Source organism: Pseudalkalibacillus hwajinpoensis, from assembly GCF_015234585.1.
GTDB classification, from domain to species: Bacteria; Bacillota; Bacilli; order Bacillales; family Guptibacillaceae; genus Guptibacillus; species Guptibacillus hwajinpoensis_B.
On the sequence record NZ_JADFCM010000001.1, the window covers coordinates 1 to 57,671 of the forward strand.

Here is a 57,671-nt window from a genome sequence, read left to right on the forward strand (position 1 = left end):
TCTTTCAAAACTAAACGAAACGCTCATGTAAGGTTGGTAACGTAAGTTACCTTCGTAATTCTCCATAGAAAGGAGGTGATCCAGCCGCACCTTCCGATACGGCTACCTTGTTACGACTTCACCCCAATCATTTGTCCCACCTTCGGCGGCTGGCTCCATAAAGGTTACCCCACCGACTTCGGGTGTTACAAACTCTCGTGGTGTGACGGGCGGTGTGTACAAGGCCGGGAACGTATTCACCGCGGCATGCTGATCCGCGATTACTAGCAATTCCGGCTTCATGCAGGCGAGTTGCAGCCTGCAATCCGAACTGAGAACGGCTTTATGGGATTCGCTTCACCTCGCGGTGTTGCTGCCCTTTGTACCGTCCATTGTAGCACGTGTGTAGCCCAGGTCATAAGGGGCATGATGATTTGACGTCATCCCCACCTTCCTCCGGTTTGTCACCGGCAGTCACCTTAGAGTGCCCAACTAAATGCTGGCAACTAAGATCAAGGGTTGCGCTCGTTGCGGGACTTAACCCAACATCTCACGACACGAGCTGACGACAACCATGCACCACCTGTCACTCTGTCCCCCGAAGGGGAACGTCCTGTCTCCAGGATTGTCAGAGGATGTCAAGACCTGGTAAGGTTCTTCGCGTTGCTTCGAATTAAACCACATGCTCCACTGCTTGTGCGGGCCCCCGTCAATTCCTTTGAGTTTCAACCTTGCGGTCGTACTCCCCAGGCGGAGTGCTTAATGTGTTAACTTCAGCACTGAGGGTGGAACCCCCCAACACCTAGCACTCATCGTTTACGGCGTGGACTACCAGGGTATCTAATCCTGTTTGCTCCCCACGCTTTCGCGCCTCAGCGTCAGTTACAGACCAGAGAGCCGCCTTCGCCACTGGTGTTCCTCCACATATCTACGCATTTCACCGCTACACGTGGAATTCCACTCTCCTCTTCTGCACTCAAGTCCTCCAGTTTCCAATGACCCTCCACGGTTGAGCCGTGGGCTTTCACATCAGACTTAAAAGACCGCCTGCGCGCGCTTTACGCCCAATAATTCCGGACAACGCTTGCCACCTACGTATTACCGCGGCTGCTGGCACGTAGTTAGCCGTGGCTTTCTGGTTAGGTACCGTCAAGGTACCGCCCTATTCGAACGGTACTTGTTCTTCCCTAACAACAGAGCTTTACGACCCGAAGGCCTTCGTCACTCACGCGGCGTTGCTCCGTCAGACTTTCGTCCATTGCGGAAGATTCCCTACTGCTGCCTCCCGTAGGAGTCTGGGCCGTGTCTCAGTCCCAGTGTGGCCGATCACCCTCTCAGGTCGGCTACGCATCGTCGCCTTGGTAAGCCATTACCTTACCAACTAGCTAATGCGCCGCGGGCCCATCCTGCAGTGTTAGCTCGAAAGCCAACTTTCAACATTGCACCATGCGGTGCGATGTATTACCCGGTATTAGCTCCGGTTTCCCGGAGTTATCCCAGTCTGCAGGGCAGGTTGCCCACGTGTTACTCACCCGTCCGCCGCTAAGATCAGGGAGCAAGCTCCCATCTCTTCGCTCGACTTGCATGTATTAGGCACGCCGCCAGCGTTCGTCCTGAGCCAGGATCAAACTCTCCGATAGAAAGCTTAATCTAGCTTTAAAACAATGTTTTGTTTCCGTAGAAACAACTACTTACATGGCGTTTCGTTCAGTTTTCAAAGATCGATTTGTTTCTTTCGTTTTCGCCGTTGTTTATCGGCGACTTAAATAATATATCATGTAATGCGTTATCTCGTCAACACTTTTTTATAAGTTTTTTATAACCAATATTAGAAGGTTTTGGAGACACCGTCAAAGCGACGGAATTACATCTTATCATCTGCTTATCAGTATTGCAATAGAAAAATTAAAAAAAGAAGAGGATTTCTCCTCTTCTTCTAACTTGTTACTCTTCTTCAGGCTTTGAATCGTCGTTATCATCATTCTCGACGATCTCTTCAGCTTCAACATCAATGATTTCTTCCGCACTTACTTCATTAGTAGGTTCTGTATCTTCGATGTCCTCACCTTCGATCCCCTCTTCATTAATCTCTACCTTCGCAACCGTTGCGACAGAGTCACCTTCAGAGATACGGATCAATCTCACACCTTGCGTGTTTCTTCCGGTTTGAGAAATATCCTGTACATCGATACGAATAATGACGCCACTCTCAGTAATAATCATACATTCTTCTTCAAGCGTGACAGTCTTGAGAGCTGTTAACACACCATTACGTTCAGTAAGGTTACACGTCTTGATACCTTTACCGCCTCTTGTTTGCACGCGATACTCTTCAACAGGTGTTCGTTTACCGAATCCTTTATCAGTCACAATAAGTACATCCTGGTTTTCATCTAGAATGCCTATACCGACAACTTGATCGTTCTCCTGAAGGGTGATCCCCTTAACACCAGTAGCTGTTCGCCCCATAGATCTAACGTCTTCTTCATGGAAGCGAATCGCCATTCCTTGTTTCGTTCCCATAATAAGCTCTTTCGATCCATTCGTTAGACGAACGCCCATTAGCTCATCGTCTTCTTTAAAGTTGATGGCAATGAGCCCACCCTTTCGAATATTCGCAAAGGCAGATAATGGAGAGCGTTTAACAACACCCTGCTTCGTCGCAAAGAAAACGAACCAATCATCAACAAACTCTTCTATAGGAATAATTGCAGTGATATATTCATCTTTTTCTATTTGAAGGAGATTAATAATTGGAATCCCTTTCGCCGTTCGACTAAGCTCAGGTACTTCATACCCTTTAAGTCTGTAGACCTTCCCTTTATTCGTAAAGAAAAGAATCGTATTATGCGTCAGAGTAGTGAATAGGTGTTCAACAAAGTCACCATCATTTGTACCCATCCCCTGAATTCCACGACCACCGCGCTTTTGACTACGATACGTATCGATTGGCAGACGCTTTATATACCCTTTATGTGTGAGGGTAATAACAATATTTTGTTTAGGAATTAAATCTTCATCCTCGATCATATCGAAGCCAACCGTTATTTCGGTACGACGTTTGTCTGCGAACCTTTCTTTTACTTCCGCTAGCTCTTCGCGAATGATTTCAAGAACTTTCTCTTCATCAGCAAGGATCGCTTTTAGTTCAGCGATACGCTTCATTAATTCTTGATATTCTGATTCAATTTTATCACGCTCTAGACCAGTTAAACGCTGAAGTCGCATATCAAGGATCGCCTGAGACTGATCATAGCTTAGCGAGAACTTTGTCATAAGGCCTTCTCTAGCAATATCTGTTGTTTCAGAAGCTCGAATTAATTTAATCACTTCATCTAAATGATCAAGTGCAATTCGCAAACCTTCTAATATATGTGCTCTTGCTTCCGCTTTGTTTAGCTCAAACTGCGTTCTTCTTCTAATAACAACCTTTTGATGCTCTAGATAATGCTCAAGACATTCTTTTAGCGTTAATACTTTTGGTTGTCCATCTACTAGAGCAAGGGTGTTAATCCCGAAGCTAGTTTGAAGTGCAGTTTGTTTATATAAGTTATTTAGGAGAACATTCGCATTTGCATCTTTACGCACTTCAATGACAACACGCATTCCTGTGCGGTCAGATTCGTCACGAAGATCTGTGATACCCTCTATCTTTTTATCGCGAACAAGCTCTGCGATTTTTTCGACAAGACGTGCTTTATTAACCTGATAAGGAAGTTCAGATACAATGATCGTCTTTTTACCATTGCTAAATTCTTCGATTTCAGCTTTTGCCCGCTGGATAATTGATCCTCTACCAGTCATATAAGCTTTGCGAATACCCTCACGTCCAAGAATCTCAGCTGCAGTCGGGAAATCTGGTCCTGGAATAAACTCCATTAATTCAGGTATCGAAATCTCTGGATTCTTACTAAGTTCCAAAATCCCTTCAATGACTTCCCCAAGGTTATGCGGTGGTATATTCGTAGCCATTCCTACAGCGATACCTGAAGCTCCGTTTACTAGTAAGTTAGGAAACCTTGCAGGGAGAACAATTGGTTCTTGTTCAGAGCCATCATAGTTGTCCTGGTAGTCTATTGTGTCTTTGTTAATGTCTCGCACCATTTCCATAGCGATTTTAGACATTCTCGCCTCAGTGTAACGCATTGCAGCTGCTGAATCTCCGTCAATAGAACCAAAGTTACCATGGCCATCTATTAACATATTACGATAGCTAAAGTCCTGAGCCATGCGCACCATTGTGTCATATACAGCTGAATCACCGTGTGGATGGTACTTACCAATTACTTCTCCAACAATACGCGCAGACTTCTTGTAAGCTTTATCAGAAGTCATACCCAGGTCATTCATGGCATACAAAATACGGCGATGCACTGGTTTTAAACCATCTCGTACATCAGGAAGAGCTCGACTTACAATAACGCTCATCGCATAATCCATGAAGGAGGTGCGCATTTCCTGACTAATATTTATTTCCTTAACTCTCGATCTTTCCATATCAGACATACGGAAAACCTCCAATTATACTCTTGTTCATCTCATAACATTTAGCTGTATTGCCTTATTAACCCTTGAACAGCAGAAAAGGGGGGATTCCCCCCTTCAGCTTATTTCTTAAACATCTAGATTCTTTACATAATGGGCGTTGTCTTGAATAAAGTTCCGTCTCGGTTCAACACGATCTCCCATTAACATATCAAAGACTTCATCCGCTTCGATCGCATCTTGTAGTTCAACTTGCAGTACTGTACGAGACTCAGGATCCATCGTTGTTTCCCAAAGCTGAGTTGGATTCATTTCACCTAGACCTTTGTATCGCTGAATACCGGGCTTAGGAGCTTTCGGAATCTCGTTCAAAATAATATCATGCTCGCGGTCATTATAAGCGTAAGTGACTTTTTTTCCTTGTGTAATCTTATAAAGTGGCGGCTGGGCAATGTAAACATAGCCATTTTCAATCAACGGACGCATATAGCGATAGAAAAATGTTAATAGAAGCGTTCGAATGTGGGCTCCATCAACATCCGCATCAGTCATGATAATTAATTTGTGGTAGCGAGCTTTTGATAAATCAAAATCTTCACCTATACCTGTTCCAAGTGCTGTGATAATCGCTCTAATTTCGTTATTTGATAGTATTTTATCTAAACGTGCTTTCTCGACGTTCAGAATTTTACCTTTTAGAGGCAATATTGCTTGGAAATGACGATCACGTCCCTGTTTAGCTGATCCACCCGCTGAGTCACCCTCAACAATATAGAGTTCAGAAATAGAAGCATCTTTAGATGAGCAATCAGCTAATTTACCTGGGAGAGCGCTCACTTCAAGAGCACCTTTCCTTCTTGTTAACTCTCGTGCTTTCTTTGCTGCAGCACGAGCGCGTGAGGCCATAAGACCTTTCTCAACTATTTGCTTAGCAACGAGGGGATTTTCAAAAAGGAATGTAGAGAACTTTTCTCCAAAAATAGACTCGGTAATTGTACGAGCTTCTGCATTTCCAAGCTTTGTTTTCGTCTGACCTTCGAATTGAGGATCAGGGTGCTTAATTGAAATGATTGCAGTTAATCCTTCTCGTACATCATCCCCTGTTAAGTTAGGGTCCGTTTCACGGAATAAACTATTTTTTCGTGCATAATCATTAATAACGCGAGTAAGGGCTGTTTTAAAACCGTATTCATGACTTCCACCCTCATGCGTATTGATGTTATTGGCAAATGAGTAGATATTACTCGCAAAACCATCATTGTATTGAACAGCGATCTCGACAGAAATCCCTTCACGTTCACCTTCTACAAAGATTGGTTCTTCGTGGAGCGCTTCACGTGAACGATTTAAATGTTCAACGTATGATTTAATACCGCCCTCGTAATGATATTCATTACGCTTTGTTTCTTCAGGACGCTTGTCTTGCGCAACAATTTTAATTCCGCGATTTAGAAAAGCAAGTTCTCTAAGACGGTGAGCAAGAATATCAAATTCATATTCTATTGTTTCCGTAAAAATTTCGGTATCAGGGATGAAGTGAATAGTTGTCCCAGTTACATCACTATCACCAATAACCTTAAGATCTTCATCAGGTACACCGCGTGTATAGCTTTGATAATAAACTTTGCCTTCACGTTCTACCGTAATTTCAAGTTTAGACGACAAAGCATTTACAACTGATGCCCCTACACCGTGCAGTCCACCGGACACTTTATATCCACCGCCGCCAAACTTACCACCGGCATGCAGCACAGTCATAATAACTTCGACTGCAGGGCGGCCCATTTTCTCTTGAATACCGACCGGAATGCCTCGTCCGTTATCCTCTACTTTAATGCTATTGTCTTTCTCAATACTAACTGTAATTTGCGAACAGTACCCTGCAAGAGCTTCATCGATACTGTTATCAACAATTTCCCAAACAAGATGGTGGAGTCCTCTGCTACTTGTGGAACCGATGTACATTCCTGGGCGTTTTCGAACAGCCTCAAGTCCCTCAAGGACCTGAATCTGACTTTCATCGTAACTTTCTTTATTAGACTGTTGCTCTAATGTCATATTGTTCACCTACATTTCTCTATCAAAGATAGACTCAATTAAGCTTGCTGATTGACAGCCAACCTGGTTTTAAGATGATTCTCCATTCGATGTTACTTCTACACTATCCGATACTGTATAAGCACGTCTTTTTAGTGTGAGTGAAGATAAAGGGGACAGATAGACCGTATCAGTTGTGATAACGATTGATTTCGTTAAATCACCACCAATATCTTCTACTAGCTTATCTTTTTGATGGCGGTGCAAGAATTCATTCGTAATCTCCGCTTCCTCCATAACTTGCCAATCAAAGATGCCAACAACATCTCTCGATTGAACAACTACGTCCTCTCCTAAGTGTATAAACACCACTTCACCTCATTTCACCTTTTCGATTAGTCCATCTTGGACTTGAAAAGTCGTCGCTTTCTCAAGCGTTTCATGATGGATGCCTTCGACGCTAGTCGTTGTGACAAACGTCTGGACCTTCCCCTGAATTGTATTTAAAAGATGAGACTGCCTGTAATCATCTAACTCCGACAGAACATCATCGAGCAGAAGTAAAGGATATTCGCCTACTTCACTATGAATCAATTCAATTTCAGCAAGTTTTAGTGATAAAGCCGTGGTACGCTGTTGCCCTTGAGATCCATAAGTTTGAACGTCTTTTCCATTTACAAAAAACGACAAATCATCTCTATGGGGGCCCGCTAGGGTAACACCACGCTCAACTTCTCTCTCTTTAATTTTATCAAACTTTTGCTTATATCCATCTACTATTTTCGACAAATCGGTTGGTTCTGATACCTCTACAGTTGGATTATAGTGAATTTCAAGTTTTTCTAGCCCTCTACTAATTCCATAATGAATTGGTTCAGCCCATTGTTGAAGGAGTTGAACAAATCGAACTCGACGTATATAAATATTCGCAGCAGCTTCAATTAATTGTTCGGTCAAGATATCCAACATTACATAATCGGGATTTTTTTGATATCGCAAGGTCTTTAACAAGCTGTTACGCTGCTGAAGAAGCTTCAGATATCGACCAAGATAATAGAGATAGACTGGTTGTACCTGGCCAATTTCAATATCGATGAATCTTCTGCGAACGCCAGGATTGCCTTTAACCAGATTGAGATCCTCTGGTGCAAACATGACAACATTCAGTGCACCAATGTAGTTGCTCAGTTTCTGCTGTTCCAATTGATTTAGTTTGGCTTTCTTACCTTTTTGGGAAATAACCAGTTGGAGGGAGAGGGGACCATTTCGTTTTTCTATTCTACCTTCTATTTTAGCATATTCCTCGTCCCAATTGATTAATTCTTTATCTCTTGGTGTACGATGGGATCTCGCCATAGCTAGTACATAGATAGCTTCCATGATGTTTGTTTTCCCCTGAGCATTTTCACCGAGAAAAACGTTCACGTTATTTTCAAACTGCAGTTCTTGCTTCGTGTAATTTCGATAATTCGTTACTTTCAATGTGTTTAGATGCAACGGGAAACCCCCATTCAGCTAGATACAACAAACTCCCCGACTCCAGGAATCATCACTTTATCCTGATTGTAGAGTTTTCTGCCACGTCGGTCATCTAATTCTCCGTTTACATAGACCTCGTACTCTGACAGAAACCACTTTGCCATTCCGCCTGTATTAATCACTCCAGCTTCTTGAAGAAGTTGGCCAAGAGTGATGTATTCTTTAATTAATTTGATTTCATTCATCTTCGTTCACCTCATTTTCCTTCTACTCCATTCAACGATGACGAGTTTGAAGGATGACAATAGTTTATTATAACTCTTTTTTAACTAAAACGCATGACTTATAGAGTGGAAATTTCACAATGGCAAGAAAAAAGAGAAAGCCGCTGGAAGAATTCTTCTCAGCAGCTCAATATTTTTGCATGAATTTTAACTAAAATTAATAAGTTCGTACCGGTAGAATTAACTGCATAATAGCAGCTCCTTCAATAGGCTTGATTAAGAATGGACGCATCGCACCAGTAAAGCTAATATTCACTTCATTGGAATCCATCGATCTCAACGCATCCATCATGTATTTAGCACTAAAAGAAATCTTAAGCTCTTCTCCATCAAAGAATTGAGATTGTACCTGTTCAATAACTTTACCGATTTCAGGAGAGTTTGAGGAAATTTCTAACGTTGATTCCTCTATGCTTGCAAGCTTGACTACGTTATTCCTTCCTTCTCGTGCAAGAACTGAAGCTCGATCAATTGCTTGTAATAGTTCTTTTGCTGATACCGTTACGTTTGTTTTACTTTCGTTAGGTATAAGTCGACTTGTATCAGGATAGTTTCCGTCAAGAAGTCTTGAGAAAAAGAGAATGTGATTTGATTTAAATAGAATTTGATTCTCTGTAACCGTAATATCTACAAGTTCTTCGTTATCATCAATAATTTTAGAAAGTTCACTTAAGCTCTTTCCTGGGATAACGACATTTGAGAACGAAAGGTCATTACCATTAGGTTCAACCTGCACTGTTCTGAGAGCAAGTCGGTGACTATCTGTCGCAGTACAGTTTAATTCGCTATTCTCAAGCTTCCAGTTTACACCTGTCAACACCGGTCTAGTTTCTGAAGTAGAAACAGCAAATACCGTTTGTCTAATAATGTTTTTTAGGAGATCTGCTTGAATTTGAAATCCTTCTTTGGATTCTACTTCTGGTAGACGTGGATATTCTTCAGGATCTAGACCGTTAAGGTTAAACTCTGAAGATCCAGAACGGATTCTCGTTGTTAAGCTATCGTGAACTTCAATTTCTACTTGATCACCTGGTAGTTTTTTAACGATATCAGAGAAGAAACGTGCTTGAAGAACAATACTTCCCATCTGAGAGATTTCAACAATTTGTTTATCATTTTCCTCTGCGGGAATGAAACATTCGATTGAAATATCTGAGTCAGAGCCTGTTAATGTTACACCTTCATCGCTTGCCACGATTTTAATACCAGTCAGTATCGGTATCGTTGTTCTTGAAGATACTGCTTTCATGACATCAGATACGCTTGATACTAGATAATCTCTCTCGATTTTGAAACGCATAATTTACCTCCTAAATAAATGACCCTGATTATATATTTATTACTTAAAAAAAGTCGTAGTCTTACTAGTAGGGGCTGTGAATGTGTGGATAAGTGTTATTGAACCTATATCACGTAAGTTATCCACCTGTGGATAGTGTGTTAGTAACTCTGGATAATTGTACACACTCTATCAACTAATATCCACAAAAAAGGTAACTATCCATTTTTCAGCTGCTCTACTATATCTTGCAGTTTCTTCTGAAATGCTTGATCAGAATCCACTAGTTTTGAAATCTTCTCATGAGCGTGGATCACAGTTGTGTGATCTCGGCCTCCAAATTCTTCCCCAATCTTCGGAAGAGAAAAATCGGTCAGTTCTCTTGATAGATACATCGCAATTTGACGTGGGAAAGCGACTGATTTCGTTCTCTTTTTAGCCGCAAAGTCTTCTAGTTTTACTGAGAAGTGATCACCTATAACATTTTGAATATCATGGATGGTGATGACTCTAGGTTTTGATGATGGAATAATATTTTTTAGAGCTTCAGCTGCTAAGTCCGCATTCATGTCTTGATTAATTAGTGAAGAATAGGCCACCACTCGAATAAGAGCACCTTCTAGTTCACGAATATTCGTATCAATTTGGTTAGCGATATAGAGCATCACTTCATTTGGGATATCTAGACCTTCAGCTTTCGCTTTCTTTCTAAGAATCGCAATCCTTGTTTCAAGATCAGGAGGCGTAATATCAGTAATTAATCCCCATTCGAAACGTGATCGTAGCCTGTCCTCTAGCGTTGGTATTTCCTTAGGTGGTCGATCACTTGAAATCACAATTTGCTTACTTTCTTCATGAAGCGCATTAAATGTGTGGAAGAATTCCTCTTGGGTTTGTTCTTTACCAGCTAGAAATTGAATATCATCAATCAGTAGTACGTCTACATTTCGATATTTATTGCGAAAATTAACGGTCTTGTTATCGCGAATGGAGTTAATAAACTCATTAGTAAACTTCTCGGATGATAAATACACCACTTTTGCATTCGGATTATGCTCAATGACATAGTGACCAATTGCATGCATCAAGTGTGTTTTTCCTAGGCCAACCCCCCCGTAAATAAATAAAGGATTATAAGCTTTAGCTGGCGCTTCAGCCACTGCCAGGGAAGCTGCATGAGCAAAACGGTTCCCCGATCCAATAACGAAAGTATCAAACGTATATTTGGAATTTAGCACGCTCTGCGGATGTTCTTCCTGAGCGGGATTTGCTTTTGGTTTTTTCTTCATAGATTGTTCAAGATCCAAATCAGTATCGGACTGATTCTGGGGAATAATGAACTTTGCTTTGAGTTCACTGCCTGTTAGCTCAAGTAACGTTTCCGTTATTAAACTTGAGTATCTAGATTCGAGCCAGTCTCTAGCGAACTCGTTGGGGGCAGTAATAATAATGGTGTCGCCTTCCATTCTGTTAGCAGAAGTGGACTTTAACCAGGTTTCGAAACTCGGCTTACTTAATTTTTTTTCGATTTCGGATAATGCCTGTTGCCAGAGATCCGTGATGTTATCCAACGAAGTCCCTCCTTTTGTTCAAAAGTAAATAAAATTAATATCGTGAGCTTAGTTCGGGCCTCTGAATGACTCTTATCATCAGACCGGGTGACATTGTAACAGACCCTTATGTTTTTTCACCAAAATAAAAACAGGCTGTATTCGCTGACGATAGTCGCCTAATGTGCCAACGTACAACCTTTGTACAATCATTTGAATATTCACGAATAATTATACTGTCCACAATATCAAAGCGGATCATATAATATAGAAGAAAGTCGAATTATTGACTGTGTTCACATGGTTGTGGACATAAAGAATAACATACCTGAATAACTGTCCACATAATTATCCACAGACTGTGGACTCTTTTAAATCCACTCTAGCTTATTCACGAGTTAAAACACAAATATCATAACAAAAGAATAGCTTGTTTGCAATGTTTTTCGGGAGGTTATCCACAGAGGACATATCTTGTGGATCAAAACTGTCCACAGCACTAGATTTTGTGTAGAACCTGTCGATAAGTGATGTGAATAAGTGAAAAGTGTCGAATCGAGTTATCCACACGGGTGTTTTAAGAGGTTTGTAAATGATTTGATCAATCTTTATTTGGTGGAGATCATCGTAGATTTAAATGATTGCTTTTAGTTAAAGTGTGTTTGATATTTTAATTAAACTTGACAATTCCCCATGTCTTTTCTTATAATTACTTGGACTGTCTTTATACAGTTTATCCTCAGGGAGGTGTAATAGAATGAAAAGAACGTTTCAACCAAACACACGTAAACGTAAAAAAGTTCACGGTTTTCGTGCACGTATGAGCTCAGCTAACGGACGTAAAGTTCTTGCTCGTCGTCGCCGTAAAGGTAGAAAAGTATTGTCTGCATAGACCACTGATCATCAGTGGTCTTTTTTTAAGATAAGGTTTATAATATGCTTATCCAAGTAACACTGGGAGTGTGCGGATTGAATAGCAACTACCGGATTAAAAAGAATTCTGAGTTTCAGAACGTTTTCAAAAATGGAAACTCAACTGCAAACAGACAATTTGTTGTGTATGTATTAAAGCGAAATGATCAGCCTCAATTTCGATTAGGTCTTTCAGTAAGTAAGAGGATCGGCAATGCTGTGACACGGAATCGTGTGAAGCGACTTGTGAAAGAATCATTCCATCAGTTGTCAGATCAAATCAAATTTCCTTACGATTTTGTCGTAATTGCACGAAAGCCTACTTCAGAGATGAGTTTCGAGGAAGTGAAGAGCAGCTTAATTCATGTGCTTAATAGAGCGCGTGTATTGAGAGGTGCGAAACAAGTTAGTAAAGGAAGGGATTCTAAATGAAGAAAGTGGCTTTGATGCTAATTCGCGTCTATCAGAAGTTTATTTCTCCATTAACTCCCCCATCTTGCCGTTTCTACCCATCCTGTTCTCATTACAGTTTCGAATCTTACCAGAAGCATGGATTTATTAAGGGCTCCTGGTTGACGGTTAAAAGAATTTCAAAGTGCCACCCCTTTCATCCTGGCGGTTTTGATCCTGTACCGGATAAAAGGGATTAGTGGTATGCTTTTACTACATAAATCATTGTCGAGATATGATTGCAAGGAGGATGAAGCGTGAGGAAAAAAATAACCCTCGCATTTCTATTGATTGGTCTCGTTGCGGTCCTTTCAGGATGTAACATTAACGAGCCGATTGATGCAGAAAGCACGGGATTTTGGAGCGAATACATTGTATATCCGCTTTCCACAGTCTTAACATTTTTCGCTGATTTGACTGGTGATGGAAATTATGGACTGTCTATTATTATTGTTACGATTTTAATTCGACTTCTATTACTTCCATTGATGATCAAACAAACGAGAAGTTCAAAAGCGATGCAGGAACTGCAGCCAGAAATGCAGAAACTTAAAGAAAAGTACAGCAGTAAAGACCAGAAGACGCAACAGCAGCTTCAGCAAGAAACAATGCAGCTCTTTCAACAGAATGGTGTTAATCCGCTTGCAGGTTGTCTACCAATCTTAGTGCAAATGCCGATTCTTTTAGGTTTTTACCATGCTATTATGCGTACACAAGCAATTGAAACACATACTTTCCTCTGGTTTAGCCTTGGCTCTCCAGATATTATTCTGGCAGTCACTGCTGGTATAACAACCTTCATTCAGCAAAAAATCATGATGGGTAGCGGTGGAACGGTGCAGCCTCAAATGAAGATGCTTCTATACGTTATGCCAATTATGATTATTGTCTTTGCTATTAACTTCCCTGCAGCACTAGCGCTATATTGGGTTGTAGGTAACATCTTTATGATTGCGCAAACTTACTTTATTACGAAACCTACCATTAAAACCGCTGATACGAATACGGGGGGAGCGAAGAAGTGAGAAGCGTTACGGTAACGGGAAAAACGATTGAAGACGCCATTCAAAATGCGCTGAATCAAATCGGGACTGTTCAAGAGAATGTTAATATTGAAGTGTTAGAAGAGCCTAAAAAAGGATTTTTAGGTTTTGGAGGAAGGCCCGCCCGCATCAAAGTAAGCGAGAAACCTGACATCATAGAGCAAACAAGGGCTTTTTTAGAAAAAGTCATTAGCAATATGGGAGTAGAAGCCAGTATAGAAGGTAGAAGAGAGGATCGCGATCTTTATTTTACTCTATCTGGTGAAAAAATTGCGATATTGATAGGGAAACGCGGCCAAACTCTTAATTCTTTGCAATATTTGACAAATCTTGCCGCGAATCGATTTTCTGACCGATTTGTCCGGGTAGTACTCGATGCTGAGAACTACCGTGAAAGACGTGAAGAGACGCTAAGAAAGTTAGCCGATCGTCTTGCAGACAAAGCGATGGTTACGAAAAAGGATATACAGCTAGAACCGATGCCGTCGTTAGAACGTAAGGTAATTCACCTTTATTTGAAAGAAAAGAAGGGGATTTCCACTCACTCAGATGGAAAAGATCCACATCGCCGTGTGGTTATTGTTCCACGTAATAAATGATATGAAACCTTCGGGCACTTTGCCCGAAGGTTTTTTTGAGGAAAGATTGGGTTTTCTTTACTAGAAAGCTCTATTCTTTTCACCCTTCTTAGGCTGTTTGTAGGGAAAGCAAACTTATTTCTTTTTTTATTAAAATGGGTTACACTAAAAGGTATTGTGGATTAGTCTGTGGCTTTAAGATGTGAAGTTATCCACTGTGGATAATTGGTTAAACTAATACTAGCTTATATCATATAGAAAACGTAAATAAATAGAATAAAGAAGTGTGATTAGAGAGGTGAATAACTTTGGAATATGAAACGATTGCTGCGATATCGACTCCAATGGGAGAAGGGGCGATTGCGATTGTCCGACTTAGTGGTTCAGAGGCGGTTGCGATAGCTGATCGGCTATATAAGGGCAAACAGGCGTTAGAATCCGTTGATTCTCATACGATTCATTATGGTCATTTGATTGATCCTGATACTGAGCAGGTTGCAGAAGAAGTGATGGTTTCAATTATGAAAGGGCCCCGGACATTTACGAGAGAGGATATTGTCGAAATCAACTGTCACGGTGGACTGGTATCTGTAAACCGTGTGCTTGAGTTGGTTTTGCGTAGTGGTGCACGCCTTGCAGAGCCAGGTGAATTCACTAAAAGAGCTTTCTTGAATGGTCGAATTGACTTGTCGCAAGCAGAGGCTGTTATTGATTTGATTCGAGCAAAAACGGATCGAGCAATGAATGTTGCGTTAAATCAAATGGAGGGTCGCTTATCGACGCTGATTGCTACCTTGAGACAGCAACTCCTTGAGACAGTTGCTCATGTTGAAGTGAACATTGACTACCCTGAATATGATGCAGAAGAAATGACGCAAGATCTTTTAACCACGCAATTAAAGCAGGTGGCTAAGGAAATTGAAGGTATTCTAATTACAGCACGACAGGGAAAAATTTTGCGTGAAGGTTTATCTACTGTTATCGTGGGACGGCCAAACGTTGGTAAATCATCCTTGTTGAATAGTCTGGTACACGAAAACAAGGCAATTGTGACAGACGTTCCTGGTACGACCCGAGATGTTATTGAGGAATATGTTAATGTAAGAGGCGTGCCTTTAAGATTAGTGGATACAGCGGGAATTCGAGAAACGGAAGATCTCGTTGAGCGAATAGGTGTTGAACGTTCACGTGAACGCTTGAAACAAGCTGATCTCATCTTGCTTGTGCTTAATTATAATGATGAGTTGACGCATGAAGATGAGAAATTGTTCGAAGCGGTAAAAGGCATGGATGTTATTGTTATCGTGAATAAAACAGATCTAGATGAGAAACTAGATTTAACTAAGGTAAAAGAATTAGCAGAAGAGCATCCAATGATTACAACTTCATTAAAACATGAACAAGGCGTTGATGAGCTTGAACAATCCATTTCTGAACTGTTCTTTGCAGGTGAAGTAGAGTCACAGGATTTAACATATGTATCTAATTCACGTCATATTGCTTTGTTAGAACAATCGCGAAGAACGCTTGATGATGCGTTAGGCGCTGTTGAAGCAGGAATGCCGGTTGATATGGTACAAATTGATATTACTCGAACGTGGGAAATTCTTGGAGAGATTATTGGTGATACGGTATCTGAGAGTTTGATCGATCAGTTATTTTCACAGTTTTGTCTTGGGAAATAAGATGATAAAAGGAGGAATACGGCAATGGGTTATAAAGCCGATTCTTATGATGTTATAGTCGTCGGAGCAGGTCATGCCGGTGTGGAAGCGGGACTCGCTTCAGCAAGAATGGGTGCGAAAACACTCATGCTTACACTTAACTTAGACTCTGTCGCTTTTATGCCATGTAACCCAAGTGTAGGAGGTCCTGCAAAGGGAATTGTTGTGCGGGAAATTGATGCACTTGGTGGAGAAATGGGACGAAATATAGATAAAACGCATATTCAAATGCGTATGTTAAATACAGGTAAGGGGCCTGCTGTACGTGCACTGCGTGCACAGGCTGATAAAGTACTGTACCAAAGTGAAATGAAAAGAACCATTGAAGAACAGGATAACCTTACGCTCTTACAGGGCATGGTTGAGAAGCTAATCGTTGAGGATGGCGTCTGCAAAGGAGTTATTACGAAAACGGGTGCAGAGTTCGAGGCGAAATCTGTTGTGCTAACAACTGGTACGTTCATGCGCGGTCGCGTTATTATTGGAGATCTTTCATATGAAAGTGGCCCTAATAACATGCAGCCTTCCGTTAATTTGTCGCACCATTTGGAGGAATTGGGCTTTGAGATGGTTCGTTTTAAGACAGGAACTCCTCCGCGTGTAAATAATAAATCTATTGATTATAGTAAAACTGAAATTCAGCCCGGCGATGAAAAACCGCGTGCATTTTCATATGAAACAACAGAATTTATTACAGACCAGCTGCCATGTTGGTTAACTTATACGGGTGAAGCAACGCATAAGCTCATCAATGATAACTTGCATCGATCTCCGATGTATTCAGGTATGATTGAAGGGACAGGCCCAAGGTATTGCCCATCAATTGAAGATAAAATTGTTCGCTTTAATGATAAGCCCCGTCACCAAATTTTCCTTGAACCAGAAGGACGCAATACGAAGGAAGTATATGTGCAGGGTCTTTCAACAAGCCTTCCAGAGGATTTGCAGCAACAAATTCTCAAAACCGTACCTGGTCTTGAAAATGTTGAAATGATGCGTGCAGGCTATGCCATCGAATATGATGTTATTGTTCCGACCCAATTGTGGCCTTCACTTGAAACAAAGACAGTGAAAAACCTCTTTACTGCAGGACAGTTAAACGGTACTTCAGGATATGAAGAGGCAGCAGGTCAGGGAATCATGTCTGGTATTAATGCTGCAAGGAATGCACAGGAGCGTGAAGCGGTGATTCTGGATCGTTCTCAAGGGTACATTGGCGTTATGATCGATGACCTTGTGACGAAAGGAACGAACGAGCCTTATCGTCTATTAACATCACGTGCAGAATATCGTCTTCTTCTTCGTCATGATAATGCAGATTTAAGACTAACAGAACTCGGTTATGACATCGGCATGATTCCTAAAGAACGCTATGATCGTTTCCTTGCTAAAAAAGAAATGATTGAGCAAGAAATGAAGCGTCTTGCGAAGATTGTGATTAAACCAGGCGAGCAGGTTAATGATGTTCTTCCGGAGAATAGTACTGAATTGAAGGAAGCTATTCACGCAGCTAATTTATTGAAAAGACCGGAAGTAACTTATCAAGAGATTCATCAACTAGCACCAGCAGACTTTGAAATTCCAGAAGATGTTTCAGAACAAGTTGAGATTCAGATTAAATATAGCGGCTATATTAATAAAAGTCTTCAACAAGTGGAACGTATGAAGAAAATGGATGAAAAGAAAATTCCTGAGGGCATAGATTATTATGCAATTGGTGGTCTTGCAACTGAAGCGAAGCAAAAACTTGATGAGGTTCGCCCTCTTTCAATTGGTCAAGCTTCGCGTGTATCAGGAGTTAATCCAGCTGATGTATCGATCTTACTTGTGTATATCGAACAGGGAAAAATCGCTAAAATTGCAAAATAATGTACTAGTGGAGGGTCTATGAACGAGCAACAGTTTCAGGAGTTGTTAGAGGAGAAAGGGATTACTCTTTCTCCTGAACAGCTTCAACAATTTCAAACATACTATGAAATTCTAGTTGAATGGAACGAGAAAATGAATCTGACAGCTATCACTGATAAAGAGGAAGTCTACGAAAAGCACTTTTTTGATTCAATCATGGCTGCGTTCTCATTTGATTTCTCTTCTGACTATCATATTTGCGATGTGGGAGCGGGCGCGGGTTTCCCAAGTTTGCCTATTAAAATTTGTTTTCCACATTTAAGCATCACTATTGTTGATTCACTTAACAAAAGAATCGGTTTCTTAGAACACCTTTCATCAAAACTTAAGCTAACAAATGTGTCATTTTATCATGACCGTGCTGAATTATTTGGTAAAAACAAAGATCATCGTGAAAAGTATGATGTTGTCACAGCAAGAGCCGTTGCAAGACTTTCTGTCCTTGGTGAGTTGTGTCTTCCTCTCGTTAAACCAAACGGTTATTTTGTTGCGCTAAAAGGCCCAGGTGTAGAGGATGAATTAGAGTCTGGTAAACAGGCGATTAAGCTTCTTGGTGGAGAAGTTGTGAAACGAGAGACGCTAACACTACCTAAAGAAAAGAGTGAGCGTAATATCGTTACAATTAAAAAAATCAAAACAACTCCAAAAAAATATCCAAGAAAGCCAGGCACACCAAATAAAAATCCTTTATAATAAAGATGGACTGCATTTGAACGGATAGGTGTTTCACATGGAACGCTGCTACGACGGAAGGAATTCGGTTTTGAAGCAGCGAATCAGTTAAGGAGTCGATTAAAGGTGGTGTTAGGCGATGAAGCATACGTTTTCACGTCTTTTCGGTTTGAACGATGAAAAAAGCGAGACGATGGAAGCAGAACAAGAGGAAGTGAAACAGCTTCTTGTTGAGGATATTATCCCAAACCGTTTCCAACCTCGAACAATTTTTATAGATGAGAGAATTACTGAACTATCTCAAACGATAAAGACCCATGGAGTCATTCAGCCGATCGTGGTTCGAGAACGTGAAGGCAAGTATGAAATTATTGCCGGGGAAAGACGCTGGAGAGCAGTGAAAAAGCTAGGTTGGGAGCGAATTCCTGCCATTATTAAGGAATTTAACGATTCTCAAACTGCCTCTATTGCGCTTATCGAGAACCTGCAGCGTGAAGAGCTAACAGCTGTTGAAGAAGCTATGGCTTATGCCCAGCTTATTGAGCTGCATGATTTAACTCAGGAGAGCCTCGCTCAGCGACTTGGCAAAGGGCAATCTACTATTGCGAATAAGCTTAGATTACTGAAGCTCCCCGAGCCTGTTCAACGAGCGCTTCTCGAGAAAAAAATCACGGAGAGACACGCTCGTGCTTTGATTCCACTTAAGAATCCTGAGAATCAAGTAAAAGTTCTCACAGAAGTTCTTGAAAGACAATGGAATGTGAAGCAGACGGAAGAACGTGTTGTTCGTATGCTAGAAGGCACTGTACCGAAACCGAAGCCTAGAAAAAAATCGGTTAGTAAAGATATGAGATTGGCTGTCAATACGATCCGTCAATCGCTTGATATGGTAACAGAGACTGGTTTAACGATTGATACAGATGAAGAAGACCATGACGAATACTATCAATTTACGATCCGAATACCTAAAAAGAAGTAAACTCATCCAAACTGGATGAGTTTTTTTTGTACATATAAAACGTTAAACAGATAGTATTAACTTCAAATATGCTGAGCTGTTTTCTGTTTCTATCTCTTTCAGGGAGGAAATGGAATTTTATTGAGAATACCGTCCGGCTAATAACAAACGTGATAAAATAGAAAGAAAGAATGGTTGGAGAATGGGGTGACATCTTGGTGAATATTGTTGCTGTAGCAAATCAAAAAGGCGGAGTGGGAAAGACGACCACTTCAGTGAATGTAAGTGCCTGTCTCGCCTATCTTGGTAAAAGGGTCTTGCTTGTTGACATTGATCCTCAGGGGAATGCAACAAGTGGCGTTGGGATTGAGAAAGGCGATATTGAAAAATGTGTGTATAACATCCTTGTAGATGACCTAGATGCTGGAGACATTATTCAGGAGACGATTGTTGAGAATTTGCACGTCATTCCTTCTACAATTCAGCTTGCAGGAGCAGAGATCGAACTTGTTCCCACCATTTCCCGGGAAGTAAGATTGAAAAGGGCGCTAAATAAAGTTGAAAAAAACTATGATTATATTATAATTGATTGTCCTCCATCGTTGGGGTTATTAACAATTAATGCTCTTACAGCTGCAGATGCAGTGCTTATTCCTGTCCAATGCGAATACTATGCACTTGAAGGACTAAGTCAGTTACTTAATACAGTACGACTCGTCCAAAAGCATTTAAATACAGAATTAAAGATTGAAGGAGTACTGTTAACGATGCTTGATGCAAGGACAAACCTTGGTATTCAAGTGATTGAAGAAGTTAAAAAGTACTTCCAAGAAAAAGTCTATCGAGTGATCATACCAAGGAATGTACGTTTGAGTGAGGCGCCAAGTCATGGGAAGCCAATCATTGTCTATGATCCAAAATCTCGAGGGGCTGAATGCTATTTAGAACTTGCAAAGGAAGTGTTAGTCAATGACTAATCGTGGTTTGGGTAAGGGAATTAACGCCTTTTTCCCTTCCCAAAATGAGAACGAGACTGTGAGAGATATTCCCGTTAATGAGCTTCGTCCTAACCCTTATCAACCGAGAAAGAAGTTTAGTACTGAAGCGATTGAAGAATTAAGTGCTTCGATTCAAACTTTCGGTGTCCTCCAGCCATTAATCGTTCGTCAAAGCATTAAAGGCTATGAAATTGTTGTAGGTGAGCGGAGGTATAGGGCTTCTTTAGAAGCAGGTCTTACAACCGTTCCAGCTGTTGTGAAAGATTTAACAGACCGAAAAATGATGGAAATTGCCTTAATTGAAAACTTGCAGCGTGAGAATCTAAATCCGATTGAAGAGGCGCTTGCTTACCAGAAACTGATGGAAGAAACAGATGTGACACAGGAAGAATTGTCAAAACGCCTGGGTAAAAGTAGACCGCATCTCGCTAATTTCCTTCGTCTTTTACAGTTACCTTCTGAAGTACAGGAGTATATTTCAGACGGAAAGCTCACGATGGGGCATGGGCGGGCGATACTTGGATTAAAAAATAAAGAAGCTAGAAAGCCACTTGCGGATCGAGTTCTTCAGGAGAAATTAAACGTTCGCCAGCTAGAGAAGTTAATTACGGAATTGAATCAGAACGTTTCACGTGAAACAAAGAGAAAAGAGAAGTCAGATCCGTTTCTTAAGGAAAAGGAAGATCACCTTCGTGAGCGATTTGGAACGTCGGTTTCAATTAAAAGAATGAAGAAAAAAGGTAAAATAGAGATTGAGTTTTTCTCAGAAGAAGATCTAAATCGCATATTAGAAGTGTTAGAGAAAGAAGATAACGAATAAAAGCATAAACTGACATTCAGTTTATGCTTTTATTCTAGCTTAGTAGAATTTGAAACGAACTTAATGGGGTGGTAATGTGATTTATCTTGATCAAGCGGCAACGTCCTTTCCTAAGCCGCCTGAAGTTGTTCAGGCTATGACTGAGTGTATGACCGAATACGCGGCAAATCCAGGTCGTGGTGGACATGCTTTATCCAAGCGCGCTGATAACATGATTGTACAAGCACGTGAACAGCTGGCTGATTTCTTTGGCTTTGACCAACCTGAACGCGTTTGTTTTACAGCAAACGCTACAGGAGCTCTTAATCAGGCAATAAAAGGTTTTTCCTTCAATGAAGGGGATCATGTATTAACCACTTCTTATGAACACAACTCAGTACGTCGTCCTTTAGAATATATGAAGAAAACTTCAGGAATTGAAGTGGATTACATTAATCTGGAGACGACTGAGGAATTTGATGTCGAGGCATTCTGCAATGCCGTAAGACCTTCTACAAAAATGATTATTGTTTCACATGGCTCTAATCTAACTGGTAAAATTATTCCTATCGATGAGATTGGAAAAATAGCCAGAGAACAGGGAATCACGTTTCTCGTAGATGCCTCTCAAACAGCTGGTATTATTCCTATTCATATGGAGCAAATGAGCGTTGATCTATTGGCTTTCCCAGGTCATAAAGGTTTACTTGGTCCGCAGGGTACAGGTGTACTAATGGTTAGCAAAGCGGTTGAGCTTAATCCTATATATCATGGCGGTACGGGGAGTAGTTCTGAGTTGGTCGATCAGCCACTAAAATACCCTGAACGCCTTGAGAGCGGAACCGTCAATACACCAGGAATTGCCGGGTTATTAGCAGGTCTCCATGCAGTGAAGAAAATGGGTCTTCATAAAATAAGAATGCATGAACTGCATTTAACTGAGCATCTAATAAATGGATTAAAAGAAATTAATTATGTGAAGGTGTATGGACCTAATAAAGAACGCCTTGGAGTTATCCCTTTTACTATTGAAGGAATTGATGCTCAGGAAATTGCAATTATACTTGATCAGCATTACGAGATTGCAGTAAGAGCAGGCCTACACTGTACTCCACTTGGACATGAAACGATCGGAACGAGCACTACTGGAGCGGTACGATTAAGTGTGGGACCTTATAATACAATTGATGAAATTAATAAAACCATCCAAGCAGTAGAAGAAATTGTAGAGGGGTACTTTGGCTGAGGAGATGTAGGAAATGGTATTATTAGGAACAGTTGTGAATGGTGCAGCCATTATTGCAGGTACGCTGATTGGCACGGTTAGCAGTCGTATCCCTGAACAAACGAAAACGACAATTATGCAGGGACTAGCTTTAGTTGTTTCTGTTATCGGACTACAAATGGCCATGAAAAGCGAGCAGTTCTTAATTGTTATTGGCAGTCTGGTGCTGGGCGGTATACTAGGTGAGTATTGGAATCTAGAAGGAAAACTGAATGATTTAGGGAAGTGGATTGAGAGAAAAACTGGTGCTGCTTCGGAAGGCAGCGTAGCTCAAGCTTTTGTAACAGCTACACTCGTTTACGTTGTTGGTGCTATGGCTATTCTTGGGGCACTTGATAGTGGCCTACGAAATGATCACTCAATATTATTTACAAAGTCTTTAATAGATGGTTTTACTGCAATTATGTTTACAGCAACGCTAGGTTATGGTGTATTGTTTTCAGCAATACCCGTAATGCTGTATCAGGGAGTTCTTGCTCTCTTTGCTGCACAGATAAACCAGTTTGTCCCCCAAGCCCTTCTCGATGCGTTTATTGCAGAGGTAACTTCTGCAGGAGGAATTATGATTCTAGCAATTGGATTGAACTTGCTCGGTATTGTTAAAATTCGAGTAGCTAACTTTCTCCCTGCTTTATTAATTGCAGCTATTCTTGTCTCAAGTTTGTACCTGATGCCTTCGATGTTTTAGAATGCGATTATTTAATCAGGTTTTGTTAAGCAGTTAAAAAATCAAGAAACCACACGATTTAGAAACAGAGATCTATATTAAAAAGACCCGTACTCTGGTTTTGTAAATGACCAGGATACGGGTCTTTTTGTCGACGTTATGGAAGTTGAAGAAGGTCATCTCCCCAATTTAAGGCATTGTTCTTCTCGAGTGACATATCTGTTCCATATGCTTCAATAGATTGATGAAGACTTATAGCCATAACATCAGCCATTTTCATAACTAAATTTAATCGTGTATTTTGCAAAACAAAGTATTCCATAAATCCACTAACATTCACGATCCCTGTTAAATGAATATCCCCAACTTCTAGGAGCTCTTTTTTTACTCCCGCACCTGGCTTCACAGGGCCCTCTCCTGCCGTAATAATTCCAACAGAGTGAAGACGTCCGAGACAAGCATCAATTCCGATAATAAATGGACGAGTGTGAGTCTGTTCAATTGATGCCATCACTTCATTTAAATTCACAGCATGAACTGGTGACTCAAGCGTACCGTATACTGTTGCTTTTGGCTGAAGCTGCTGCAATTTGCTTCCAACAAGCGGGCCTAAAGCGTCTCCCGTTGAACGATCCGTTCCGATGCAAACGATCACAATTGAATCTGTTCTTCTCGTCGGCAGCAGAAGCGAAATCCTCTCACTAAGTGTTTCTATAGCAAGATCATCCTCATGATGGATTCGATATGCAGAGGGCTTTTTTTGAAAAAACTTGTCTCGAAGATTCATAGGATTCTCTCCTTTGTAATAGTAGTAACAGTATACGGAATTTTGACGTGATCTATACATACAAGATCATTTCTGCCGTGGATTTTACTTCAATCGTATATCGAGTAAGACGAGGAGGGAATGCCATGATAAGCGGTGGAATGAAATGGTTGTTTCTTATATTAGGAACGATGATTGGTGCAGGCTATGCATCAGGGAGAGAACTGTGGCAATTTTTTGGTCATGAAAGCGTACTGGCTATCATTTTATTTACGGTAATGTTTTCGATTTGTTGTTATGTGATTATGAAAATAAGTTATGAAACGAAATCGACTCATTATTTGCCGATTTTAGAACGACTTGTGGGCAAAAAATTAACGGGAATCTATGATTTACTCATTATCTTGTATTTGTTTACAACAACGATTGTGATGTTCGCAGGTGGTGGGGCAACGATGGAAGTGGTTCATCTACCGTATTGGTTAGGTATTTGTATTCTTGCTGTATTGGTCATTATCCTTTTCTTCTGGGATATCAATGGGATGTTATCAATGAATGCCATTATTCTTCCTTTGCTTATTATTCTCTTACTTTCAGTACTTGGATTGTTCATTCACTCGAATCCCTCAGCTATGCTTTTCAATTGGACAAAACAAGCAAACTGGCCAGCGGCTTTTACGTTCACAGCGCTCAATATTTTACCACTTGTCGCAGTCCTTTCAGCCGTCGGTCATCAAATTAAGCATAAAGGAGAAATTTGGATTGCGAGCCTTGGAAGTGGATTGATTCTCGGGGGAGTGTCTTTTCTTTATAATCAATCACTCATACAGGTGGCTCATGACCTCCTTTTATACGAGATCCCATTGTTTGCGATCTTAAAAACGTATCCGTACTATATGATTTTGATTATGTCTGTCTTACTATGGTTAGCCATATACACTACAGCTGTAAGTGGAGTCTTTGGTCTGACATCGAGATTTAGAGATTTGCTTGGTCTTCCTCTATGGATTGTCGCTTTTATTATTGTCATGATTATGCTTCCGTTTACTGCGTTTGGTTTTTCTACACTAATTGCTTTTTTATACCCTCTGTACGGCGTACTTAATCTCTATATTTTAGCATCTATCTTGATTTTCCCAGTTCTTAAACGGTATGATTTGTTATCATAGTACTAAAAACTGGGAGGTATGTGGATTGGATTGGTTCGATTCTTTGTGGACACCTACATATGAGTATTTATCCAATCGTGAGCTTTGGGGGAATATGGTCAAAAGTGCACTTACTATTTTAGCTATTTTAATCGGTACATGGATCTTTTTGCGAATAGCAAAATCAGCATTAGGTCAGATTTTCTCCATACGTTTAAAAAGCCCCCTCCGGTTATCGGAACGTAGAGAAGCGACTCTCATAAGGTTGATTGAGAATGTTCTAACCTATGTTACTTATTTTATTGCACTAGTTATGATTTTGAGTGAATTTGGCGTAGACGTTCGGACGCTGATTGCTGGAGCCGGGGTGGTTGGTCTTGCTGTAGGTTTCGGGGCACAGAACCTTGTTCGTGATGTTATTACAGGTTTCTTTATTATTTTTGAAAAACAGTTTTCTGTTGGCGATTATGTCCGGATCTCTAGTGTAGAAGGGTTTGTTGAAGAAATTGGACTACGCGTTACGAAAATTAAAAGTTGGACAGGAGAACTTCATATTCTACCGAATGGTAACATTAATCAAGTAACGAATTATTCTATTCATAATAGTATTGCCGTTGTTGATGTGAACATTGCGTATGAAGAACATATACAAGAAGCTGAGAAAGTGATCATTGATTTAATGGACGAGCTGTATGAGCAGTTTGATGCTATGATTGTGAAACCGGAATATCTTGGAGTCCAGGATTTAGGGCAATCAGAAGTAGTTCTTCGTATTATCTCAGAAGTGCATCCAATGGAGCACTGGGTCATAGGGCGAGAAATCCGAAAAGCGGTTAAACAACGTTTTGATGAAATAGGTATTGAGATTGCTCTGCCACGCGTTGTCATGTATCAGCGAGATGAGCAAGGTGAAGTGAAAGAAAAAGCATAAAGGGGGAATCCTTATGTCTGATAAAGAATTTGGCTTGAATGACATTGTCGAAATGAAAAAAGCGCATCCGTGTGGAGAAAACCGTTGGAAAGTAATTCGAATGGGAGCAGATATCCGAATCAAGTGTCTCGGATGTGACCATAGTGTGATGCTTCCAAGAAAAGAGTTCTCTAGAAAATTGAAAAAAGTTCTTGAGCATGCAGAATCCTGACCGTCCATTTTGGGCGGTCATTTTACTTATAGAGAAAGGGGGATGCTTGTTTTTTTGCTTCGTCATCTCTATAATTGGTAAGGTATGTCGTTCGTTGAACAAGATGATCAAAAAAGTCTATTTATGGCTCATTTAGCCATCTTTATTTTTATAAAAATCGCCTTCTGAGGCAGATACTTTAAAGGAGTGACCGAGATGGCATTAACCACCGGTATTGTAGGACTTCCGAATGTTGGGAAGTCAACTTTATTTAACGCAATTACACAGGCAGGAGCTGAGTCAGCTAACTATCCGTTCTGTACAATTGATCCGAACGTTGGAATTGTAGAAGTTCCAGATGAGCGTCTTCAAAAGCTAACTGAGCTTGTAAATCCAAAGAAGACTGTACCAACAGCTTTTGAATTTACAGATATTGCCGGGATTGTTAAAGGGGCAAGTAAAGGCGAAGGCCTAGGAAACAAGTTTCTTTCTCATATTCGTCAAGTAGATGCGATTTCACAAGTTGTTCGCTGTTTCGATGATGAGAATATTACACACGTTTCTGGTAAAGTAGATCCCATTTCTGATATTGAAACGATTAACCTTGAGCTAGTCCTTGCAGACCTTGAATCAGTAGAAAAGCGCATCGCCCGTGTTCAGAAAATGGCGAAGCAAAAAGATAAGGAAGCGCTAGCTGAATTTAACGTTCTAACAAAGCTTAAGGAAGCATTCGAAGAAGAACAGCCTGCTCGAAGCGTAGAGCTAACGGAAGAAGAAGAGAAAATTGTTTACGGCTACCATCTATTAACGAAAAAGCCTGTTCTTTACGTAGCAAACGTTGACGAAGATGATCTTCTGGACCCAACTGATAATGAGTATGTGGCTAAAGTTCGTGAATATGCTGCAAAAGAAGGCGCAGAAGTTATCGTCGTTTGTGCGAAGATTGAATCCGAACTCGCTGAACTTGAAGGCGAAGAAAAAGATGCATTTCTTGAAGACATTGGAATCTCTGAGCCGGGATTGAATAAATTAATCCGCGCTTCCTATGACCTTCTTGGACTAGCTACTTACTTCACAGCTGGTGAGCAAGAAGTTCGGGCGTGGACATTCCGTCTTGGAATGAAAGCTCCACAAGCAGCTGGTATTATCCATACAGACTTCGAACGTGGTTTTATCCGCGCAGAAATTGTAGCTTATGATGACCTAGTTGAAGCTGGGACAATGGCTATCGCGAAAGAAAAAGGAAAAGTTCGTCTTGAAGGAAAAGAGTACATTGTAAAAGACGGAGACGTGATCCATTTCCGCTTTAACGTTTAAGGTATAGGTTCTTTTCTAAATGATTCTTGTTTTGATAGGGTTCTGTATAAAAAATCCACACGTGGCTGATTGGAGCGGAAGGTGCTCACCGCCCGCTTCGCGGAAAGCGAGCATCCTGAAGCGGAAATCAACCAGTCTATAGATTCAATTTCTTCGGGACTTGCTAATAAAGAATTAATTTGGTATAATCTAAAGCTGTGAGTAATTATCTTTGTATACTTACTCCTTGCTCTTAATTACCATTGAGAGCCGTTAGACCAAAAGGAGGTGAACGGAATGCGTAACTACGAAATTATGTACATTATCCGTCCAAACATTGAAGAGGATGCACAGAAAGCTCTTGTTGAGCGTTTCAACGGTATCCTTACAGACAATGGTGCGGAAATTAATGAAACTAAAGAAATGGGTAAGAAGCGTCTTGCTTATGAAATCGAGAATTTCAACAGCGGGATCTACATGCTTCTTAACATTAACAGTAATACTGAAGCGATTGAAGAGTTCAGCCGTTTGATGAAAATCAACGACGATGTTCTTCGTTTCATGACGATCAACCTAGAAGAAGCTAAAAAGTAATTGTTTTATAAATAGGAGGGGTTCTGATGCTGAATCGCGTCGTATTAGTTGGACGTTTAACAAAAGACCCTGAATTGCGTTATACCCCTAGTGGCGTAGCGGTTGCGAACTTTACACTTGCTGTAAATCGCCCGTTTACGAATCAGCAGGGAGACCGCGAAGCTGATTTTATCAACATTGTTGTATGGCGCAGACAGGCAGAAAATGCAGCCAATTTCTTGAAAAAAGGCAGCCTTGCTGGTGTAGATGGACGAGTTCAGACTCGCTCTTACGATAATAGCCAGGGACAGCGTGTGTTTGTGACAGAAGTGATGGCTGAAAGCGTCCAATTTCTCGAGCCTAAAGGTGCAAACCAGGGCGGTGGCGGAAGCGGCAACAGTAGCAACTACGGTGGCGGCAACCAAAACAGAGAAACCGGCGGTTACGGGAATCAGAACCAAAATCGTGATAACAACCGTGATCACTCCAATTTTGGAGATGACCCGTTTGCGAGCGATGGCAAGCCGATCGACATTTCAGATGATGACTTGCCGTTCTAATACTCTCTGTTTCGAGCGGTGAAAACAGAGATCGAATTTTAAATGCAAAGGAGGTAACTACCCATGGCAAGACCAGGTGGACGCAGAGGTCGTCGTAAAAAGGTTTGTTTCTTCACAGTAAACAAAATCACTTACATCGACTATAAAGATACAGATCTTCTTAAGCGTTTCGTATCTGAGCGTGGAAAAATTCTTCCACGTCGTGTAACAGGTACTAGCGCTAAATATCAACGTCAATTGACTCGTGCGGTTAAACGTGCTCGTCAAATGGCTTTACTACCATACGTACTTGGTGAGTAAGTTTTAAAACAGTGGGACATTGTCCCACTGTTTTTTTCTATACAAGTTTATTCTGAAATAATGTTTTTTTACATTGTTGGAGAATAAGTGGTTTATGACTTCACATATTGAGGGAATAAGAACCTTACAAGAGATCTGTAAGGAGGAACCACAATAATGAAGAATGTGGAAACAACAACAATTAATCTGACAGAGCAGCTTAGTATGAACTCCCTTATGGCATTCGTAAAAAAAGCGAAATCGTTTAACAGTCACGTGTCACTCTATCGTAATGGTCATAGCATTAACGCAAAGAACTTAACAAGCGTAATAACGTTCAATCTTACGGTGAAAGAAAATGACTCACTTCTTCTTATTGCTGACGGTGAGGATGCTACCGAAGCATCTATGCAATTAGAAGAATGGCTTCAAAATGAAATGGATAGCGCAAAAGAAGAGACTTTATCTCTTATGTAATACATAGTAGGCTGTTGAGAAAACAGCCTTTTCTTAATGCTTACTATTCAAATTAATGAAACATTTGCTGAAACGGGCAGAAATTCTTACAATGTAGTAAGGGGATTTCGACCCGTTTTTTTGAATATCATAAAAGGTAGTTTATTGAATTCGTGTAAATACTGGTATGGTAGGGCGTGAGACTGAATGTAGATTTATTTAGTAGTCGAACATTATCGTTCGCTTTACTGATCTAGCTGCAGTGGGCAGGTCCTCGAGTCGCTTCACCCTTTCATCCGAACACAAAGACCGTGTTCAAATGAAAGGTCTCCAGCGCTTGTCGAGCCTAATCGCCCACTTCCGCTTTACTGATCCAGCTGCAGTGGGCAGGTCCTCGAGTCGCTTCACCCTTTCATCCGAACACAAAGACCGTGTTCAAATGAAAGGTCTCCAGCGTTTGTCGGACCTAATCGCCCACTTCCGCTTTATTGATCCAGCTGCAGTGGGCAGGTCCTCGAGTCGCTTCACCCTTTCATCCGAACACAAAGACCGTGTTCAAATGAAAGGTCTCCAGCGCTTGTCGGACCTAATCGCCCACTTCCGCTTTACTGATCCAGCTGCAGTGGCCAGTCTCTCGATCACTTCACCTTTTCCTCTGAACACAAAGACCGTGTTCAAATGAAAAGGTTACAGTGCTTATCGAGCCTAATCGCCCACTTCCGCTTTACAGAAAAGGAGTTAATGATGAAGAATCGTGCTGTTGTACCGTTAGTTGAAGGGGCTGCGCTTGCGGCTGTGTTTGCTGTTTTATTTTTGGTAACGATGTATGTACCCGTTGTTGGTGTCATTACTTTATGGGCTCTTCCAGTGCCGTTTATTTTAATGGTAGTTCGGAATGGGTTGAAGAGTGGATTGGTGATGTGGGCCGTCACTATTGTTATTGGGGTATTAACAGCTGGTATACCTTCGTTTGCTTTTACCTTAGTATTTAGTCTTGGTGGTTTAACTGCAGGGTACTTATATTATCTTCGTAAATCTGCGCTTGCTGTTTTACTTGGAAGTACCATTGCTTATGTTGTTGGTTTGGTTATCATTTTCATTTCAAGTATTTTACTTATTGGTCAAAATCCAGCAGATTTATCTATGGAAATGATGAATCAATCTTTTCAACAGGCTGAGTCAATGGCGAAAGCTTTAGGAGGGAATTCGGATCAAATTGCTCAGGCTAGGGAGCAAATTAGTTTAATTCGATATCTTATCCCAACTGTTCTTGTATTAATGGGGGCAGTTATTGCGCTTATATCTCAACTTATTTCAGTGCCGATTTTAAAGAGGGTAGGAAATTTTCATCCACCAGTCTTTCCACCAATCCGAGAATGGTCATTTCCGAAGAGTTTTTTATGGTATTATTTAGTTGTTACTATTGTTATGATGGTAGGATTAGAAGAAGGATCTGCTGTATTTGTTGCATCCATTAACGTTTACTTAATACTCAACGCACTGATATTTGTTCAGGGGCTTGCAGTCATTTACTTTTTTAGCCATCAAAAGGGGTGGCCCATCGTCGTGCCAATTCTGTTAACGGTTCTTGGCTTCGCACTAACATCATTTATTGTTATTATTGGAATCATTGATCTTGGTTTCGAATTGCGAAGGAGAATGAAATCATAGGTAGGAGCTGAAAGTATGCCAAAGTTTTTAACGAAACGGTGGCATGGTTATCATGTGGTAGCCTTGTTCGTCATTTCCATCCTGTTTATCGGCATCATCACCTATTACAACTGGATATTAGGGGTTGGAAGCGTAGTGGTCATGACGCTTCTTGTTTATACAGCGATTCGAGCTGAATCTTTATTTCAAGCTGCACTCAGGGATTACGTATCAACTCTGTCTCACCGTGTGAAGAAGGTGGGAGACGAGGCTCTGATGGAGATGCCTTTTGGAATATTGCTGTATGATGAGGATTATCACATCGAATGGACCAATCCATATTTGCCTATCATGATGGAGAAAGAGCAATTGATAGGACTTTCGTTGAATGATATATCGGAGCAAATTATTCCCTTTTTGAAGTCAGAAGCGAATGAAGAAATTTTAACGATCCATGATCGTAAGTACAAAACGTATTTCAAACAAGAAGAAAGACTTCTCTATTTCTTCGATGTGAGTGAAAAGGTAGAAATACAACGTCTTTATAGCGAAGAAAAAACGGTTGTTGGGATTGTTTATCTGGATAACTATGAAGAAGTAACCCAGGGACTTGGCGATCAGGTGCGTAGTAACTTAAACAGCTCTGTTACCTCGATTCTGAATAACTGGGCTGATGAGCAGGGAATATTCTTGAAGCGAAGTTCATCTGAGAAATTCTTTGCTGTATTAAACCAAAAGATCCTTCAGGATTTGGAGAAAAATAAATTCTCTATCCTTGATGAGGTGCGTGAAGCTACTTCGAAAGAGAACATTTCCATTACATTGAGTATTGGTATTGGTAGTGGTCACAGTACACTTACAGAACTTGGTCAATTAGCTCAGTCTAGTCTTGATTTAGCGCTTGGACGTGGTGGTGACCAGGTGGCGATTAAGCAGACAACCGGGAAAGTGAAGTTCTATGGAGGAAAGACCAATCCGATTGAAAAGCGGACAAGGGTTCGAGCACGAGTTATTTCTCACGCTTTAAGAGAACTTGTACTGGATAGTGATCAAGTCATTATTATGGGACACAAAAATCCCGATATGGATTCCATCGGCGCTTCGATAGGTATATTAAAAGTAGCACAGGCCAATGGAAAAGAAGGTTCTATCGTTTTTGATCAAAATCAGCGGACAAGTGGTGTCTCAAGATTAATGGAAGAGATTGAAGGGAATGACCAACTTTGGGCTCGCTTTATTGATCCTGAAGATGCGCTCGAGAATTGTACACCGAATACACTTCTAGTTGTCGTCGATACCCATAAACCTTCTCTTGTAATGGAAGAGCGCCTTTTACAAAAGCTTGACCATGTGGTTGTCATTGATCATCATAGACGTGGAGAAGAGTTTATTGAAGATCCAGTTCTTGTTTATATGGAGCCATATGCTTCTTCTACAGCTGAACTTGTAACGGAACTCTTTGAATACCAGCCGAAAAGGCTCAAAATGGACATTATGGAAGCAACAGCTCTTTTGGCAGGGATTATTGTGGATACAAAAAGCTTTACGCTTAGAACCGGCTCTAGAACGTTTGACGCTGCATCCTATTTAAGGGCACATGGAGCTGATACTGTTCTTGTACAGGAATTTCTACGTGAAGACATTGCACAGTATATTAGGAGAGCCAGAATTATAGAGAAATCGCACATATATCGAAGCGGTATTGCGATTGCACTCGGTGAAAGAGACCAAACATACGATCAAGTATTGATTGCACAAGCCGCAGACACGCTCTTATCAATGAGCGGCGTGATTGCTTCTTTCGTTATTTCGAAACGAACTGATGGTAAAATTAGCATTAGCGCAAGATCGCTTGGTGATGTTAATGTTCAGATTATAATGGAAGGCCTTAATGGCGGTGGACATTTAACCAATGCTGCGACGCAAATTGATTCTGGATCAATCGAAGAAGCAGAAGAATTGCTTAAGGAAACAATTGATAACTATTTGGAAGGGAGCGAAGATGAATCATGAAAGTGATTTTCTTAGAAGATGTAAAAGGTAAAGGTAAAAAAGGCGAAGTGAAAAATGTGGCAGACGGTTATGCTCGTAACCATCTGTTGAAGAATAATCTAGCTCTAGAAGCAAATAATGCAAATATGAAAACTTTAAAAGCAAAACAGCGCAGTGATGATAAAAAGGCTCAGGAAGAGCTTGATGAGGCAAAAGCGCTGAAAGAAACAATCGAAAGCCTTGAAGTTGAATTGGAAACAAAATCTGGTGAAGGCGGCCGTTTATTTGGATCCATTACAAGTAAAAATATTGCTGAAGAACTGAAAAAGCACGACATCAAAGTGGATAAACGTAAAATCGAGCTTGATGAACCAATCCGTTCACTGGGATACACGAATGTACCCATTAAATTGCACCATGATGTAACAGCAACTGTTAAAGTACATGTGGTAGAGCAATAATAGGTGATCACGGGTGGAAAATAGCGAAATGCTCAGGGGGAAAACAACATGAGTGATTTATTTGCTGATCGTACGCCACCTCAAAATATAGAAGCTGAACAAGCGGTAATCGGTGCTGTTTTCTTAGAAATTGATGCACTCACAACAGCAACGGAAGTATTGCAGCCAGAAGACTTTTATAGAGCGGCACATCAGAAGATTTTCTCTGTCATGATTGATCTCTCCGAGAAGGGTGAGCCTGTCGATCTTGTCACGGTTACATCAGAGCTGCAGGACCTTAAAATTCTTGAAGAAATTGGTGGAGTATCTTACCTAAGTGATCTGGCTAATTCAGTTCCTACGGCTGCGAACGTTGAGTATTATTCTAAAATTGTAGAAGAGAAATCAATCTTAAGAAGACTTATTCGCGCCGCCACAGATATAGCTTCCGATGGCTATGCGAAAGAAAATGAGATTGAAAACCTTCTATCAGAAGCTGAGAAATCCATTATGGAGGTTTCTCAGCGAAAGAATACAGGAGCTTTTATATCTATTAAAGATGTTCTTGTAACTGCCTATGATAATATTGAAATGCTACAAAACAGTACTGAAGATATTACAGGCATTCCTACAGGATTTTCTGAGCTTGATCGAATGACCGCAGGCTTTCAACGAAATGACTTGATCATTGTTGCAGCAAGACCTTCTGTAGGTAAGACAGCTTTTGCTCTTAACATTGCTCAAAATGTCGCTACGAAGACGGATGAAAATGTTGCGATCTTTAGTCTTGAGATGGGTGCTGAACAGCTTGTCATGCGTATGCTCTGTGCTGAAGGGAATATTGATGCACAACGTCTTCGAACAGGTGGACTGACAGGAGATGACTGGCAGAAGCTGACGATGGCTATGGGTAGTCTTTCAAATGCCGGTATTTATATTGATGATACTCCTGGTATTCGAGTTGGTGATATTCGTGCTAAATGTCGACGCTTGAAGCAGGAGAAGGGCCTTGGCATGATTCTAATTGATTATATGCAGCTTATTCGTGGTAATGGATCTGGGGAGAACAGACAACAAGAAGTTTCCGAAATATCGAGGTCCTTAAAAGGCATTGCACGTGAACTTGAAGTACCTCTCATTTCACTATCACAGCTCTCTCGTGGAGTTGAGTCGAGACAGGATAAAAGACCAATGATGTCTGATATACGTGAATCTGGAAGTATTGAGCAGGATGCTGATATTGTCGCGTTCTTATACCGAGATGATTATTATGATAAGGAATCGGAAAATAAAAACATCATTGAAATTATTATTGCAAAGCAGCGAAATGGTCCAGTTGGAACAGTAGAGCTTGCATTTGTGAAAGAATACAATAAATTCGTTAACCTGGAAAGGCGTCATGATGAAGGTGACATGCCACCAGGTGCCTAAAAAAGCCTCTTTTATGAGGCTTTTTTATTATAGTTCACAAAAATGAGCATAATAAAAGCACTACATTTGTCTTATTTTTATTCGAAAGGAATAACTAAATAACGAACATAATTATATTTATTTATATAATTGTTCGGGTTTGTTGACTTACAATCATCAAATTGGTACACTTACCCTGGGTTTTTTAAAAAAAGAAGTATGCTTCTTGATGAATTAATCGTAGGAAGCATCTGGAGGTGCTCAAATGCCATCAGTAGTTGTGGTAGGAACACAGTGGGGCGATGAAGGTAAAGGAAAGATTACGGATTACCTCTCGGAAAATGCAGAAGTTGTCGCTCGTTATCAGGGTGGAAACAATGCAGGACATACAATTGTATTTAATGATACGAAGTACAAACTTCACTTGATTCCATCAGGAATTTTTTATGACGATAAAATTTGTGTCATCGGAAACGGAATGGTTGTTGATCCAAAAGCTGTTCTTGAAGAACTTGCCTATTTACATGAACGCAATATTAATACAGATAACCTGCGCATTAGCAATCGCGCACATGTTATTCTTCCTTATCACTTGAAGCTTGATGTCGTGGAAGAAGAGTACAAAGGCGAAAATAAAATTGGCACAACGAAAAAAGGAATTGGCCCAGCATATATGGACAAAGCTGCAAGAGTGGGAATCCGTATTTGTGATCTTCTTGACAGAGAAGTATTTGAAGAGAAGCTGGAGCGTAACCTAACTGATAAAAATCGTCTTCTAGAGAAAATGTATGAAGTTGAAGGCTTTAAAAAAGAAGATATTCTTGAAGAATACTACGAATACGGCCAAAAGATTGCAAAGTATGTTGTAGATACTTCAGTGGTCCTTAATGATGCCATTGATGAAGGGCGTCGTGTTCTATTTGAAGGTGCACAAGGTGTCATGCTTGATATCGATCAGGGTACATACCCATTTGTAACGTCTTCAAATCCAATTGCTGGTGGGGTTACAATTGGTTCAGGTGTAGGACCTAGTAAAATTAATCATGTTGTTGGTGTTTCGAAGGCTTATACGACACGAGTAGGTGACGGCCCGTTCCCTACTGAGCTTCATGATGAAGTAGGCGACCAAATTCGTGAAGTAGGAAATGAATATGGTACAACGACTGGCAGACCGCGCAGAGTTGGCTGGTTCGACAGCGTTGTAGTACGACATGCACGCCGCGTAAGCGGAATTACCGATCTTTCTCTAAATTCCATTGATGTACTGACTGGCATCGAAACGCTTAAAATTTGTACAGCATATAAGTACAAAGGTGAAGTTATTGAAGAGTTCCCAGCAAGCCTTAAGGTTCTTGCTGAATGTGAACCTGTTTATGAAGAAATGCCTGGTTGGACAGAAGATATTACTGGTGTGAAAAACCTAGGTGATTTACCACCTAACGCACGTCACTATATTGAGCGTGTTTCACAATTGACAGGTATTCCATTATCAATCTTCTCAGTAGGTCCAGACCGTAATCAAACAAATATGATTCGTGGCGTTTTTGCTTAATTGATCGAGCTGGCAGCTGAGACTGCCAGCTTTTTTTAGAACATTAGAAGTTGGAAAATTCTGCAGAAAAACGATTTTTGTGGTAAACTTGGACTATCAAAATTGTTAAACTTTGATGAGGTGTTCGCATGAGTCGGAATAAAAGACAGGTCTTTCGTCAGCAGCTTGACGTTCCTTTTGCTGCAAGGATGAGAATTATTGAAAAGAACACACCTGTCGCTACGGATTTTAACCATAAAATTTATATTCATGATATCGGACTCGAAGGTATTGGTTTTTCTGTAGATTTTGAAGCGCCAATGCATACGAATATGGAGTTTTCGATTAAGTTAAATGATGAACCATTTCGCATTACAGGTGAAGTGGTGTGGGGGAAGCCAAACGACCCTAATGATCCAAACACAAGAGCAAGCCACTTTTTTGGTGTGAAGTTTCATCTCAAAACGGATAAGGAATCCTCACTCATTTTTCAAGAGGTCAATCGTTTCGCCATTAAACGTCATCGTCGGAAACAAGAAATTCGTGAAATGATGAAAGAGCGATTAAATAAACAGGCAAAGGGGTAAATTAAGACAGGGTTAACTTACTCCATGGCTGTTTTTTTATTTTCTTTTCAAGATCTCTTGCTTTTTATGAAATCCAATGATATGATAAATCTTGTCGTCGTTACAAGATACTTATGACGAGCCATTAGCTCAGTTGGTAGAGCATCTGACTTTTAATCAGAGGGTCGAAGGTTCGAGTCCTTCATGGCTCACCATTTTCTTTAGATGAAAATGATACATATCGTCGCGGGGTGGAGCAGTTCGGTAGCTCGTTGGGCTCATAACCCAAAGGTCGCAGGTTCAAATCCTGCCCCCGCAACCAAAAATTTAACTGCGTCGATTAATCTTCCTTGTTAAATTTTTATCGGAGTCCCTTCAGGGGCAACCTAAACGCATAACTTGGTATGATTTCTCTCAAACGTAAGTGAACAATATTTGAATGGTCTCGTGGTGTAGCGGTTAACATGCCTGCCTGTCACGCAGGAGATCGCGGGTTCGATTCCCGTCGAGACCGCCATTTAATCTATTAAATGGAATTAGTAATATGGCTCTGTAGCTCAGTCGGTAGAGCAACGAGCAAAGCTTCATCGAATTTCCGACGAGTTGTCCCGACACAGCTAGCTTCAAAGCAAGGCTTGTAGAGGAAGGGACAGAGGTTTTACACAGCATAAGCTGATGGACAGTATATCTTATATGGCTCTGTAGCTCAGTCGGTAGAGCAGTGGACTGAAAATCCACGTGTCGGCGGTTCGATTCCGTCCGGAGCCACCATTATTTTTCAATTAACAACGTACATATATCGCATATCTCTCATTGAGGGGTATGCGTTTTTTTGTTGTTGATTTTTAAAAGCGAACTATTTCCTGCAGTCGTGATCCTTATTTAAAGTGTAAGGTAATCGATGAAGAACCTTCCAGTTTTCTGGTATGAGTTGCCACGATCGTGACGAAATGACTACATTTTTATTACAAGTTGAGTATTTGTACCCATGTGACTTCCTGTATATGATAAAGTGCGAAACGTGAGTAAAAAAGATAGTTTTAGCTATAGCAGGGGGAAGTCGCATGAAAAAAATAAATGTACGTCGTTTTATACAACTTTCAGTCATTGTAACGAGTGTTAGTACACTTTTTTGGATAGAACCAGTTGGTGCATCAGTTTATAATCTCATGAAGCCTGTTTATCACGTTTATATAGATGGAGAAAACGTAGGCACTGTAGATAGTCGAGCGGTATTGAACGAAAATATAAAGGAATTAAAAAACGAACAAGAGGCAAATGGTGTGAAGTTATCAGTTGAGAATGACGTGGAGGTTGTGACGGAACGCTTATTTAAACCTTCAGTTGACAATAAGGAAGCACTCGAGCAATTAGATGAAGAAATTACGTTTACTGGTGAAGGGTATACCCTCTCTTTTGATGGAGAGCAGGTAGGGAGCTTCGTAAGTGAGGAACAAGCAAAAGATGCTCTATGGGAGTACGCTAAGTCCTTACTTACTGATGATAAAGTGAAGGAAATTGAGAGAACAAGTCTGAATGTATTCGAATCAAGTGATAAGCCTCATCCGATCGATGCTGTTGAGCTCTCACAACCATTTACAGTTGAAAAGAATGAAGTGAACCCAGAGGATATTTTAACGGAGGAGGAAGGAGTGTCCCTCCTTAAATCAGGTTTTGAAGAAGAGGTAACATATAAAGTTACAGAAAACCAATCTCTTAAACAAGTAGCTAAAAAGTTTAAGATGGATGTTAAAGAATTAATGGAGAAAAATAACCTTTCTAGTGAGGATGAGATAAAGAAGGGTGATCAATTAAACGTTCTTGAGAAGAATAAATTTGTAAACGTGATGGAAACGGTAGAAATTGAAAAAACAAAAGAAATTCCATATCAAGTTACTAAAAAGAAAAGTGATTCTCTCTTAAAGGGTGAGAAGAAAGTAACGCAAGATGGAGAAAAGGGTAAGAAGACTGTTACTTATAAAGTAAAACGTGAAAATGGAAAAGCCGTTGAAAAGAAAGTTGTGAAAGAAGACGTTTCTAAGGAACCTGTAGATGAGGTAATTAAAATTGGAACAAAGGTAATTCCATCAAAAGGAACTGGTTCATTTGCATGGCCTGCTGTAGGAGGAACAATTACAAGTAAGCAGGGCGATCGCTGGGGATCTTACCATAAAGGAATCGATATTGCGGGGGTATCGGATAAAACAATCCGTACAGTGGATAATGGAAAGGTTACAGCTGCAGGTACGCGAAGTGGTTATGGGAACCAGGTTACTGTTAATCACAATAACGGTTTAAAAACAACTTATTCTCACCTGGCGTCCATTTCTGTCTCAGTTGGCGATACGGTTCAGAAAGGTGACAAAATTGGAGTTATGGGTACTACAGGAGATTCAACAGGTATTCATCTTCATTTTGAAGTATATAAAAACGGTGATCTTGAAAATCCAATGAATTACGTGAAAAAATAACCTTCAGTGAAAACTGAAGGTTTCTTTTATGGCTTCCTGGCGAAAGATGTGTTTGAATGGCGAATGCATTAGTAGGACTTCATAAAGCCATTAGGTAACGGTGTTATAAGACGAAAGAGAAAGGACGTAGCGTTTCTCTTATAGAAGTTAAGGGAAGAGCGGTAGGGAATCGTAATAAAACCTACATAATATGATAAAATAGACAAAAGTATGCATGTTTCATATCAACGGTAAATTGATATTGTCATATCAAAGAAGGAGCGTTCATAATGGACAAGAAAATTCTTGTTGTAGATGATGAAAAACCAATTGCAGATATTCTGCAATTTAATCTTGAGAAGGAAGGCTTTACGGTGGTTTGTGCTTACGATGGAGACGAGGCCATTGCTAAAGTTGAGGAAGAGAATCCGGATATGATTCTTCTTGATATCATGTTACCTCAACGTGACGGAATGGAAGTTTGTCGTGAAGTTCGTAAAAAATATGAAATGCCAATTATTATGCTAACGGCAAAGGATTCTGAAATTGATAAAGTGCTAGGTCTTGAGCTTGGTGCTGATGATTATGTGACAAAGCCTTTCAGTACACGTGAGCTTATTGCGCGTGTAAAAGCCAATTTGCGCCGTCGTCAGCAGGAGCCTGAGAAAGAATCTTCACCGAACTCGCTTATTAAAGTGGGTGCGCTAACGATTCATCCAGATGCTTATCTTGTTACGAAGCGTGAAGAATCAATTGAGTTAACACATAGAGAATTTGAATTGCTACATTATTTATCAAAACATATAGGTCAAGTTATGACCCGAGAGCATTTGTTACAAACTGTTTGGGGATATGATTATTTTGGCGATGTTAGAACAGTAGATGTAACAGTACGTCGATTACGCGAGAAAGTCGAAGATAATCCAAGCCATCCGACATGGATTATTACAAGACGTGGCGTTGGCTACTATATGCGTGAACCGGAACAGGAGCAGTAAACTTTAGATGGGAAAGGTCGGTTTTTTTAAATCCATTCATTTTAAGTTTGCGATTGTTTATGTCCTTCTTATTCTTGTTGCCATCCAGTTTATCTCTGTTTATTTTAACGACAAGTTAGAAGAGCAGTTTCAGAGTAACTACGCTAGTTCCATTCGCGATCGTGCTGAGCTTCTAGCTGATAATGTCTCTGATCAGGTGAACAGTAAGAGCGATGAAGAAGATGATACGATTAATAACTTGATTAGAAATTTTAGCCAAAATGAAATTCGTCAAATTCTAGTAGTTGATTCATTAGGTCAAGTAGTCGGTACGCTTAATGATGATGGTCTAGAAGGAACACGTGCAACGAATGATTTCGTGGATAGTGCATTAAATGGTGTAGCTGAACAAGAAATCCTTCTTGATAGTGAAGGAGAGCGGTTTTTAGCTTATGGCTATCCTATTAAAGGTGAAACAAACACTACTGTTGGAGCGGTTTACATTCAGGCAAATATGAATCAGGTATTTGAACAAGCAGATGAAGTGAATAGTTTATTGGCTCAATCTGCCTTGATTGCCCTGGTACTGACAGGCCTACTTGGTATTATTATCTCTCGTACGATAACAAGGCCAATTTCGGATATGAGAAAACAAGCACTTGTGATGGCCAGAGGCGATTTCACTCGAAAAGTGAAGGTGTATGGAGAAGATGAGATTGGACAGCTTGCGCTTGCCTTTAATGATTTAACAAGAAGGCTTCAAGAAGCTAATGCCATTACAGAAGGTGAGCGACGTAAACTTACATCTGTGCTTGCTTATATGACGGATGGTGTTATTGCTACAGACCGAGAAGGTATGATCATTCTAATGAACGATCGTGCTGAGGAAATGATGAACGTTTCACGTGAAACGGTTCTTGGAACATCACTAAACAAAATTCTTCAGTTCGCTGAAGAGAAGACGTGGGATGATGTTTACAATGGTCCTGACTCAATGATTCTAGATTTAAGTGATGATCAACAAACGTTTATTATTCGAGTTAACTTTTCTATTATCCATAAAGAAGACGGTCCAATTAATGGGTTGATTGCTGTCCTTCATGATATTACCGAGCAAGAACAGCTTGAACAGGAACGACGTGAATTTGTAGTGAATGTGTCACATGAGTTACGTACGCCTCTTACAACGATGAGAAGTTACCTTGAGGCGCTTCAGGAGGGAGCATTACAGGATCCTGAAATTGCTCCGCGCTTCTTAAGCGTCACGCAAAATGAAACAGAGCGTATGATCAGGTTAGTTAATGATCTATTACAGCTTTCTAAAATGGATAAGAAAGAGTATCATCTTGAGTTTACGGAAGTCGATTTCGTTGAGATGTTTGATCATGTGCTTGATCGCTTTGAGATGTCGAAGCGAGAGAATATTGAAATTGTAAGGCAGCTTCCGCGTTTAGCGATTTACACAAAAGTGGATAAGGACAAAATGACACAGGTGCTTGATAACATTATTTCTAATGCGATTAAGTACTCCCCGGATGGAGGTACTATCACAGCAAGATGCTGGACGATTGGGAAGAAGATCCGAATCAGCATTAGTGATGAAGGTGTTGGCATACCCAAAAATAATCTTTCGAAGATCTTTGATCGGTTCTATCGTGTAGATAAAGCTCGCTCACGGCAGCTTGGAGGAACTGGACTTGGTTTGGCTATTGCCAAGGAAATGATCCATGCCCATCATGGGGATATCTGGGCAGAGAGTAAGTGGGGACATGGAACAACGATCTACTTTACTCTCCCTTATAAGCGAATAAGGGAGGTCGAAGACAAGTGAGAATGACGAAGAAACAATTTGAGAACTTTAAAACCGTTTTACTAAATGTTCTCGTTTTAACTAGCTTGTTTCTAACGTGGCAGATTTGGACATTCGAACCTGAGTACGAAAAGGAAGCTGCTCCTACAGAAGCAAGTCCTGTTGGTATTAAGGAAGTAAGTATCAATGAAGTTGTAAAACCAAATCAGCTCGTTTATCACATTGATAATCAACATTTTACTTCCTTTTATTCCAATACCATTGATTCTTTTTACAATGAATTTATCTCCGGAATGAAAATCAAGTCCTTTACGATGGAGAATGATATGAAAAGTATACGGGAGACCGGCAATAGCGTAGAGCTTATTTTTCCAACATTGCTTTCAAATGACGTTTTGAAGAAACTAGTGAGCATTTCGAAAGACGATATTCCTTTGTCGACATTCGATCGCATTATCATTCCGTCTATTGCATCAGGTAAAAACAATGAAATCATTTTCCTCAATACATCCAATGGTGATGGAATGCGAGCTACGGTTGAAGCTTCGAATGATATAAAAGAATGGTATTCAAACGTCTTCTCTTCTTTTGAGGTTAATAGTAGTGAAGCTGAAGAAAATAAGATCTTTCGTGCCAAATCGTTTCAAGTTTCTGACGAGCTACCGACTTTTTATATTCCGATACAAGGTCCTTCTTTAGCGGCGTTCGGAGGAAGTTCCGATGAGCTAGCAAATGAAGAAGATTTTAAAGAAGCGCTTTTTCCTGAACAAGATCGTGTTGAGAAGAACTCATTCAACAATATTTCTGATCTTTATACTGACGGTAGCCGAGACTTAACGTTTAGTCATGAAAATGAATTTATGGTGTTTAAGAATCCACCTTCTACAACAAGTCGGTATGTATCGAATGAATCTCCTATTCTGGATGCCTATGGATTTATCAATAAGCATTTTGGTTTTCGTATCACCGATTACGATGATGATGAATATGTGCTGAACGAATGGATCAGATCTTCTGATAACAATACAGATCAAATTACCTTCCGACTATATACGGGTGGCTATCCAGTCTATAGCTCTTCAACAGAAGATCTTGATGAGATTGATGTAACTCTTGAAAATGATGATGTTAGCACGTACAAGCGAATGTTGAAGGTTATTCAATACGCTAGAGAAATTGGAGATCGAAAGCTACCGAGTTATGAAGAAGTCCTTTCTCTACTAGACGAGGGAAGTTTTAAGAAAACCGAAATACAAAACATAACAATGGGTTTCACAATTGATCGGTCAGCAGAACAAAATTATGAGTTTACGCTTATTCCCCAATGGTATGTGAAGTTGAACAATTCCTGGACACCGCTACAATCCATTAGCAATGAACAGGGAGGGGAATCAGTTGGATTGGAATAGAACGAAAACGATATTAATATTAACGTTTCTTGTGTTTAATATCTTTCTAGCTAGTGATTTATTTAAGAAGCAAACCGAATTAAGTGATCTCGAGCAGTATGAGCAGGTTACGATTGAAGATCAATTAAAGAATTTAAACGTCACGTATGAGAAAAACCTTCCTGTTCAAACGGAGAAGATGTCTTTCATTAGTGGAGACGTTCATGAATTTACAGAGCAAGAAGAGAAAACGTTAGAAGAGGGAACAAGTCAGGACATTACGCTTGATGGACGAAAGTTAATCTCCACTCTTAAGAAGCCGTTCCCGATAAGCGATCCGGACGAGCCTTCTGCCTTTTCAATATTTCTAGAGACGTATGTGTATGAAGGTGGGAAGTATCAGTTTTACGCCCGTGATGAGAATAATCCAAACATTATTTATTTCGCGGAAACCTTTGAAGATCGTCCTATTTATAGCCAGGATTCAGGTATGCTAATTGTTACGCTTGAAGATGACAAGGTTGTCTCTTATACGCAAACATACTTGAACTTAAAGAAAATCGGCAAAGAACGTAAAATCGATCCAGCTTCTGAAACGATTGGGCTTCTTGTGAATCAGCAGGATATTTCTTTAAATGACAAAGTAGAAGACATGTCAATTGGCTATTACACAACGGTTACGAACGAGGATGACCGCGATACATTTGTTTTCGTTCCAACGTGGCATGTTGTCGTTAAGAACGAAAACAAGGATAAACCAATTCAGAACTATTATGTCAATGCGATTGAGAAAACAGTCTTTAGTGATCCTAAAGAGGTCGAAACCAATGAGCAAGAGGATGAGGAGGATTCAGATGACAGTGAGAAACCGGATCCTTCTAAGCCTAAAACGGTAACAAGCGATAAGTAGGAGAGGAATGGAATATGTCTCTTGAATTTAGTGTGCTTGCAAGCGGAAGCACTGGTAACGCCATTTATGTTGGTACAGAGAAGCATAAGCTTCTTGTAGATGCTGGATTAAGTGGAAAAAAACTTGAAGAACTGTTCGCAAAAGCCCATCTCGATCCAAAGGATCTAGATGGGTTGCTTGTGACTCATGAACATAGTGATCATATTAAAGGTCTTGGTATATTTGCAAGAAGGTATAAGCTGCCTATATATGCAAATGCAAAAACGTGGGAAGCGATGTCAGGTCTAATTGGTGCAATACCAGTAGAACAAAAGTTTCAGTTTGATATGGATACTGTGAAAACTTTTGACGATCTTGATGTCGAATCATTTGGTGTCTCCCATGATGCAGCCGAGCCGATGTTTTATGCCTTTCATCACGAAGGTAAGAAACTTAGTATCGCGACAGACCTTGGATATGTGAGTGATCGAATCAAAGGAACGATTCGCAATTCAGATATGCTTGTATTTGAGTCAAATCATGACATCAATATGCTTATGATGGGGCGCTATCCATGGAATGTGAAAAGACGAATTTTAGGTGACATGGGTCACGTTTCTAATGAAGATGCGGGAGCTGCCCTATCAGATATAATTGGTGATCAAACAAAGCGTATTTATTTAGCCCATTTAAGTAAAGATAATAACATGAAAGACCTGGCAAGACTTTCTGTCCAGCAAACCCTTGAACAAAACGGCTTTGCAGTCGGGGAGCAGATTGCTCTATATGATACAGATCCTGCTGCGCCAACACTTGTTACGAAGTTATAACGAGAAGCTTGAGTGAGGGCAAGTAAGATAGATTAGTCTTGATTCTGAGGTCTCCTTTTTTAACTGAAAGGATTGGTGAAGGATTTGGGCTATTATGATGGTGATGAAAACAATCTACCGATGCGACAGAAAGGTAATCGCGGCGGCGCATTTATGGCTGGACTGATTGGTGCCATTCTAGGCGCATTACTTATTCTCTTTACTGTGCCTGCTCTCTCGGATGTAGGCGTGCTGCCTGATATTCAACCACCGCAAGATGAAGAAGCGGAAGTGAAGTCGGAACAGCGGTCGATTACTAAAGATATTAGTATTGATGTAACAAATGACATTACGTCAGCTGTTGCGAATGTAAGCGAAGCGGTTGTCGGAGTGATTAATTTACAAAAAACAGATTTCTGGGCAGAGGATTACGGAGAAGCTGGAGCAGGATCAGGCGTTATTTATAAAAAAGAAGGCGGAGAGGCATTTGTTGTTACTAACAATCACGTGGTTGAAGGTGCAGGGCAGCTTGAAGTGAGCTTAAACGCCGAAAAGCGCGTTTCTGCAGAGCTTGTAGGCACTGACCCTCTAATGGACCTTGCCGTCCTTAAAATCCCTTCTGAGGCCGTTACAATGGTTGCTGAATTTGGTGACTCGGATACTCTCAAGCCAGGTGAACCAGCTATAGCCATCGGTAATCCATTAGGCTTTCTTGAAGGGACCGTCACACAAGGTATTATTAGCAACCCTGAGCGTTCATTTCCAGTAGATACCGATCAGAATGGGACAATTGATTGGAATGCTGATGTAATTCAAACAGACGCTTCTATTAACCCAGGTAACAGTGGAGGAGCGTTAATTAACATTTCAGGTCAATTAGTAGGGATTAACTCAATGAAGATCGCTCAATCAAGCGTAGAGGGAATTGGCTTCTCGATTCCAATCAATATCGCTGAGCCTATCATTAATGATCTAGAGTCGTATGGCGAAGTCAGAAGGCCTCAAATAGGAATAGGAACAAAATCACTCTCGGAGATTCCTACCTATCACTGGAGTGAATCACTAAAGTTGCCAGATAAAGTCGATTATGGAGTCGTAGTTATGAGTGTTTTTCCTACTTCTTCAGGTGATATTGCGGGCTTAAAAGAGCTTGACGTTATAACAGCAATGGATGGAGAAAAAATTAAGAATTCAATCGACCTTCGTAAATTTCTTTACACAAAAAAAGAAATTGGAGACCGAGTGAAATTAACAGTCTATCGTGAAGGTACGAAACAAGAAGTAGAAGTGACACTTGCCGAGCAGCAAAGCTCTTAAATAGCGCAGGAGGGGGGACTCTCCTGTTTCTTTTTGGAGAAACTTATGCACAGTGGATAAGTGAAATGAAGGAGAGGTAGAATGAAAATATATTGCTGTAAAGATCATGTTGAATTGGTTCTTGATGTAATGATTGATGAAACAGAAAGTTTCCCTGTATTAGAAGAGCTTGAGAAAGAATCAAATGAGTTGTCCACAACATGTGAGTATTGCAAAAACAGCGCAACATATATGGTATCGAACTAATATTCGGTCACGACATGTGGGTGAAAAATGTGTATATGTGGATAATTTCTGTGGATAACTTGTTTATCTGCTGTGGATTTAAGAAAAAAGGATAGGTGTGGATAACTTTTGAACATAAGTATTGTTACTGTGGGGAAACTGAAAGAAAAATATTTAAAGCAGGGGATTGCGGAATATACGAAACGTCTCGGTCCTTTCGCAAAAGTAGAAGTGATCGAGGTCTCCGATGAAAAAGCTCCAGAGAACCTAAGTGACACTGAAATGCTTCAGGTGAAAAAGGCGGAAGGTGATCGCATTATGAGCAAAATTTCACCTGATGCTCACGTAATTGCCTTAGCTATTGAAGGAAAAATGAAAACTTCTGAACAGTTAGCACGCGACCTTGACCAGCTCGCAACATATGGAAAGAGTAAGGTAGCTTTTGTTATTGGAGGCTCCCTTGGTTTAAGTGATGATGTTCTCAAGAGAGCAAATGACACGCTTTCCTTCTCTAAGATGACTTTTCCTCATCAGCTAATGAGGCTTATTCTAGTTGAGCAGGTTTATCGTGCGTTTAAGATTAATAGAGGCGAACCGTATCATAAGTAAATGAGGATATAAAAGAAAAGAGTCAAAATCTCAAGTTTTTTCGGAGAAAACATATTACTTTGTTCGCATTGTATTCAGTACAGTAGGAGCTACACTTGGCTAGACCAAACAATCTCCTAGGGTCATCATGTCTCTTTTAATTTCATATAGAAGCAAATATCCCCCTCATCTTTAAAGGTGAGGGGGATTTAAGGATTTCTATAAATATTTTATTTAATGGCTATGCTCACTTTTAACTTCTTTGCTTTGATAGTCGCATTCTCCATGGCCTGTAGAACTAGTGAGCCCTTGCCATTCAGAATATCAACATAGGACATATGATCATGGATGGTTATAATGCCGATATCCTCTGCAGTGACTCCAGAGATTTTTGCGATTGTTCCAACAAAATCAACAGCACGAATTTTCTTCTTTTTACCGCCGTTGAAATGGAGTTTCATAATATCTTGATTGATGCGGGCTGTTTTATTATTTCTTACAATGCGTCTGCTGTTAAGTTTTTCTTCGAAAGCTGCTTTTTTTCCAGCCAGTTCCAGATGGCTTGGAGCTTCTATAACTGGTAGCTTAAAGCCGATGTATCTTTCAATTGCTTTAATGAACTTTCCTTCAAAAGGCGTCGAAAACGTAATGGCTTTTCCTTTATTTCCAGCGCGACCGGTTCTTCCTGTTCGGTGTACATAGCTCTCTTTTTCCATAGGAACGTCGTAGTTGATAACAAGTGTCACATTATCAATATCAATACCTCTCGCAGCTACATCGGTAGCCACGAGATAGCGGAAGTTCCCCAGTTTGAAACCTTCCATAACAGAGAACCGGTCTTCTTGTTCTAGCCCCCCATGGAGTCTCTCGCAAGGGTATCCAGATTTCTCTAGTTCGCTATACACAGAATCAACGTGTTCTTTGGTTCTGCAGAAAATGAGGCAGCTGTCTGGATTTTCTACAACCGTGATGCTTTTAAGAAGTGAGATCTTTTCTTCTTCTCTCACTTCAATTAAAGAATGTTCAATGGTATCGGCTGTCATCCCGTCCGATTCAATCTCAATCTGAATCGGATCGTTCATATATTTATGGCATAGATTTTCAACATCTTTAGGCAAGGTAGCAGAAAAAACCATTGTTACTCGGTTTGAAGGCAGCTCTTTCATAATCGCTTCTACTTTATCGATAAAACCTCGATTAAGCATCTCATCAGCTTCGTCTATGATAAGATACTTTATTTGATCCAAAGCTAGAGTTTCTCGTTCAATATGGTCCATGACCCGTCCAGGAGTACCAACGACGCAATGAGTTTTTTGTTTCAATTCATCCTTTTGTTTCGTAAAAGGTTCTTTGCCATAAACGGACACTGCTTTAATGCGTTTAAACCTTCCGATATTCGTAATGTCTTCGCGGACTTGAACCGCAAGTTCCCTAGTAGGAGTAAGAATTAAGGCCTGTGGTTTTTTTTCTTCCCATTCAATCATATCTGAAACAGGAATACCAAAGGAAGCAGTCTTTCCACTTCCTGTTTGAGCTTTTACGACAAGATCTTGATTTTCTAATGCTAATGGAATAACTTCACTTTGAACTTCTGTTGGCGTTTCGTATTTTAGAACAGCTAGTGCTCTTTTTATTTCTTCGCTTAGATGATATTCTGCAAAACTTTTTTTACTCATTTTTCAACCTCGTTTTTGGTTTTTCGTCATATGTATAGAATTCTCTCCAAGAAATATTATATGCATTATCAGAATATGGTCCATTATACTTGAAAAGTGCGGGAGAAACTGGCTTTTATATTAAATTTTTAAAAGTAACAGATATAAGTTGTCTGACATTACATCTGATAAAGCTTTAAAGAAATGGGGGCAAGCCTCGATGTTGAAGCCAGAGCAGCTTTCTTCTGTTGATTCTTGGTTTTTGCTCAATGCGATTGGTCATCACAGAGTTACAATGAGGCTAAAATCAAACTGGTTTATTAACATAGTCTTATAAAAAAAGAGAGAAAAGCACGAATGGCTCTTCTCTCTTGTTACAATCTAAGAACGATTTGGTTCAAATGACTCAAACTTTACTCAAGAAACAGAAAAATTTTCACGTTCATTTGATCTTTCTTTTTCTTTAAACTCATCAAGAAGAGCACGCACTTCATCAGTGGATTCAGTGCTCATAAGCTGATTCCTTAATTCACTTGCGCCACGGAATCCTTTTACATAGATCTTAAAAAAGCGGCGAAGCGTAATAAACTGACGCGTTTCTAGTTCTGCTGAATATTTATCATGTAAATCGAGCTGCAATCTAAGGAGATCAAGCAATTCCTCACTCGTATGCTCTTTCTTCTCTGTTTCAAAAGCAAACGGATTATGGAAAATCCCACGCCCGATCATAACGCCATCCACGCCATACTTCTCAACAAGTTCAAGTCCCTTCTGACGGTCTGGAATATCGCCGTTAATCGTCAGAAGCGTATTTGGGGCAACTTCATCTCGAAGTTTCTTGATCTCCGGAATCAGCTCCCAATGCGCATCAACATTACTCATTTCCTTTTTCGTACGAAGATGGATGGAAAGATTAACAATATCCTGTTCTAGAAGGTGCTTCAGCCAGTGGCGCCATTCTTCCACTTCCGTATAACCAAGGCGAGTCTTTACGCTGACGGGCAACCCACCCGCTTTAGCTTCCTGGATGATTTCCGCTGCAACATCAGGACGACGAATGAGTCCGCATCCCATCCCTTTAGTGGCAACATTAGGAGCAGGACAGCCCATATTGATATCCACTCCACGATAACCCATTTCTGCCATGCCAATGCTCATTTCTCGGAAGTATTCGGGCTTGTCTCCCCAAATATGGGCAACAATTGGCTGTTCATCTTCTGTGAATGTCAATCGTCCTCTTAAGCTGTCTTTTCCTCTCGGATGGCAGTAGCTTGCAGTATTGGTGAACTCTGTAAAAAACACGTCAGGTCTCGCTGCTTCACTCACAACATGTCGAAAAACAACATCCGTCACAGCTTCCATTGGAGCAAGAACAAAAAATGGTCGAGGCAACTCGTGCCAAAAATTATCTTTCATAGTATATCTGAACCCTTTCCTTAAGGGAAAACAAGTTCCCAAAATTAAAAAGTAATAATGTTTCTATCTTATCCATTACTAGTTAGACTGAATTTAACCATTATATACTTTAAAAGCATTCAATGAAAAGTGCAAGAGGAAGAGTCGTCTTGTGTTTAAGTAAATCGACATAGAAACAAATCAAAACTCTATAACCTCTGGATAAGAACAAACAGACTTCAAAACGGTTAATGACGGGGCTAAAAGGGAAAATGGTTAGTGTGATTCCAAATAAGAATTTGGTTTGTTAGGAATTCTATCTTGGATAATATTTATTTTTCATGGTAGAAGTTGGTCTCTAAGCTACCTGGGATAGTAAATTTTTTTAAATAAGAATGATCCTACCTTATTTAACTTTATAATTTCCGATGTTAGTTTCTGTATTGTTTTTCAAGCCTCTTTTTCTTCAAATAACGTGTAAAAATTAGTAAATACGCATCAGATTATTAGATATTTTTTCTACAATTATAACAATTGACTATGATAAGGTATAATTAAGATAGAACATGTTGTGTACCTAAGAGTCGCCTTGCTTTTTATGACATGTGAGCATGAGCGCCTATTCTTTTTATTACAAATAAATGAGACAAGGAAGGGTATCATGAGCAAGAATCAAAAAAAAGACATTATCTTAATTGGTGCTGGAGTCATGAGTGCGACTTTGGGATCATTACTGACAGAATTAGCACCTGATTGGAACGTTAAAGTATTTGAAAAACTAGGAAGTGCAGGAGAAGAAAGTTCTAATGAATGGAATAATGCGGGGACAGGCCATTCTGCACTATGTGAACTAAACTATACTTCTGAAAAGACCGATGGGTCGATAGACATTGAGAAAGCTGTCAAAATCAATGAGCAATTTCAGCTTTCAAAACAATTTTGGTCTTATTTAGTAAACAATCAATTGATTGATAAACCACAGGACTTTATCAAGCCTCTTCCTCACATGAGCCTTGTACATGGGGAAGATAATGTAAAATTTTTGAAAAAGAGATTGGAAGCGTTGTCAGCTAACCCATTGTTTAAAGGAATGGAATTTTCGGACGATCCTGAGAAACTGAAAGAATGGATTCCACTCATAATGGATGGAAGAACGTCAGATGAACCGATTGCTGCGACAAAAATTGACTCTGGTACAGATGTCAATTTTGGAGCGTTAACGCGCATGCTGTTTGAGCATTTAGAAGGTGAAAATGTAGAACTTCACTATAAGCATAGCGTAGAAGATATTAAACGAAATAGTGATGGCATTTGGGAAGTAAAGGTAAAGGATATCGACAACGATAATCTTGAGTATCACACAGCTGATTTCGTCTTTATCGGCGGTGGAGGAGGTAGTCTACCACTACTACAGAAGACTGGTATTCCTGAGTCAAAACATATTGGCGGATTCCCGGTAAGCGGACTCTTCATGGTATGCAATAATCCTGAGGTGATTGAGAAGCATCATGGAAAAGTGTATGGAAAAGCCAAAGTTGGCGCTCCTCCTATGTCTGTTCCTCACCTTGATACAAGATATATTGATAACAAAAAAAGCTTGTTGTTTGGACCATTTGCGGGCTTTTCACCAAAGTTCTTAAAAGGCGGGTCAAATTTGGATTTAATAGGCTCAGTTAAGCCCAATAATGTGTTAACAATGATGGCTGCTGGTTTAAAAGAGATGGGCCTTACAAAATATTTAGTGCAACAAGTCATGTTATCAGATGAAAAACGTATGGAAGAAGTACGTGAATTTATTCCAACTGCCAAAAGTGAAGATTGGGATATCGTAACGGCTGGTCAACGTGTGCAAGTAATTAAAGATACGGAAGGTGGAGGAAAAGGAACGCTTCAATTTGGAACAGAGATTGTTAGTTCCTCTGACGGTTCCATTGCTGCGCTTCTTGGCGCTTCTCCAGGTGCTTCTACTGCTGTACACGTTATGCTTGAGATATTCGAGCGATGTTTCCCAGAGATGATGGCTGATTGGGAACCCAAAATTAAAGAAATAATACCTTCATATGGCAAGTTACTAGGAGAAAATCCTGAATTATTCAAGGAAATCAATGCCTTAATAGTACAGACGCTTGCTCTCAATGAAAGTGAGCCCGCTTATAGTTGAGTTGTGATGAAATAGAGGAGGATTTGTAGCCTAATTTGCTAGAGAAACCCTGATTATATTTGGCTTAGTGGAAAAATACACAAAAAAAGAGGCTGGGACAAAACCCAGTAAATTAAAATAAGAGTGGCCCTGCGGACAAAGAATTTGTTCGCAGGGCCACTCTTTTTATATTTTCATCTTAATTTAACAATAAAATAAGGGCAACCTCTGATAAAATTATAGTTACCACACAATAACCATCGGAGGTGCCCTTATGTTTAAAGATTATAACATGAATCAAGTGATTTTGCCCCTAGATTTAGAAATGAAATTACAAGAAAATGATATTGCCTATGCCGTCCATGAGTTGGTCGAACAGATTCCGGATGAAGCTTTTTCTGCGTTCCTGCGTGATACGGGATGCCCTGCTTATCACCCACGTATGATGATGAAAGTTATTTTATGTGCGTACACCCAATCGGCTTTTTCAGGAAGAAAGATTGAAGGTCTCCTCAAAGATAGCGTTCGGATGATGTGGTTAGCGCAAGGGTATGAACCCAGCTATCGCACCATCAATCGGTTCCGTGTTCACCCAGAAGTCAAAGAACTTCTTCGTCAGGGCTTCGTACAGTTTCGTTGTCAGCTCGTTCAAAAAGACCTCATTGATGATGAAGCGATCTTTATTGATGGTACGAAGATTGAAGCGAATGCCAATAAGTTTACATTTGTGTGGCGCAAGGCTATTGAAAGGTACAGCGAGAGTCTGATTGAAAAGTCGAATGCGATGTACGATGAGTTGATTAAAAAAGAAGTGATCCCCGAAATCGAACGGGAAAGTCCAGAACAACTTTCCATTAAAGAACTTTCTAAAATAGAAGAAAAGCTAGAAGAAAAAGTCGGAGAATACAATGAGAAGATTGAAACCAGTGCCGATGTAACCGAACGAAAACAGCTTCGTTCAGAGCGAAAAGGACCGAAGCAGTTCCTTAAACAAATGAAGGATTTCGTATTGCGCAAAACAAAATACGAAAACGATATGGCTATCTTCAAAGAACGGAACAGTTATTCCAAAACCGATCACGATGCCACGTTCATGCGTATGAAAGAGGATTATATGAAAAACGGGCAACTCAAAGCCGGTTACAATCTTCAAATTGCGACGGAGGGTCAATATACACTCGCATACGATATCTTTCCAAACCCAACGGATACACGTACTTTTCTTCCGTTTCTTGATCGTGTAGAAAAGGATTTCTTTCAATTGCCTACGTATGTCGTTGCGGATGCCGGTTATGGGAGCGAAGAAAACTACATAGATGTGCTGGAAAATCGCAAGCGCACGCCTCTCATCACGTATAATACCTATCGAAAAGAGAAGAAGAAAAGCTATAGGAAGGATGCGTTTCACGTATCCAATTGGGACTACAATGAAAAAGAAGATACATTCACATGCCCGAATGGAAAACAGTTGCCATTCCGATACGTTTCTCATCGCACTGACAGAGGTGGCTTCACACGAGAATTTAAAGTATATGAAAGTGAAAACTGTACCGGTTGTCCGTTCCGTTCTCATTGTACAAAAGCAAAAGACGGGACGAATCGAAAGATCTTCTATAACGCCAAATGGGAAGAACAAAAGAATATGATTCAACAGCTGCTTTCGGATGAAAAAACAGGTGAAATCTACGGTCAACGGAAAATCGATGTAGAGCCAGTTTTTGGATTTCTGAAGGCTATTTTGGGTTTCACTCGGATGTCCGTAAGGGGCAAAGAGAAGGTCAAAAATGAAATGGGCTTTGCGCTCATGGCGGTGAACTTGAGAAAGTATACCGCCATGAATGCGGAGTGATCCAATAATCTTAGGAATAACCAAACAAAAAAGGTTCCGTTCGTCAAAAACGATGAACGGAACCTTTTTATCGATTTCAGGCTAGTTATGTCCCAGCCTCTTTTTTTAATGGAATAAAATCAATGCCACTCTAATAAATTCAATTATGTAAAAAAATAGGTTTCTAAAAAGAGATGAGTTTTAGGGGGGAATTGATATGGAAGGAAATGTGAATGTAGCTCCACAACCAGAGAGCAATGGTCTCGCGGTATCTTCGATGGTGTTAGGTATTATTGGACTTGTGCTTTTTCTAGTGCCAATTATTCCTTATCCTTTGGCAATATTGGCCATCATTTTTGGAGTAATTGCGAAGAAAAACCCTCTTAAGAAAGGATTTGCCGTTACAGGGTTAGTTACGGGAATTGTTACGTTAGGTTTGAAAATATGGTTTTGGGCAGGAGTTGCCTCATTAATGTAACTTGTTTGAAGGGAAGGGGAGGGATTAGTTTCTCTCATCTTCCTTTTTCAATTTCTACTTCCGAACCTTTACAGAAAAGACTTAGTTTGTTTTACTCTTCCTTTCTTTAGGATTTCAATAAGTTGATTTAGTGTTGCTGCTTAAAATCTATAGATTGTAAAGAATATTAGGGGAACTTAAAAAGACGAGTAGAACTTAAAAAGTAATGTATACAGAAAACGTACACATGAAAACAAAATCGTATACTTGTAAACGAAAAATGTACACAAGTATACAAAAGTGTACGCATGTTGATTTATAGGGATGTAAACAAAATCGTATACGTGTATACAGAAAACGTACACATGTATACGTATTTGTGTACAAGTACACAAATTTGTAAACTAGATAGAATGACTCATTGACTTCATTTGCAAATTTCTATAAATTTTAAGTTAATAGTAGAAATACTAGATTTCAAATATGAAAGGATGGATTATTTTATGAGTAATTCAAGAATTGCGGCAGTCGATGTAGGTAACGACTCGTTAAAAGGAATCTATGGAAAACTTGAATCTGATCTATACATACCAAACGTAATTGCTAGAGATATAGAAGATCGCCCTGTAATTGGAATTGAAGAGTTGGATACTAAAGATCCGCTTGATGGCATTCATATTCGTGTACACTCCCCTGCTCTACAAGATAACAACGCGATCTATCGGGTTGGCAATCTGGCGACTAAGAGTGACAACCCAACAGAATTAGATCCAGGAAGCGCAAAATCAGAAGAGGATCAAACTCTTGTAATGTTGTTTGCATCACTTGCTCTAGATGCTGTTGATCCAAAGAACTCAGCAAATTTCAGAAATCAGAACGGCGTTGTGGATGCGAATTACACGCTTGGTACAGGACTTCCACTACGTGAAGTGAAAGAAGGAAAGGACGTTGGATATCGCTCAAGACTTCTAGGATCCGTCCACCAGGTAGAATTTCTTGTAACGCCTAAGTACCAAGGAAAGAAAGTTAATATTAAATTTGATGAAGTGAAGGTCTACCCTGAAGGTTTTGCTGCTTACATTAATCTTGTAATGGACAGCGATTTAAACATTATTAATAAAGACTTAATTGATAAGCGTATTTTGATTCAAGATATCGGTGGTCTTTCTACTGACATCGCGGTTATTAAGAATCGTAATGTCGACGATGATAAGGCGCAGGGCTTTAATCTTGGAGTTGCTGAGTCACTAGAAGCCATTCGTGAGGAAATCCGCTCTAAGCATGGTGTGGAGCTCGACAGCCGTCGAGACGTAGTAGATATTATTACGAAGAAAAACGATCGTAATCATATTATGGTTCGCGGAAGTCGTACAAGCGTTCATGATATTACGGATCGCATTTTACTAGAACTAGCTAAGAAGCAATATCGCCATCTTCGTAACGTTTGGCAGAAGAACTCTCAATCTGAAATCTGCTATTTCGTTGGTGGTGGCTCCATTGTTCTAAAAGATTACCTTAAAACATTGAATAACAACCTTGATGGCTACAATATTGATTTCTTTGAAGATGAAAAAGAAAGCATTTGGATGATGTCGAATGCTTACTACAAGCTCATCTCTGACTTTAATCGTAAGAATAATAAAGACAAGCCCCAGGAAAAGAGAGAAGAAAAGAACAAGGTCAAAAACTAGTAGGGTGATTTGATGAAAAAGGCGGGGATGACGGGGATTCAGAGAGGACAGGCGATTACATTTCGTCTTCCCTCTGATACACCTGATCATATTCTAAAGCAGCTTCAGAAGTTAAAGGACGAAGAAAAGCGTAACTTCTCAAGCCGCGTTGCGGAGTATGTGTTAGATGGTGTCACGCAAACGATAAGGCGCGATAATGATGCTATTACTGTGCCTTTGCCTAAGGGATTAAGCAAAGCCCAACGAGATTGGCTTAAGCATGAGCATTCAGAAGCGCTTCTTGGCAACATCGTTTACCAAATTTTATCTGATCCAGTGCGGGCTGCATCACTCCTTGCATCTTTTAACAGCAACTCGATTGATATTGATCAGGCGCTTTATTTGCAAGATGAAGTTTCGAAAAGGACTATGCCAAAAGACGTTTATGAACCGATTGAAGCACCTTCCAAGTCGTCTGATGATGATTTGATGAATTTTGATTGGGATCAGGCGCAACAGGAGCAAAGTTCAGCGGTAGAGGAAGAAGAAAGCGCAGATGATTTGCTCGGCGGATTTCTTGATAAAATGAATAAATAAAAAAAAGAAAGGCAGCGGATATCCGCTGCCTTTCTTCGTTTTTGGCGATTAATCAATCGAAATGATTCCACTATCGCCTTGATTAATATTACCGGATTTTTTGATTTTCAACTTTTGTAAATTCGTGAAAATGACTGGAGTTGCAACTGAAGGTACGGAACGTCTGACGCTACTTAAATCGACCGTCATAAGCTTATCGCCTCTCTTAACTGTATCCCCTTCGTTTACAAGTGTTGTAAAGCCTTCTCCTTTTAAGTTGACGGTATCAATTCCTACATGGATCAATATCTCAACGCCGCTATTCGACTTAATGCCGATTGCATGCTTTGTAGGGAAGATGCTTATAATCTCACCATCAACAGGTGAAACGAAATGTCCGTCTTCAGGAAGAATTGCGAAGCCATCCCCCATCATACCTGCAGAAAACACTTCATCTGGAACTTCCTGCAGTGGAATAATTTTTCCCTTGACTGGCATGACGAAATCTTGCTCAGCTAGCGTTTTTGTAAGATTGATAGTTGTATCGTTGCTCTCTTTAGAAGCATGTGAATTTGTTCCGCGCATTGCATCTGCAACAAATTCCACATCAGTTCCTACGATG

General features: G+C 40.2%; 52 protein-coding genes, 4 tRNA genes and 1 rRNA gene (1 of these 57 running past the window's edge). 45 read left to right on the plus strand and 12 right to left on the minus strand.

Going from position 1 to position 57,671, the window contains the following annotated elements; all coding sequences use genetic code 11:
- Window positions 1-68: 68 nt before the first annotated feature.
- From IQ283_RS00005 to dnaA, 8 genes are all read right to left on the minus strand, one after another.
- Window positions 69-1,619 (minus strand): 16S ribosomal RNA (locus IQ283_RS00005).
- 304 nt (window positions 1,620-1,923) lie between these two features.
- A complete protein-coding gene (gene gyrA / locus IQ283_RS00010) occupies window positions 1,924-4,485 on the minus strand; it encodes a DNA gyrase subunit A (protein ID WP_194218134.1) in 2,562 nt (853 codons plus the stop codon).
- Between the two features lie 108 nt (window positions 4,486-4,593).
- Complete coding sequence (gene gyrB, locus IQ283_RS00015) at window positions 4,594-6,522, minus strand: DNA topoisomerase (ATP-hydrolyzing) subunit B (RefSeq protein ID WP_194218135.1); 1,929 nt, start codon at window positions 6,520-6,522, stop codon at window positions 4,594-4,596.
- 69 nt (window positions 6,523-6,591) lie between these two features.
- Window positions 6,592-6,870, minus strand: a complete 279-nt coding sequence (gene remB, locus IQ283_RS00020; protein WP_194218136.1) for an extracellular matrix regulator RemB — start codon at window positions 6,868-6,870, stop codon at window positions 6,592-6,594.
- 9 nt (window positions 6,871-6,879) lie between these two features.
- Window positions 6,880-7,998 (minus strand): DNA replication/repair protein RecF, encoded by a 1,119-nt coding sequence (recF, locus tag IQ283_RS00025; RefSeq protein WP_194218137.1) that lies wholly within the window; start codon window positions 7,996-7,998, stop codon window positions 6,880-6,882.
- Window positions 7,999-8,012: 14 nt separating this feature from the next.
- Complete coding sequence (yaaA, locus tag IQ283_RS00030; RefSeq protein WP_194218138.1) at window positions 8,013-8,225, minus strand: S4 domain-containing protein YaaA; 213 nt, start codon at window positions 8,223-8,225, stop codon at window positions 8,013-8,015.
- Window positions 8,226-8,421: 196 nt separating this feature from the next.
- A complete protein-coding gene (dnaN, locus tag IQ283_RS00035) occupies window positions 8,422-9,564 on the minus strand; it encodes a DNA polymerase III subunit beta (RefSeq protein WP_194218139.1) in 1,143 nt (380 codons plus the stop codon).
- Between the two features lie 197 nt (window positions 9,565-9,761).
- Entirely contained in the window at window positions 9,762-11,114 is a 1,353-nt protein-coding gene (gene dnaA, locus IQ283_RS00040; RefSeq protein WP_194218140.1) for a chromosomal replication initiator protein DnaA, read from the minus strand.
- 736 nt (window positions 11,115-11,850) lie between these two features.
- Here dnaA and rpmH point away from each other — a divergent pair.
- From rpmH to IQ283_RS00105, 13 genes are all read left to right on the plus strand, one after another.
- Window positions 11,851-11,985: a 50S ribosomal protein L34 gene (rpmH, locus tag IQ283_RS00045; protein WP_048311109.1), complete on the plus strand. Its 135-nt coding sequence runs from the start codon at window positions 11,851-11,853 to the stop codon at window positions 11,983-11,985.
- A gap of 77 nt (window positions 11,986-12,062) precedes the next feature.
- Entirely contained in the window at window positions 12,063-12,437 is a 375-nt protein-coding gene (rnpA, locus tag IQ283_RS00050) for a ribonuclease P protein component (RefSeq protein ID WP_194218141.1), read from the plus strand.
- A complete protein-coding gene (gene yidD / locus IQ283_RS00055) occupies window positions 12,434-12,655 on the plus strand; it encodes a membrane protein insertion efficiency factor YidD (RefSeq protein WP_194218142.1) in 222 nt (73 codons plus the stop codon). The genes rnpA and yidD overlap by 4 nt, the downstream gene beginning before the upstream one ends.
- Window positions 12,656-12,712: 57 nt before the next feature.
- Window positions 12,713-13,480: a YidC family membrane integrase SpoIIIJ gene (spoIIIJ, locus tag IQ283_RS00060; RefSeq protein ID WP_194218143.1), complete on the plus strand. Its 768-nt coding sequence runs from the start codon at window positions 12,713-12,715 to the stop codon at window positions 13,478-13,480.
- Complete coding sequence (gene jag / locus IQ283_RS00065) at window positions 13,477-14,097, plus strand: RNA-binding cell elongation regulator Jag/EloR (RefSeq protein ID WP_194218144.1); 621 nt, start codon at window positions 13,477-13,479, stop codon at window positions 14,095-14,097. Before spoIIIJ ends, jag begins: the two co-directional genes overlap by 4 nt.
- 287 nt (window positions 14,098-14,384) lie before the next feature.
- Window positions 14,385-15,761 carry a tRNA uridine-5-carboxymethylaminomethyl(34) synthesis GTPase MnmE gene (mnmE, locus tag IQ283_RS00070; protein ID WP_194218145.1) on the plus strand — a complete coding sequence of 459 codons (1,377 nt, stop codon included), beginning with the start codon at window positions 14,385-14,387 and terminating at the stop codon, window positions 15,759-15,761.
- A 24-nt stretch (window positions 15,762-15,785) separates the two neighbouring features.
- Entirely contained in the window at window positions 15,786-17,669 is a 1,884-nt protein-coding gene (gene mnmG / locus IQ283_RS00075; protein WP_194218146.1) for a tRNA uridine-5-carboxymethylaminomethyl(34) synthesis enzyme MnmG, read from the plus strand.
- A gap of 18 nt (window positions 17,670-17,687) precedes the next feature.
- Window positions 17,688-18,401: a 16S rRNA (guanine(527)-N(7))-methyltransferase RsmG gene (rsmG, locus tag IQ283_RS00080; protein WP_194218147.1), complete on the plus strand. Its 714-nt coding sequence runs from the start codon at window positions 17,688-17,690 to the stop codon at window positions 18,399-18,401.
- 118 nt (window positions 18,402-18,519) lie between these two features.
- Window positions 18,520-19,359: a nucleoid occlusion protein gene (gene noc, locus IQ283_RS00085; protein ID WP_194218148.1), complete on the plus strand. Its 840-nt coding sequence runs from the start codon at window positions 18,520-18,522 to the stop codon at window positions 19,357-19,359.
- Window positions 19,360-19,529: 170 nt separating this feature from the next.
- Window positions 19,530-20,315 (plus strand): ParA family protein, encoded by a 786-nt coding sequence (locus IQ283_RS00090; RefSeq protein WP_371017943.1) that lies wholly within the window; start codon window positions 19,530-19,532, stop codon window positions 20,313-20,315.
- A complete protein-coding gene (locus IQ283_RS00095) occupies window positions 20,308-21,156 on the plus strand; it encodes a ParB/RepB/Spo0J family partition protein (RefSeq protein WP_194218150.1) in 849 nt (282 codons plus the stop codon). The genes IQ283_RS00090 and IQ283_RS00095 overlap by 8 nt, the downstream gene beginning before the upstream one ends.
- A gap of 76 nt (window positions 21,157-21,232) precedes the next feature.
- On the plus strand, window positions 21,233-22,381 hold the full coding sequence (locus IQ283_RS00100) for an aminotransferase class V-fold PLP-dependent enzyme (RefSeq protein ID WP_194218151.1): 1,149 nt from the start codon (window positions 21,233-21,235) through the stop codon (window positions 22,379-22,381).
- 13 nt (window positions 22,382-22,394) lie between these two features.
- Window positions 22,395-23,108: a DUF554 domain-containing protein gene (locus IQ283_RS00105; protein ID WP_194218152.1), complete on the plus strand. Its 714-nt coding sequence runs from the start codon at window positions 22,395-22,397 to the stop codon at window positions 23,106-23,108.
- 136 nt (window positions 23,109-23,244) lie between these two features.
- Here the strand turns inward: IQ283_RS00105 and yyaC are convergent, their stop codons facing one another.
- The gene (gene yyaC, locus IQ283_RS00110; protein ID WP_194218153.1) at window positions 23,245-23,874 is read right to left on the minus strand and encodes a spore protease YyaC; all 630 of its coding nucleotides are present in this window, start codon (window positions 23,872-23,874) and stop codon (window positions 23,245-23,247) included.
- Between the two features lie 125 nt (window positions 23,875-23,999).
- Here yyaC and IQ283_RS00115 point away from each other — a divergent pair, with 125 nt between their 5' ends.
- The 27 genes from IQ283_RS00115 (at window position 24,000) to rlmH (ending at window position 47,349) form a co-directional block, all read left to right on the plus strand.
- On the plus strand, window positions 24,000-25,022 hold the full coding sequence (locus IQ283_RS00115) for a YkvI family membrane protein (RefSeq protein WP_194218154.1): 1,023 nt from the start codon (window positions 24,000-24,002) through the stop codon (window positions 25,020-25,022).
- Window positions 25,023-25,047: 25 nt separating this feature from the next.
- Window positions 25,048-25,932, plus strand: coding sequence for a mechanosensitive ion channel family protein (locus IQ283_RS00120; protein WP_370313860.1), 885 nt, complete (start codon window positions 25,048-25,050; stop codon window positions 25,930-25,932).
- A gap of 13 nt (window positions 25,933-25,945) precedes the next feature.
- Window positions 25,946-26,143, plus strand: a complete 198-nt coding sequence (locus IQ283_RS00125; RefSeq protein ID WP_194218156.1) for a DUF951 domain-containing protein — start codon at window positions 25,946-25,948, stop codon at window positions 26,141-26,143.
- A gap of 195 nt (window positions 26,144-26,338) precedes the next feature.
- Window positions 26,339-27,439: a redox-regulated ATPase YchF gene (gene ychF / locus IQ283_RS00130; protein WP_194218157.1), complete on the plus strand. Its 1,101-nt coding sequence runs from the start codon at window positions 26,339-26,341 to the stop codon at window positions 27,437-27,439.
- A 276-nt stretch (window positions 27,440-27,715) separates the two neighbouring features.
- The gene (gene rpsF / locus IQ283_RS00135; RefSeq protein WP_194218158.1) at window positions 27,716-28,012 is read left to right on the plus strand and encodes a 30S ribosomal protein S6; all 297 of its coding nucleotides are present in this window, start codon (window positions 27,716-27,718) and stop codon (window positions 28,010-28,012) included.
- 26 nt (window positions 28,013-28,038) lie between these two features.
- Entirely contained in the window at window positions 28,039-28,551 is a 513-nt protein-coding gene (gene ssb, locus IQ283_RS00140; RefSeq protein ID WP_194218159.1) for a single-stranded DNA-binding protein, read from the plus strand.
- A 63-nt stretch (window positions 28,552-28,614) separates the two neighbouring features.
- Window positions 28,615-28,851 (plus strand): 30S ribosomal protein S18, encoded by a 237-nt coding sequence (gene rpsR, locus IQ283_RS00145; RefSeq protein WP_048311135.1) that lies wholly within the window; start codon window positions 28,615-28,617, stop codon window positions 28,849-28,851.
- Window positions 28,852-29,007: 156 nt separating this feature from the next.
- Complete coding sequence (locus tag IQ283_RS00150) at window positions 29,008-29,307, plus strand: HPr family phosphocarrier protein (RefSeq protein WP_194218160.1); 300 nt, start codon at window positions 29,008-29,010, stop codon at window positions 29,305-29,307.
- 723 nt (window positions 29,308-30,030) lie between these two features.
- Window positions 30,031-30,957, plus strand: coding sequence for a YybS family protein (locus IQ283_RS00155; RefSeq protein ID WP_194218161.1), 927 nt, complete (start codon window positions 30,031-30,033; stop codon window positions 30,955-30,957).
- Window positions 30,958-30,972: 15 nt separating this feature from the next.
- On the plus strand, window positions 30,973-32,949 hold the full coding sequence (locus tag IQ283_RS00160; RefSeq protein WP_194218162.1) for a DHH family phosphoesterase: 1,977 nt from the start codon (window positions 30,973-30,975) through the stop codon (window positions 32,947-32,949).
- Window positions 32,946-33,389: a 50S ribosomal protein L9 gene (gene rplI / locus IQ283_RS00165; RefSeq protein WP_194218163.1), complete on the plus strand. Its 444-nt coding sequence runs from the start codon at window positions 32,946-32,948 to the stop codon at window positions 33,387-33,389. Before IQ283_RS00160 ends, rplI begins: the two co-directional genes overlap by 4 nt.
- 48 nt (window positions 33,390-33,437) lie before the next feature.
- Entirely contained in the window at window positions 33,438-34,799 is a 1,362-nt protein-coding gene (gene dnaB, locus IQ283_RS00170; RefSeq protein ID WP_194218164.1) for a replicative DNA helicase, read from the plus strand.
- 244 nt (window positions 34,800-35,043) lie between these two features.
- Window positions 35,044-36,330, plus strand: coding sequence for an adenylosuccinate synthase (locus IQ283_RS00175; RefSeq protein ID WP_194218165.1), 1,287 nt, complete (start codon window positions 35,044-35,046; stop codon window positions 36,328-36,330).
- A 128-nt stretch (window positions 36,331-36,458) separates the two neighbouring features.
- The gene (locus IQ283_RS00180) at window positions 36,459-36,896 is read left to right on the plus strand and encodes a PilZ domain-containing protein (protein ID WP_194218166.1); all 438 of its coding nucleotides are present in this window, start codon (window positions 36,459-36,461) and stop codon (window positions 36,894-36,896) included.
- A gap of 118 nt (window positions 36,897-37,014) precedes the next feature.
- A tRNA-Lys gene (locus IQ283_RS00185) sits at window positions 37,015-37,090 on the plus strand.
- A 30-nt stretch (window positions 37,091-37,120) separates the two neighbouring features.
- Window positions 37,121-37,197: transfer RNA gene (locus IQ283_RS00190), tRNA-Met, on the plus strand.
- 119 nt (window positions 37,198-37,316) lie between these two features.
- A tRNA-Asp gene (locus IQ283_RS00195) sits at window positions 37,317-37,392 on the plus strand.
- A 178-nt stretch (window positions 37,393-37,570) separates the two neighbouring features.
- Window positions 37,571-37,646: transfer RNA gene (locus tag IQ283_RS00200), tRNA-Phe, on the plus strand.
- A 293-nt stretch (window positions 37,647-37,939) separates the two neighbouring features.
- Complete coding sequence (locus IQ283_RS00205) at window positions 37,940-39,346, plus strand: peptidoglycan DD-metalloendopeptidase family protein (RefSeq protein ID WP_194218167.1); 1,407 nt, start codon at window positions 37,940-37,942, stop codon at window positions 39,344-39,346.
- 269 nt (window positions 39,347-39,615) lie between these two features.
- Complete coding sequence (yycF, locus tag IQ283_RS00210; protein ID WP_098445599.1) at window positions 39,616-40,323, plus strand: response regulator YycF; 708 nt, start codon at window positions 39,616-39,618, stop codon at window positions 40,321-40,323.
- 7 nt (window positions 40,324-40,330) lie between these two features.
- Window positions 40,331-42,133 carry a cell wall metabolism sensor histidine kinase WalK gene (gene walK / locus IQ283_RS00215; protein ID WP_194218168.1) on the plus strand — a complete coding sequence of 601 codons (1,803 nt, stop codon included), beginning with the start codon at window positions 40,331-40,333 and terminating at the stop codon, window positions 42,131-42,133.
- Between the two features lie 2 nt (window positions 42,134-42,135).
- Window positions 42,136-43,521: a YycH family regulatory protein gene (locus tag IQ283_RS00220; protein WP_194218169.1), complete on the plus strand. Its 1,386-nt coding sequence runs from the start codon at window positions 42,136-42,138 to the stop codon at window positions 43,519-43,521.
- Window positions 43,508-44,410, plus strand: a complete 903-nt coding sequence (locus IQ283_RS00225) for a two-component system regulatory protein YycI (protein ID WP_194218170.1) — start codon at window positions 43,508-43,510, stop codon at window positions 44,408-44,410. Before IQ283_RS00220 ends, IQ283_RS00225 begins: the two co-directional genes overlap by 14 nt.
- Before the next feature lie 14 nt (window positions 44,411-44,424).
- Window positions 44,425-45,219, plus strand: a complete 795-nt coding sequence (locus tag IQ283_RS00230) for an MBL fold metallo-hydrolase (RefSeq protein WP_194218171.1) — start codon at window positions 44,425-44,427, stop codon at window positions 45,217-45,219.
- A gap of 84 nt (window positions 45,220-45,303) precedes the next feature.
- Complete coding sequence (locus IQ283_RS00235; RefSeq protein WP_276511781.1) at window positions 45,304-46,515, plus strand: S1C family serine protease; 1,212 nt, start codon at window positions 45,304-45,306, stop codon at window positions 46,513-46,515.
- 81 nt (window positions 46,516-46,596) lie between these two features.
- Window positions 46,597-46,761: a CxxH/CxxC protein gene (locus IQ283_RS00240; RefSeq protein WP_194218173.1), complete on the plus strand. Its 165-nt coding sequence runs from the start codon at window positions 46,597-46,599 to the stop codon at window positions 46,759-46,761.
- Between the two features lie 108 nt (window positions 46,762-46,869).
- Window positions 46,870-47,349, plus strand: a complete 480-nt coding sequence (gene rlmH, locus IQ283_RS00245) for a 23S rRNA (pseudouridine(1915)-N(3))-methyltransferase RlmH (protein ID WP_194218174.1) — start codon at window positions 46,870-46,872, stop codon at window positions 47,347-47,349.
- Window positions 47,350-47,558: 209 nt separating this feature from the next.
- Here rlmH and IQ283_RS00250 read toward each other — a convergent pair whose 3' ends face one another.
- On the minus strand, window positions 47,559-49,004 hold the full coding sequence (locus IQ283_RS00250; protein WP_194218175.1) for a DEAD/DEAH box helicase: 1,446 nt from the start codon (window positions 49,002-49,004) through the stop codon (window positions 47,559-47,561).
- 396 nt (window positions 49,005-49,400) lie between these two features.
- Window positions 49,401-50,399 carry a tRNA dihydrouridine synthase gene (locus tag IQ283_RS00255; RefSeq protein WP_194218176.1) on the minus strand — a complete coding sequence of 333 codons (999 nt, stop codon included), beginning with the start codon at window positions 50,397-50,399 and terminating at the stop codon, window positions 49,401-49,403.
- 577 nt (window positions 50,400-50,976) lie between these two features.
- On the opposite strand from IQ283_RS00255, the gene mqo reads away from it, so the two are divergent.
- The 5 genes from mqo (at window position 50,977) to IQ283_RS00280 (ending at window position 57,070) form a co-directional block, all read left to right on the plus strand.
- Window positions 50,977-52,539 carry a malate dehydrogenase (quinone) gene (mqo, locus tag IQ283_RS00260; RefSeq protein WP_194218177.1) on the plus strand — a complete coding sequence of 521 codons (1,563 nt, stop codon included), beginning with the start codon at window positions 50,977-50,979 and terminating at the stop codon, window positions 52,537-52,539.
- 253 nt (window positions 52,540-52,792) lie between these two features.
- Window positions 52,793-54,367, plus strand: coding sequence for an IS1182 family transposase (locus IQ283_RS00265; protein WP_194218178.1), 1,575 nt, complete (start codon window positions 52,793-52,795; stop codon window positions 54,365-54,367).
- A gap of 196 nt (window positions 54,368-54,563) precedes the next feature.
- Window positions 54,564-54,824 carry a DUF4190 domain-containing protein gene (locus IQ283_RS00270; protein WP_194218179.1) on the plus strand — a complete coding sequence of 87 codons (261 nt, stop codon included), beginning with the start codon at window positions 54,564-54,566 and terminating at the stop codon, window positions 54,822-54,824.
- A gap of 482 nt (window positions 54,825-55,306) precedes the next feature.
- Window positions 55,307-56,494: a ParM/StbA family protein gene (locus IQ283_RS00275; protein ID WP_194218180.1), complete on the plus strand. Its 1,188-nt coding sequence runs from the start codon at window positions 55,307-55,309 to the stop codon at window positions 56,492-56,494.
- A 12-nt stretch (window positions 56,495-56,506) separates the two neighbouring features.
- Window positions 56,507-57,070 carry a hypothetical protein gene (locus IQ283_RS00280; protein WP_194218181.1) on the plus strand — a complete coding sequence of 188 codons (564 nt, stop codon included), beginning with the start codon at window positions 56,507-56,509 and terminating at the stop codon, window positions 57,068-57,070.
- Between the two features lie 48 nt (window positions 57,071-57,118).
- Here the strand turns inward: IQ283_RS00280 and nagE are convergent, their stop codons facing one another.
- Window positions 57,119-57,671: the 3' portion of an N-acetylglucosamine-specific PTS transporter subunit IIBC gene (nagE, locus tag IQ283_RS00285; RefSeq protein ID WP_194218182.1), read on the minus strand. Its footprint extends 1,313 nt past the window's final position; the window shows 553 of its 1,866 coding nt (coding positions 1,314-1,866); its start codon lies beyond the right edge, outside the window — the gene reads right to left on this strand; its stop codon occupies window positions 57,119-57,121.

Bases quoted from the DNA above. Each gene is read 5' to 3' on its own strand.
- gyrA (WP_194218134.1), bottom strand. From the start codon at position 4,485: ATGTCTGATATGGAAAGATCGAGAGTTAAGGAAATAAATATTAGTCAG.
- gyrB (WP_194218135.1), bottom strand. From the start codon at position 6,522: ATGACATTAGAGCAACAGTCTAATAAAGAAAGTTACGATGAAAGTCAG.
- yaaA (WP_194218138.1), bottom strand. From the start codon at position 8,225: ATGAATGAAATCAAATTAATTAAAGAATACATCACTCTTGGCCAACTT.
- dnaN (WP_194218139.1), bottom strand. From the start codon at position 9,564: ATGCGTTTCAAAATCGAGAGAGATTATCTAGTATCAAGCGTATCTGAT.
- rpmH (WP_048311109.1), top strand. From the start codon at position 11,851: ATGAAAAGAACGTTTCAACCAAACACACGTAAACGTAAAAAAGTTCAC.
- yidD (WP_194218142.1), top strand. From the start codon at position 12,434: ATGAAGAAAGTGGCTTTGATGCTAATTCGCGTCTATCAGAAGTTTATT.
- mnmG (WP_194218146.1), top strand. From the start codon at position 15,786: ATGGGTTATAAAGCCGATTCTTATGATGTTATAGTCGTCGGAGCAGGT.
- rsmG (WP_194218147.1), top strand. From the start codon at position 17,688: ATGAACGAGCAACAGTTTCAGGAGTTGTTAGAGGAGAAAGGGATTACT.
- noc (WP_194218148.1), top strand. From the start codon at position 18,520: ATGAAGCATACGTTTTCACGTCTTTTCGGTTTGAACGATGAAAAAAGC.
- IQ283_RS00090 (WP_371017943.1), top strand. From the start codon at position 19,530: ATGGTTGGAGAATGGGGTGACATCTTGGTGAATATTGTTGCTGTAGCA.
- IQ283_RS00095 (WP_194218150.1), top strand. From the start codon at position 20,308: ATGACTAATCGTGGTTTGGGTAAGGGAATTAACGCCTTTTTCCCTTCC.
- IQ283_RS00105 (WP_194218152.1), top strand. From the start codon at position 22,395: ATGGTATTATTAGGAACAGTTGTGAATGGTGCAGCCATTATTGCAGGT.
- yyaC (WP_194218153.1), bottom strand. From the start codon at position 23,874: ATGAATCTTCGAGACAAGTTTTTTCAAAAAAAGCCCTCTGCATATCGA.
- IQ283_RS00115 (WP_194218154.1), top strand. From the start codon at position 24,000: ATGATAAGCGGTGGAATGAAATGGTTGTTTCTTATATTAGGAACGATG.
- IQ283_RS00125 (WP_194218156.1), top strand. From the start codon at position 25,946: ATGTCTGATAAAGAATTTGGCTTGAATGACATTGTCGAAATGAAAAAA.
- ychF (WP_194218157.1), top strand. From the start codon at position 26,339: ATGGCATTAACCACCGGTATTGTAGGACTTCCGAATGTTGGGAAGTCA.
- rpsF (WP_194218158.1), top strand. From the start codon at position 27,716: ATGCGTAACTACGAAATTATGTACATTATCCGTCCAAACATTGAAGAG.
- ssb (WP_194218159.1), top strand. From the start codon at position 28,039: ATGCTGAATCGCGTCGTATTAGTTGGACGTTTAACAAAAGACCCTGAA.
- rpsR (WP_048311135.1), top strand. From the start codon at position 28,615: ATGGCAAGACCAGGTGGACGCAGAGGTCGTCGTAAAAAGGTTTGTTTC.
- IQ283_RS00150 (WP_194218160.1), top strand. From the start codon at position 29,008: ATGAAGAATGTGGAAACAACAACAATTAATCTGACAGAGCAGCTTAGT.
- IQ283_RS00155 (WP_194218161.1), top strand. From the start codon at position 30,031: ATGAAGAATCGTGCTGTTGTACCGTTAGTTGAAGGGGCTGCGCTTGCG.
- IQ283_RS00160 (WP_194218162.1), top strand. From the start codon at position 30,973: ATGCCAAAGTTTTTAACGAAACGGTGGCATGGTTATCATGTGGTAGCC.
- rplI (WP_194218163.1), top strand. From the start codon at position 32,946: ATGAAAGTGATTTTCTTAGAAGATGTAAAAGGTAAAGGTAAAAAAGGC.
- dnaB (WP_194218164.1), top strand. From the start codon at position 33,438: ATGAGTGATTTATTTGCTGATCGTACGCCACCTCAAAATATAGAAGCT.
- IQ283_RS00175 (WP_194218165.1), top strand. From the start codon at position 35,044: ATGCCATCAGTAGTTGTGGTAGGAACACAGTGGGGCGATGAAGGTAAA.
- IQ283_RS00180 (WP_194218166.1), top strand. From the start codon at position 36,459: ATGAGTCGGAATAAAAGACAGGTCTTTCGTCAGCAGCTTGACGTTCCT.
- IQ283_RS00205 (WP_194218167.1), top strand. From the start codon at position 37,940: ATGAAAAAAATAAATGTACGTCGTTTTATACAACTTTCAGTCATTGTA.
- yycF (WP_098445599.1), top strand. From the start codon at position 39,616: ATGGACAAGAAAATTCTTGTTGTAGATGATGAAAAACCAATTGCAGAT.
- walK (WP_194218168.1), top strand. From the start codon at position 40,331: ATGGGAAAGGTCGGTTTTTTTAAATCCATTCATTTTAAGTTTGCGATT.
- IQ283_RS00220 (WP_194218169.1), top strand. From the start codon at position 42,136: ATGACGAAGAAACAATTTGAGAACTTTAAAACCGTTTTACTAAATGTT.
- IQ283_RS00230 (WP_194218171.1), top strand. From the start codon at position 44,425: ATGTCTCTTGAATTTAGTGTGCTTGCAAGCGGAAGCACTGGTAACGCC.
- IQ283_RS00240 (WP_194218173.1), top strand. From the start codon at position 46,597: ATGAAAATATATTGCTGTAAAGATCATGTTGAATTGGTTCTTGATGTA.
- IQ283_RS00250 (WP_194218175.1), bottom strand. From the start codon at position 49,004: ATGAGTAAAAAAAGTTTTGCAGAATATCATCTAAGCGAAGAAATAAAA.
- IQ283_RS00255 (WP_194218176.1), bottom strand. From the start codon at position 50,399: ATGAAAGATAATTTTTGGCACGAGTTGCCTCGACCATTTTTTGTTCTT.
- mqo (WP_194218177.1), top strand. From the start codon at position 50,977: ATGACATGTGAGCATGAGCGCCTATTCTTTTTATTACAAATAAATGAG.
- IQ283_RS00265 (WP_194218178.1), top strand. From the start codon at position 52,793: ATGTTTAAAGATTATAACATGAATCAAGTGATTTTGCCCCTAGATTTA.
- IQ283_RS00270 (WP_194218179.1), top strand. From the start codon at position 54,564: ATGGAAGGAAATGTGAATGTAGCTCCACAACCAGAGAGCAATGGTCTC.
- IQ283_RS00275 (WP_194218180.1), top strand. From the start codon at position 55,307: ATGAGTAATTCAAGAATTGCGGCAGTCGATGTAGGTAACGACTCGTTA.
- IQ283_RS00280 (WP_194218181.1), top strand. From the start codon at position 56,507: ATGAAAAAGGCGGGGATGACGGGGATTCAGAGAGGACAGGCGATTACA.